49 protein-coding genes and 1 tRNA gene (1 of these 50 running past the window's edge) are annotated in these 57,671 nt (G+C 69.3%); 23 read left to right on the top strand and 27 right to left on the bottom strand.

Annotation, left to right across the window (positions count from 1 at the left end):
• The first annotated feature begins 721 nt into the window (after positions 1-721).
• The 3 genes from ABH920_RS06905 to ABH920_RS06915 are packed head-to-tail and all read left to right on the top strand — an operon-like array spanning position 722 to position 1,926.
• Entirely contained in the window at positions 722-1,018 is a 297-nt protein-coding gene (locus ABH920_RS06905; RefSeq protein ID WP_370348016.1) for a putative quinol monooxygenase, read from the top strand.
• Between the two features lie 42 nt (positions 1,019-1,060).
• Complete coding sequence (locus ABH920_RS06910; protein ID WP_370348017.1) at positions 1,061-1,711, top strand: sigma-70 family RNA polymerase sigma factor; 651 nt, start codon at positions 1,061-1,063, stop codon at positions 1,709-1,711.
• Entirely contained in the window at positions 1,708-1,926 is a 219-nt protein-coding gene (locus ABH920_RS06915; RefSeq protein ID WP_370348018.1) for a hypothetical protein, read from the top strand. The genes ABH920_RS06910 and ABH920_RS06915 overlap by 4 nt, the downstream gene beginning before the upstream one ends.
• Positions 1,927-2,055: 129 nt before the next feature.
• Here the strand turns inward: ABH920_RS06915 and ABH920_RS06920 are convergent, their stop codons facing one another.
• Entirely contained in the window at positions 2,056-2,853 is a 798-nt protein-coding gene (locus tag ABH920_RS06920; protein WP_370348019.1) for an SDR family NAD(P)-dependent oxidoreductase, read from the bottom strand.
• Positions 2,854-3,413: 560 nt separating this feature from the next.
• On the opposite strand from ABH920_RS06920, the gene ABH920_RS06925 reads away from it, so the two are divergent.
• The 6 genes from ABH920_RS06925 to ABH920_RS06950 all read left to right on the top strand — a co-directional run bounded on the left by ABH920_RS06925 (position 3,414) and on the right by ABH920_RS06950 (position 15,941).
• Complete coding sequence (locus tag ABH920_RS06925) at positions 3,414-7,268, top strand: DUF6603 domain-containing protein (RefSeq protein WP_370348020.1); 3,855 nt, start codon at positions 3,414-3,416, stop codon at positions 7,266-7,268.
• A 4-nt stretch (positions 7,269-7,272) separates the two neighbouring features.
• Positions 7,273-9,543, top strand: coding sequence for a hypothetical protein (locus tag ABH920_RS06930; protein WP_370348021.1), 2,271 nt, complete (start codon positions 7,273-7,275; stop codon positions 9,541-9,543).
• Entirely contained in the window at positions 9,540-13,223 is a 3,684-nt protein-coding gene (locus tag ABH920_RS06935; RefSeq protein ID WP_370348022.1) for a hypothetical protein, read from the top strand. The genes ABH920_RS06930 and ABH920_RS06935 overlap by 4 nt, the downstream gene beginning before the upstream one ends.
• Positions 13,220-13,690, top strand: a complete 471-nt coding sequence (locus ABH920_RS06940) for a hypothetical protein (RefSeq protein WP_370348023.1) — start codon at positions 13,220-13,222, stop codon at positions 13,688-13,690. Before ABH920_RS06935 ends, ABH920_RS06940 begins: the two co-directional genes overlap by 4 nt.
• 43 nt (positions 13,691-13,733) lie before the next feature.
• A complete protein-coding gene (locus ABH920_RS06945) occupies positions 13,734-15,311 on the top strand; it encodes a hypothetical protein (protein WP_370348024.1) in 1,578 nt (525 codons plus the stop codon).
• A gap of 573 nt (positions 15,312-15,884) precedes the next feature.
• Positions 15,885-15,941: transfer RNA gene (locus tag ABH920_RS06950), tRNA-Ser, on the top strand.
• Positions 15,942-16,113: 172 nt separating this feature from the next.
• On the opposite strand, the gene ABH920_RS06955 is transcribed toward ABH920_RS06950, so the two are convergent.
• The 7 genes from ABH920_RS06955 to ABH920_RS06985 form a co-directional block, all read right to left on the bottom strand.
• Complete coding sequence (locus ABH920_RS06955; protein WP_370348025.1) at positions 16,114-16,611, bottom strand: STAS domain-containing protein; 498 nt, start codon at positions 16,609-16,611, stop codon at positions 16,114-16,116.
• Positions 16,612-16,679: 68 nt separating this feature from the next.
• A complete protein-coding gene (locus tag ABH920_RS06960) occupies positions 16,680-17,891 on the bottom strand; it encodes an HTTM domain-containing protein (RefSeq protein WP_370348026.1) in 1,212 nt (403 codons plus the stop codon).
• Positions 17,881-18,576, bottom strand: a complete 696-nt coding sequence (locus ABH920_RS06965; RefSeq protein ID WP_370348027.1) for a DUF5819 family protein — start codon at positions 18,574-18,576, stop codon at positions 17,881-17,883. The genes ABH920_RS06960 and ABH920_RS06965 overlap by 11 nt, the downstream gene beginning before the upstream one ends.
• An 89-nt stretch (positions 18,577-18,665) precedes the next feature.
• Positions 18,666-20,177: an ice-binding family protein gene (locus tag ABH920_RS06970; RefSeq protein ID WP_370348028.1), complete on the bottom strand. Its 1,512-nt coding sequence runs from the start codon at positions 20,175-20,177 to the stop codon at positions 18,666-18,668.
• Between the two features lie 1,280 nt (positions 20,178-21,457).
• Entirely contained in the window at positions 21,458-22,084 is a 627-nt protein-coding gene (locus tag ABH920_RS06975; protein ID WP_370348029.1) for a hypothetical protein, read from the bottom strand.
• 123 nt (positions 22,085-22,207) lie between these two features.
• The gene (locus ABH920_RS06980) at positions 22,208-23,803 is read right to left on the bottom strand and encodes a DEAD/DEAH box helicase (RefSeq protein WP_370348030.1); all 1,596 of its coding nucleotides are present in this window, start codon (positions 23,801-23,803) and stop codon (positions 22,208-22,210) included.
• 387 nt (positions 23,804-24,190) lie between these two features.
• Positions 24,191-24,394 carry a cold-shock protein gene (locus ABH920_RS06985; protein ID WP_370348031.1) on the bottom strand — a complete coding sequence of 68 codons (204 nt, stop codon included), beginning with the start codon at positions 24,392-24,394 and terminating at the stop codon, positions 24,191-24,193.
• Between the two features lie 1,162 nt (positions 24,395-25,556).
• Between ABH920_RS06985 and ABH920_RS06990 the strand changes: the two genes are divergently transcribed.
• Positions 25,557-25,904, top strand: a complete 348-nt coding sequence (locus ABH920_RS06990) for a MerR family transcriptional regulator (protein ID WP_370348032.1) — start codon at positions 25,557-25,559, stop codon at positions 25,902-25,904.
• Positions 25,905-25,947: 43 nt separating this feature from the next.
• Here the strand turns inward: ABH920_RS06990 and ABH920_RS06995 are convergent, their stop codons facing one another.
• Positions 25,948-26,637, bottom strand: a complete 690-nt coding sequence (locus ABH920_RS06995; protein ID WP_370348033.1) for a VIT1/CCC1 transporter family protein — start codon at positions 26,635-26,637, stop codon at positions 25,948-25,950.
• Between the two features lie 582 nt (positions 26,638-27,219).
• Here ABH920_RS06995 and ABH920_RS07000 point away from each other — a divergent pair.
• A complete protein-coding gene (locus tag ABH920_RS07000) occupies positions 27,220-27,453 on the top strand; it encodes a three-helix bundle dimerization domain-containing protein (RefSeq protein WP_370348034.1) in 234 nt (77 codons plus the stop codon).
• Positions 27,454-27,488: 35 nt separating this feature from the next.
• Here ABH920_RS07000 and ABH920_RS07005 read toward each other — a convergent pair whose 3' ends face one another.
• From ABH920_RS07005 to ABH920_RS07025, 5 genes are all read right to left on the bottom strand, one after another.
• The gene (locus tag ABH920_RS07005; RefSeq protein ID WP_370348035.1) at positions 27,489-27,821 is read right to left on the bottom strand and encodes a hypothetical protein; all 333 of its coding nucleotides are present in this window, start codon (positions 27,819-27,821) and stop codon (positions 27,489-27,491) included.
• 70 nt (positions 27,822-27,891) lie between these two features.
• Complete coding sequence (locus ABH920_RS07010) at positions 27,892-28,758, bottom strand: universal stress protein (protein WP_370348036.1); 867 nt, start codon at positions 28,756-28,758, stop codon at positions 27,892-27,894.
• 43 nt (positions 28,759-28,801) lie between these two features.
• The gene (locus ABH920_RS07015; protein WP_370348037.1) at positions 28,802-29,746 is read right to left on the bottom strand and encodes a M48 family metallopeptidase; all 945 of its coding nucleotides are present in this window, start codon (positions 29,744-29,746) and stop codon (positions 28,802-28,804) included.
• Positions 29,747-29,757: 11 nt separating this feature from the next.
• Positions 29,758-30,357, bottom strand: a complete 600-nt coding sequence (locus tag ABH920_RS07020) for a LemA family protein (RefSeq protein ID WP_370348038.1) — start codon at positions 30,355-30,357, stop codon at positions 29,758-29,760.
• 70 nt (positions 30,358-30,427) lie between these two features.
• A complete protein-coding gene (locus tag ABH920_RS07025) occupies positions 30,428-30,688 on the bottom strand; it encodes a WhiB family transcriptional regulator (protein ID WP_370348546.1) in 261 nt (86 codons plus the stop codon).
• A gap of 406 nt (positions 30,689-31,094) precedes the next feature.
• Here ABH920_RS07025 and ABH920_RS07030 point away from each other — a divergent pair, with 406 nt between their 5' ends.
• From ABH920_RS07030 to mgtA, 7 genes are all read left to right on the top strand, one after another.
• Entirely contained in the window at positions 31,095-31,760 is a 666-nt protein-coding gene (locus ABH920_RS07030) for a BON domain-containing protein (protein ID WP_370348039.1), read from the top strand.
• A 365-nt stretch (positions 31,761-32,125) separates the two neighbouring features.
• Complete coding sequence (locus tag ABH920_RS07035) at positions 32,126-32,644, top strand: universal stress protein (protein ID WP_370348041.1); 519 nt, start codon at positions 32,126-32,128, stop codon at positions 32,642-32,644.
• A complete protein-coding gene (locus tag ABH920_RS07040; RefSeq protein ID WP_370348042.1) occupies positions 32,641-33,132 on the top strand; it encodes a general stress protein in 492 nt (163 codons plus the stop codon). Before ABH920_RS07035 ends, ABH920_RS07040 begins: the two co-directional genes overlap by 4 nt.
• Before the next feature lie 51 nt (positions 33,133-33,183).
• Positions 33,184-35,979: a cation-translocating P-type ATPase gene (locus ABH920_RS07045; RefSeq protein WP_370348043.1), complete on the top strand. Its 2,796-nt coding sequence runs from the start codon at positions 33,184-33,186 to the stop codon at positions 35,977-35,979.
• 11 nt (positions 35,980-35,990) lie between these two features.
• Positions 35,991-36,809, top strand: coding sequence for a slipin family protein (locus ABH920_RS07050; RefSeq protein WP_370348044.1), 819 nt, complete (start codon positions 35,991-35,993; stop codon positions 36,807-36,809).
• Positions 36,810-37,129: 320 nt separating this feature from the next.
• Positions 37,130-37,720 (top strand): hypothetical protein, encoded by a 591-nt coding sequence (locus ABH920_RS07055; RefSeq protein WP_370348045.1) that lies wholly within the window; start codon positions 37,130-37,132, stop codon positions 37,718-37,720.
• Between the two features lie 301 nt (positions 37,721-38,021).
• Entirely contained in the window at positions 38,022-40,676 is a 2,655-nt protein-coding gene (gene mgtA / locus ABH920_RS07060; protein ID WP_370348046.1) for a magnesium-translocating P-type ATPase, read from the top strand.
• 141 nt (positions 40,677-40,817) lie between these two features.
• Here the strand turns inward: mgtA and ABH920_RS07065 are convergent, their stop codons facing one another.
• The gene (locus tag ABH920_RS07065) at positions 40,818-41,246 is read right to left on the bottom strand and encodes an Hsp20/alpha crystallin family protein (protein ID WP_370348047.1); all 429 of its coding nucleotides are present in this window, start codon (positions 41,244-41,246) and stop codon (positions 40,818-40,820) included.
• Between the two features lie 304 nt (positions 41,247-41,550).
• On the opposite strand from ABH920_RS07065, the gene ABH920_RS07070 reads away from it, so the two are divergent.
• Positions 41,551-41,880 (top strand): histidine kinase, encoded by a 330-nt coding sequence (locus tag ABH920_RS07070; protein WP_370348048.1) that lies wholly within the window; start codon positions 41,551-41,553, stop codon positions 41,878-41,880.
• A gap of 60 nt (positions 41,881-41,940) precedes the next feature.
• Here the strand turns inward: ABH920_RS07070 and ABH920_RS07075 are convergent, their stop codons facing one another.
• From ABH920_RS07075 to ABH920_RS07125, 11 genes are all read right to left on the bottom strand, one after another.
• A complete protein-coding gene (locus ABH920_RS07075; RefSeq protein ID WP_370348049.1) occupies positions 41,941-42,780 on the bottom strand; it encodes an ABC transporter permease in 840 nt (279 codons plus the stop codon).
• The gene (locus ABH920_RS07080; protein ID WP_370348050.1) at positions 42,777-43,706 is read right to left on the bottom strand and encodes an ABC transporter ATP-binding protein; all 930 of its coding nucleotides are present in this window, start codon (positions 43,704-43,706) and stop codon (positions 42,777-42,779) included. Before ABH920_RS07080 ends, ABH920_RS07075 begins: the two co-directional genes overlap by 4 nt.
• 47 nt (positions 43,707-43,753) lie before the next feature.
• Positions 43,754-44,668 (bottom strand): carbamate kinase, encoded by a 915-nt coding sequence (locus ABH920_RS07085; RefSeq protein ID WP_370348051.1) that lies wholly within the window; start codon positions 44,666-44,668, stop codon positions 43,754-43,756.
• Between the two features lies 1 nt (position 44,669).
• Complete coding sequence (gene argF, locus ABH920_RS07090; protein ID WP_370348547.1) at positions 44,670-45,671, bottom strand: ornithine carbamoyltransferase; 1,002 nt, start codon at positions 45,669-45,671, stop codon at positions 44,670-44,672.
• 62 nt (positions 45,672-45,733) lie between these two features.
• A complete protein-coding gene (locus ABH920_RS07095; protein ID WP_370348052.1) occupies positions 45,734-46,984 on the bottom strand; it encodes an arginine deiminase in 1,251 nt (416 codons plus the stop codon).
• Between the two features lie 27 nt (positions 46,985-47,011).
• Positions 47,012-48,457: an APC family permease gene (locus ABH920_RS07100; RefSeq protein WP_370348053.1), complete on the bottom strand. Its 1,446-nt coding sequence runs from the start codon at positions 48,455-48,457 to the stop codon at positions 47,012-47,014.
• An 826-nt stretch (positions 48,458-49,283) separates the two neighbouring features.
• Entirely contained in the window at positions 49,284-49,784 is a 501-nt protein-coding gene (locus ABH920_RS07105) for a cupin domain-containing protein (protein WP_370348054.1), read from the bottom strand.
• A gap of 48 nt (positions 49,785-49,832) precedes the next feature.
• Complete coding sequence (locus tag ABH920_RS07110; RefSeq protein WP_370348055.1) at positions 49,833-50,777, bottom strand: NADP-dependent oxidoreductase; 945 nt, start codon at positions 50,775-50,777, stop codon at positions 49,833-49,835.
• A 291-nt stretch (positions 50,778-51,068) separates the two neighbouring features.
• Positions 51,069-51,914: a helix-turn-helix transcriptional regulator gene (locus ABH920_RS07115; RefSeq protein ID WP_370348548.1), complete on the bottom strand. Its 846-nt coding sequence runs from the start codon at positions 51,912-51,914 to the stop codon at positions 51,069-51,071.
• Between the two features lie 240 nt (positions 51,915-52,154).
• Positions 52,155-52,424, bottom strand: a complete 270-nt coding sequence (locus ABH920_RS07120) for a MerR family transcriptional regulator (protein WP_370348549.1) — start codon at positions 52,422-52,424, stop codon at positions 52,155-52,157.
• A 683-nt stretch (positions 52,425-53,107) separates the two neighbouring features.
• Entirely contained in the window at positions 53,108-53,545 is a 438-nt protein-coding gene (locus tag ABH920_RS07125; RefSeq protein ID WP_370348056.1) for an Hsp20/alpha crystallin family protein, read from the bottom strand.
• Positions 53,546-53,658: 113 nt separating this feature from the next.
• On the opposite strand from ABH920_RS07125, the gene ABH920_RS07130 reads away from it, so the two are divergent.
• From ABH920_RS07130 to ABH920_RS07145, 4 genes are all read left to right on the top strand, one after another.
• Positions 53,659-54,336 (top strand): HSP18 transcriptional regulator, encoded by a 678-nt coding sequence (locus ABH920_RS07130; protein WP_370348057.1) that lies wholly within the window; start codon positions 53,659-53,661, stop codon positions 54,334-54,336.
• Positions 54,337-54,374: 38 nt separating this feature from the next.
• The gene (locus tag ABH920_RS07135) at positions 54,375-54,779 is read left to right on the top strand and encodes a DUF2267 domain-containing protein (protein ID WP_370348550.1); all 405 of its coding nucleotides are present in this window, start codon (positions 54,375-54,377) and stop codon (positions 54,777-54,779) included.
• Between the two features lie 282 nt (positions 54,780-55,061).
• The gene (locus tag ABH920_RS07140; RefSeq protein ID WP_370348058.1) at positions 55,062-55,490 is read left to right on the top strand and encodes a hypothetical protein; all 429 of its coding nucleotides are present in this window, start codon (positions 55,062-55,064) and stop codon (positions 55,488-55,490) included.
• Positions 55,487-55,798: a hypothetical protein gene (locus tag ABH920_RS07145; protein ID WP_370348059.1), complete on the top strand. Its 312-nt coding sequence runs from the start codon at positions 55,487-55,489 to the stop codon at positions 55,796-55,798. Before ABH920_RS07140 ends, ABH920_RS07145 begins: the two co-directional genes overlap by 4 nt.
• 40 nt (positions 55,799-55,838) lie before the next feature.
• Here the strand turns inward: ABH920_RS07145 and otsB are convergent, their stop codons facing one another.
• Positions 55,839-57,671: the 3' portion of a trehalose-phosphatase gene (gene otsB, locus ABH920_RS07150; RefSeq protein WP_370348060.1), read on the bottom strand. Its footprint extends 699 nt past the window's final position; the window shows 1,833 of its 2,532 coding nt (coding positions 700-2,532); the start codon falls outside the window, past its right edge — the gene reads right to left on this strand; the stop codon is at positions 55,839-55,841.

Here is a 57,671-nt window from a genome sequence, read left to right on the forward strand (position 1 = left end):
AAACCGGCAGCCTCTACAACGAGGCCACAGCCTGGGCAAAACATGGCGAACCTCTCACTACTTGACAGGGCTAGCTACAGGGATGTCTTTCGATGGTTCGATGCAGGCCCGTGAGGCCTCCGTCTTCACGGACCGATGGCGACCGGTGGCCGGGGAGCGGCCGGGCCGGATAAATCACCCTGCGCGGGGACTCTGAAGGGCGGGCGGCGTCCCGAGGCGTGGAAGACACGGCACGCTGGACTGCGACAGGCTTCGCAACATACGTACTCATTTCGTTGGGAACACCGCGCCAGCTCCCGGCGAAGTAGGGGACTGCGACCGGTGAAACGCAGTCCGACATCGATTGGTTCACCGGATGCATGGTGGACCTCAGCAACTAGTCCGCGGCCCGGAAGCACGTGCCAGGGCCGGGACCGGCGCGGAGACTGCGACGGCCGCACCGGTGGCGACGGCCAGCTTCCAGGTGACGCCCCCGTTCGGGCGGTGGGGCACCCCTTCTGCGGCCGTCCGCCGCCCGGTCTTACCCCCGACCCCCCGCCCCCGGCAACACGTCACAACTTCGTAATACCTGAGCCGCCATCAGGACCGCGCGCCTCCCGCGCAACGACGAGGCCGAGGCCGGATCCTAGGTAAGACCAGCGGGACGACGTGCCGCTCATACGACGTGAGGCGGCGCGCACCGACGAGCGACGCCCTCGGACACGAACAAGGGAGAACGGTCATGACCGTGAAGCTCGGATTCCTCGCTACGCTCGAGGCCAAGGCGGACAAGGGCGACGAACTGGGCGCGTTTCTGCGCGCGGGACGCGAACTCGCGCTCGCCGAGCAGGGGACTGTGACGTGGTACGCGTTCCGGATCGACCAGACCCACTACGGCGTCTTCGACACCTTCCAGACCGAAGACGCACGCGACGCGCATCTGGCCGGCGAGATCCCCGCGGCGCTTGCCGCGGTCGCGCCGGACCTGCTGGCCGCCGAACCGTCCATCCGGCCGGTCGAGGTGATCGCGGTCAAATAGGCGCCGCGTCCCGGCGCGCACCGGGGCGGATAATGTGACTGCGTGACCCTGCACGAAGGCGATGCACCGATACTCGACCCGGCGTCCGCCGAGTGGATCAGCGTGTTGACCGCGGCCGGACCGGATCGCGAGGCGGGCCTGGTCCGGTTGCATGGGCTTCTGATCCGTGTCGCGGTCCACGAGTTGCACCGCCGGGCGGCCTCATCCGCGGTGGTCGGCGTGGAGCTTGACGACGTGGCGCATCAGTGTGCTGCGGATGCGATGCTGGCGATCCTGGACAAGCTGGACACCTTCCGTGGCGAAAGCCGTTTCACGACCTGGGCGTACAAGTTCGTGGTGCTGGAGGTGTCCAGCAAGTTGGGGCGGCACTACTGGCACCGGCATCCCACCACGGTGCTCGAGACTGAGGACTGGGAACGGCTGCCGGACGCGTTCGGCGTCGATCCCGGCGAACACGCCGAGCGGGCCGACTTGGTGAAGGCCGTGCAGCGGGCCGTCGAGGAGACGCTGACCGACCACCAGCGGCGCCTGTTCACCGCGATCGTGGTCAACGGGGTGCCGCTGGACGCGGTGGTGAGCCAGCTGGGTCTGAACCGGAACGCGGTCTACAAGGCCGTTTTCGACGCTCGCCGTAAGATCCGGGTGTTCCTGGTCGCGAACGGATATCTGGACGAGAGGAGGCCAGGGCAGTGAATCACCGTGAACAGCTCGAGCGTGTGCTCGCCACGGATCCGGCGGACGTCGGGTGCGAACAGGCCATGGCGTTGCTGCACGTGTACGTCGAACTCATCGAGACGGACCCGGACGCCGTCCGGAAGTACCCTGGCATCGCCGCGCACCTGGCCGCGTGCGGCCCGTGCGGCGAAGATTTCCAGGGCTTGCTGGAAGCGGTCACGGCCGGGGTCTGAGGCTGGCGGCGTCTGCTTCCCGACGCCGCCCAGTACCGGCACGCCCCCTGCCGACGAGTGTCCAGGTCCGGCCGCGCACGCGGTGGCGTGGCCTGTATGCAGACGACTTCGACGGCCTGCTCGCGACCGTCACCCGTCCATAGCGCCGCCGGTGTCGTCGACATCCCAGACCGCGCCGTTCTGCACCCCGCCGAGCCGGGCGAGCAGTGAGGCCGCCGTACGCTCAGGCGTGATCAGCTCGTCTGACGTGGCGAAGCAGGTGAACCGCTCGTGCAGGTCCGCACCGATCCGCTCCGGATCCTGCCCGCGGATCCACTCCTGCATCGCCGTATCCACCCGGCCCGGCCGGTACACGTTCGCCGTCACCCCTGTCCCGTGCAGCTCGGCGGCGAGATTCAGGGTGTGCGCCTCCAGCGCCGCCTTCGTCGCGGCATACGCGTTGCCCCGCACCATCGCCTCCGGGTGGGCGACAATCCCGCTCGAGACGTTCACGATCCGACCCCAGCCCGCATCGATCATCCCCGGCAGCACCGCGGTGGCCAGAGCGACCGGCGCGATGACGTTGACCTCGAACGCCCACCGCAGATCGGATGCCGGAACCTCGGCCGTCGCTCCCAGCGGCTCCACCGTCGCGGCGTTGTTGACCAGGATCTGCACCTGGCCACGGGCAAGAGCCACGGCGACCGCCTGTGCGCGCTGCTCCTGGTCTCCCAGATCCGCCACAATCACCGTGACCCGGCCGCGCCCGGCACCGCGCTCGGCCAGCGCCGTGCGCGTGGCCTGGAGCTGCTGTGCGGACCGGGCAAGCAGAATCAGATCGGCGCCGGTATCCGCAAGGCCGAGCGCCACCGCACGGCCGATTCCTCGTCCGGCACCCGTCACCAGAGCTGTCCTGCCCGTGAACGCGCCCGCCACCTCAACCGTCATCGCTGCCTCCGCCGATCTCCAGGGCGCTTCGCCCACACTGCCCGGCCAGCGCGGCCGACAGCACATCTGCGTCATCGGGCCCGCCACGCCTTACCGCGCCAGGTGCCGGAAATTCGCGGGCTTCGGTAAGAACCATGGCGCACACGACGCCAAGAAGGGGACAGCGAGGCGACGGAAACTGCGCCAACTCGGGCACCGCGCCGGCGCCTCAACCATCCGTCGGATTCGCGCGCACACCGTATCCCGCCGTCGTCCCGACCCGACGACACCTGACGGACGTTCCAACGCTCCAGGGCCGCGACGATCTTGGCCATCGATTTCCTGCACGTCGACAAGAGTGCGGTGCAGTCAGCAGTGCAGGGGTACTGATTCGCCGCGCGGTACGGCCGTGGCGAGTTGGCGAGGCGCCGTCTTGGAGCTCCAGTCAAGGTTCTTTCGGAAATGTCACCCGAACGCGGGAATCATGATTTGTCCCTCGTGACGGGATCGCCCGAGATTGAGAGTATGGATAGTAAGTTCGTACTCTGATTCACTCCTGCTTGCCACCTGGGGGATCGCTCATGTCGGTGACTGTGTCAGAGCTGCTCGCTGGATTCCCCGTCCCAGGGGCCGACTACGTTCTGTCCTCGGACCGGTGGGATCTTGCCGAGCTCTACGACCTGCTGGGATCCGGCAAGGAGCTCGCCCTGCGCGTCACCGATGTCGTCCGTGAACGCCTCACCGTGATCGGCGAGAGGGTACTCGGCGCGCACAACCTGGAAGTGGTCCTGGAGTTCCTGGCGGACTCAACGGACGCGAACGCGATCGTGACCGGGGTGACGGCGCGGATCGAGGGTGTCATCGAGCTCGTGGCGGCTGCGGCGGCCTGGGCGCTGGATCTGGCCGAGGCGCCGCTGGCCTTCATCGCCGATCTCGCGGAGCTCACGGCACACTACGATCTGACCGTCGGCAGCGTGGCGATCACCGCGCAGACCGATCACCTCCGGCTCGCGTTCGCCAGGCCGACGGCGGCCGTGCCGCTGGCTGCCCTCATCGGTATCAAGGACACCGCCGCATACCTGCCCGAGCTCCCGTACATCGGCGACAAGCTCCTAGGTGGCGAGGCGATCGGTGTTCGTGGCGCGCAGCTCGCGGTGATCGGCCGCGGTGTCCTCACTGCAGAGCAGAGTGCCGCGCTCAATGCCGCCGTGGCTGCTGCGGTGGCCGGCCGCGAGGACGCGGGCGACTGGCCGCTGATGCCGGATCACGATCTGGAGGCCGGGCTGTGGGCCGGTGCCGCGTTCGTGCTCCCGTCCGCGGGCCCGCGAGTCTGGATGGTTCGCCTGCAAGCTCCGGGGATGCCGTCGGACACATCATGGCTCCCGAACTTCCCAGGGATCCCGCTGGGTCCCCTGAACCTGGCGGGCTTCGGGGTGTCCTGGTCGCGAGGCTCCGGGGGAGGAGGCGGCCCGGGTGACAAGGCGGGCTTCACCTTCGCCGGCGAGTTCGACCTCGGAGGGTTCAAGGTCAAGCTACCCGGCCTGGGCTTCGACTTCACGCTGCCGAGCACCGGCGGCGGCAGCAGCCGCGTCGTGCCGAAGTTCCCGGCCATGGCGTTCGACCTCCCCGGTGGCGCGTCGATGCTGTTCGCCGTCCCCGAGGTTCCGGGACCGCCGTGGCCGGTGGCCGTGACCGCCGTGTGGGAGGACGAGGACGGCGTCTCGGCGAAGGATCTCGCACAGTGCGTGGGCCTTGACCTGTCGGCGTTGCCCGAGACGCTGACGCCGCAGCTGTTCCAGGCGGCGCTGCACTACGACTTCGGCAATGCCCTGATGGTCGTCACCGCGACGACCGAGCACCTGGGCTGGGTACTGGCCACCGAACCGGTCGACGCCACTGCGAACGCGCCCCGCCGCTACGCGGTGGCCGCCCGCGGCCGGGTCCAAGCCCGGGCTTCGGATCTCCCGCTGGTCGGGGAATCCATCACCATCGACCATGACGTCGTGTTGACCGGCGTTCACTTCGCCTACGCCTCGGCTGTTTGGAATGTGTCCCGAGTCGAAGCGGTCAACGCAGTGCTCGAGGACGTCGACGCCGCCGACCCCCGGCAGCTGCCGCGCTTCCTGAACGAAGAGCTCATCCGCGGAGCCCTGGCTTGGGCGATCATCACGGCCGACGGGGAGGAGCTGCCGCCGCTGGTTCTCCGCTTGGGCAACCCGGGTCAGGCTCCGGCCTCCGGACAGTCCGTCATCCTCGCTCGCGAGCGCCGGGCCGGGGAGTCCCCGTCCGGGGAGATCGACAAGGTCTTCGGGCCGGTGCGTTTCCGCAGCGCAGGCTTGAGCTACAAGAACGGCAGCCTGTTCGTGTCCTTCGACGCGATCCTCACCGTCGGCCCGGTGCAGTTGGCTCTGTTCGGGCTTGGGATCGGCCTCAGTACCGACTTCACGGTCTCCTACGCCCTGCGCGGTGCGGGGGTGGTGCTGGACAAGCCACCGCTGAAGATCTCCGGCATGCTGGAGCGCCGCACGGGATCGGAGGTCACGCCCGGCTTCAAAGAGCAGATCACCGGGCTCATCGCCGCGGAGACCGGCTTCTTCGCCCTGCAGGCCATGGGCTCCTACGCGAAGTCCCTGGACGGCTGGTCGTCGATGTTCCTGTTCGGCGAGATCGCCGCGACCGGGGAGGGCGGCCTGTTCGGGCCGCCGCCGTTCACGGTCGTCGCGATCTCCCTGGGCTTCGGCGTCAACAGCACCGTCCGGATGCCGACCATCGACGACGTCGGCACCTTCCCCCTCGTCCAGCGGCTGGCCGGCGGGCCGGAGACGTCCCCGGAGCGAGTCCTGGAGGACCTCGCGGGCGAGGGCGGCTGGATCACCCCGAAGGCCGGCCAGTACTGGGGCGCGGGCGGGCTGGAGTTCACCTCGTTCCGGTTCCTGCAAGCCAGGGTCCTGCTGTTGGTTGAGGGCGGCCAGACCTGGAGCGTCATGCTGCTGGGCCGGGCCACGATAGACCTGCCGCGCAGCAAGGCCGTCAAAGCCCCGCTGGCCCGGATCGTCGCGGACCTGGCCATCGGCTACCAGGGCGCGCAGGAGCTGTTCTCCATGGACGTCGTCCTCGCCCCCGGCTCCTACGTCCTGGACCCGGCGGCCGAGCTGTCCGGCGGCCTGTCCCTGTACATCTGGGGCGAGAACCGGGTGGCCGAAGGCGGCGGCAAGGGGTTCGTCTTCACGCTCGGCGGCTACCACAAGAACTTCCCGGTGCCCAAGTACTACCCGACGCCGCCGCGCGTCGCATGGCAGTGGGCGCGCGGCCCCGTGATGATCCGGGGCCAGGTGTACGCGGCCCTGACCGACGGGGCGTTCATGGCCGGCGGCGAGGTGTCGGCCACTTACGACCAAGGTCACGGCATTCAGCTCCAGGCCTGGTTCACCGCCTGGCTGGACGTGCTGGTGCAGTGGAAGCCCTTCTACTTCGAGCTGTCGATGGGCATGAGCATCGGGGTCGCCGCCACCGTCAAGGTGTGGTTCATCAGAGTCCGGGTATCGCTGTCCGTCGGGGTCGAACTGGAGCTGTGGGGACCGCCGATCGGCGGCTGGGTCAAGGTGAAGGTCTGGTTCATCTCATTCACCATCAGCTTCGGCTCCGGCCGCGACGCCGCGCCGGAGATCGGCTGGGACGAGTTCCGCGTGCAGCTCCCGGCCCCACTGGCGATCGTGCCGCAGCGCGGCCTGCTCGTCGACGTCGACCCCGAGGAGACCGCGGCACGCGCCACCGCCGAGGAGCCTCTACTGGTCTCCATGGTCGGCTTCACGTTCAGCACCGAGGCCGCACTGCCCGCCTCCCGCATCACCGTCGACGGCAAAGTCGTCGAAGGGGGTACCGCGGACCCGGTTGACATCAGGCCCATGCGACGTACCGGGCTGGTCGCCGAGCACAAGGTCGTCATCTCGCGCTTCGACGACCCTGACTTCGATGCCAAGGACGCGGGCTGGAAGATCGAGCCGGTTGTCCGCGATCTGCCGCGGGCCCTGTGGGGCAAGCCCCTGGCCCGGCCCGGAGCCGCCCTGACCGAGGACGGCGTCGTCTCCGCCCTGGTCGGCGTCCGCTTCGAGATCCCGGCGCCGACCAGGTACGGGCGGCTCGGCCCGGTGACCTCCGAGGCCCTCAAGGCCACCCGCCTCGCCCCGTCCGGGATACCGCTGCGCGACGACGCCGTGGCGGGGCCGGCCCCGAGGGAGAACGACAGGAGCATCGCCGCGATCACCGACACCTCGACGGGCATCGGCGCCCGCGGAACGGCCGATCTGCGCACCGATGTCCACGCCGCGCTGGCCGCCTTCGGCCTGGCCCCGGACAGCGACGGCCGGCTGACCGGCTACGCGCGGGTCGCCGACTCGACGTTCACCCATCCGCCCATGACCACCGCAGCGAGGTGACCCGATGCCGACGACCGAGCCCGACCTGAACATCACGTTCCTGGACAGCATCCAGCCGAAGGCGACGGCCGCCGTCTACACCGTCCGGGCCGAACACACCCTGACCGACGACGGCGTGCCGGTCGACGGCACTGGGAATGACAAGCTGCCGATCGCCGAACAGAGGTTCGAGATCCGGGCCGCGCGCTTCGTCCTGGACGAGTCCTCGGTCCACGCGTTCTACCCGGCCGAGGGCGCGAGCGGTGCCTACGGTAGCGTCCTGCCGCACATCACGCTGAACCGTCCGCACCTGCCCTGGGAGCGGGAGCTGCTGGCGACGCGCGCTGATCTGGGCAGGCCGCCATGGCTGGCGCTTCTGGTGTTCGGCGAGGGCGAGATCCCCGACGACCCCGAGGCGACCGGGCAGAGCACCACCCGGACGGTCGCCGAACTTCGCCGGCCAGGCACCGGTATCCTCGGCCCCGCTCTGTCCGACCAGGGCATCGACCCGACTGTCGAGGCCAGCCGGTGTCAGACGATCGACGTCCCGGCGGACCTGTTCACCGCCGTGGTGCCGCGCGAGAACGAGCTGCACTACCTCGCGCACGTCCGCGATGTCGTCACCGCTCAGCAGCTCCGCGACGACGGCGAGATCCTGACCGAGGGCGAATACGCGGTGCTGGCCGCGAACAGATTCCCCCGCGACGAAGGCGCCCACGCCGCGCACCTGGTGTCCCTTGAAGGCTTTATCGGCCGACTGGGCCCGGGGCAACTGGACGGGTACAACGCGGTGCGTCTGTGCGTCCTGCGATCCTGGGGCTTCACCAACAACCCCGCGGGCCACCTCGACGCGGCGAGCCTGCTCACCGAACTGGTCAGACCAGGCCGCGCCGATCCGGAGAACCTGGCGCTACGCCTGTATCCGCCCTCTGCGAGGGCGGCAGCCGACCCCGGCGTCGCGGACGCCGCCGCCGTGCAATACACCAGGGATCGCCTCGGTCGCGGGTACGCGGCCGTGCCCTACCGCGTCCTGTCGGGCGAATCCACCTACGGCTGGTATCGCGGACCGTTCACGCCGGTCACCGCACCGGACGTCCCCGCGATCGTCGAACTCGAACCCGAATCCGGCCAGGCCGCCAAGGCGTACACGACAGCTGACCACGCCCTCATCTACGAACCCGAACACGGCCTGTTCGACGTCTCCTACGCGGCCGCGTGGACGCTGGGCCGCACCCTCGCCCTGAGCGACCCGGACTACTCCGCCGAAGTGACGCGGGCCCGTCGGGAACTGGCGAACAAGGCGGTCCGGATGATGGCGATGGGCAGCGACGCGGGGCTCTCATCGGCCGATCCCGAGGCTGTGGACGGGCAGACCCTCCGCGAGCTCGCCGCGCCGGGCTTCGGCCGCTCCCTGTGCGAGGCCCTGGCCGCTCCACTCGTTCCCGAGGCCGAGGCCGCGCCCGCCTCACGACGCTCCCGCCTCAGCCGAGCCACGGCACGCGGACTGCTGGCCGATTCCCGGCGCCAATCCGTTCTGCGAAGCACCGCGGATCTGCGCACCCAGGACGTGCCGCACTGGATCGACGAACTCGCCCTGCTGAACAACGTCCCCTTCTGCTATCTGGTGCCGCACCCGGGGATGCTGCCCGCCGAGTCGCTGCGGATGTTCCGCATCGACCAGGGCTGGATCCGGGCACTGATCAACGGAGCCCTCGACGTCGGTGTCCACACCTCGCTGGACGCGGATGTGGACAGCGTCCTGACCGCCAGCGTGGCCGGCGCCCGCACAACGGTGGACCCGGTCGCCGGTCTGCTGATCCGCTCCGATCTGGTGCCGGCCTGGCCGGTGTTCGATCTCGTCGCCACCAAGGACGACGAACCCGTCAACGAGTTGCGACGTGACCACCCGGCCCCGGACACGGTGCTCATCCTGTTCGACGACGTCCCCGACGAGATCGTGATCCGCGAGCCCGGCCAGGGCATCCACTTCGGCCTCTCCCGCACCGCGAAGCTCAACCCCCGTGATCTGACCCCCGGCAAGAACCTGGGCTTCTCACTCGGATACGACTTCCCGGCGACCGGCGACATCTTCACCAGATTTCTGCGCGGTGCCCGTCCAGGAGCGACCGCCGACGTCCTGAACCTGCGCGACGGGGGCGGGCTGGTCGGTGCGCTGGCCACGGACCTCGGCCAAACCGACCTCTCGCCGGGCGCGTTCGCCCTGCAGCTCATCCAGGCGCCGATCGAGCAACGCATCACCACCCCCGACCGTATGGACGCCGAGGAGTCAGCATGAGCGACACCGATGTGATCGTGCCGATCGAGATCCACTCGCTCCTGGTCACCAGGGCCGTGAACACGGCCGACGAGTTCAAGCGCTGGACGCCCCAGTACAGCATGATGCTCAAGCCCGACTACAAGACGAGCGCCGAGCCGACCGTGCAGCACTCCGAGGGCAGCCCGGCGGAAGGCGTCCACGTCCAATGGCAGCTCCCTGAGGCGCTGACCGCCGGACGTATCGATCCGGAGACCGGCATCAGCGAGTTCCCGCTGGTTCCCAATCGCTGGCTGGTCGTCCGGTACGCCGACATCGAGAGCACCAAGGAACGGAAGGTGGCCGGATTCCTGGTCCACAGCGACTATCTCCAGTACGCCGACGGGCCCGGCGGGCCGAAGGCGAACACACCGTTCCTGGACCCGACCGCACCGCGAGAAGCCCCGAAACTGGACTACATCGGCCGCGTCCATCCGCTCACCGCCGGGCCGTGGACTGAGCCGAAACGCCGCGAACCGTTCCTCACCGCGATCGGCAACGGTCTACCGGCCTTCGCCGCGTTCGCCACGTACCACATGAACGTATTCTGCTTCCACGACACGCTCGAAGACCTCAAGGGGAACGACAACTATCCCCCGCCGGCCACCGTCAGCTACTGCGTGATCGGCTGGTACAGCGAAGACGGCGCCGACATCCTCAACCGGGCCCGTCAGATCCCTGACCTGCTCCCGCCCGGCGTCGACCCGACCCCGGCGAACATCGCCTCGGCGCTGGGCTGGCTGCTCCCCGACGACACCTCGACAGACGGCCTGGTGCGCACCCGGTACGCGGGCACGTCCCTGGGCATCCCCTGGAACCGCGGGGGCGGACACCCGGAGTCGGACCGCGATGGCCTGGACCCCAAAGTCGCCATCGGCCACAGCACCGCCGACGCCGCCTCTGCCCTGGTCAGCCGCCAGGCATCGCGCCGGGACGGCGATCTCGTCAGGGCCCTGTTCAACGGCAGTCCCGAAGTCCTGGACGACCCGGACGGCCGGGTCTCCTCCGACGAGATCACCCGCCGCTCCTGGTTCAGCGGCCACGACGGCGGCTACACCTGGCACGTCGTCAACCGGCCGCACGACGGCGCCGATCCGCAGGCGCCCCCTCCGGAACAGCCGGCCTGGCTGGACGATCTCAACGCCGATCAGGCCGAGTACGACGCGGAACTGCCACGCGTGACCAGCGACCAGTGGCGACTGTGGAGCCTGTGGTGGATGAGCAACCTGCCCGAGATCCGACGTCCGCACGAATTCCCCTTCGTCAAAGCCGAATGGGACGCCCAGATCCGCGAAGTCACCGCCACGGTGGCCGCCGGGCAGGCCAAGCTCACAACGCTGCGCGGCCGCATCCCCCAGGGCAGCAACCCCGAGGCGTTCCAGCGAGCCGTCGAGCAACACGCCGTGCGTGAAGGCCTGCCGGCCGAGTTGGAGCTCAAACGCTCGGTTCGGCAGACGTTCTACCGGCCCGCCGACCCCGTCATCGCTTTGTCAGGCCTCGGCAACGGCCGACCGCTGACCCGCGACGACGACGATCCGCTGCCGTGCCGGGTCGCGTCGCAGCTGCTGACCGAAGTCCGCATCAACGGCACGCCCGTCAGGCCGTCGGCCACGCCGCTGCTCCCGCCGAACATGACCGCCTCCATACCGGAGGTTTGCAAAGCCCTGATAGCCGAGTTCGCTCTCTTCCATCAGGCGTTCTGTACTCCCGCGAGCGGATCGGATCCCGAAAAGAGGGCGCTGCACGTGATCGTCGCCGAGCCGGGCGCGAACAGCACCGGCCCTTGGCCGGAGTACACCCGGGTGTGGCGGCAGCCGTGGCTCCCGCTCTACATCCAGTGGGAGGCCAAGTACTGCGCGACGCCCTATGCGGACGACAGCGGCGCCCCGTACTGGGGTTTCGACGGTGACGAGCGCCGCTACCGGTGGAGCGGCGACGGCGCCGCGCAGGGTGACGGCGAGGGCGAGAGGCGCTGGACCGCGTTCGGCAACAGGGCGTTCATCACTCCCACCACACAGTACGTACTGCGCGAGCAAGCCAGACGCCAAGCCCAGTACGCGCCGGCGGAAGTCGCCAGCCGGCTCGACATTCTGCGCAGCGAGCTGGGCGACCTCGACATCCTGTCGCAGACCCTGGACGGCTTCAACGACTGGCTCATCCAGTTCGACGGCATGGCCCAGGTCGCGACCGATCCCGGCATCCTCGCCGCGGCCGGGGAGACCAACCACGTCCCCGACGGCGCCGAAGACCGGCGCCAACAGCGCTTCCAGCCGGTGCGTGCCGGACAGTTCTACTTCCTCGAGCTGACGGTCATCGACCGGTTCGGCCGGGAGCTGCGCCTGGTGCACCCGGAGCAGACCCAGCCGATCCAGTTCCCCCTCATCCGCGCCGACAGCGTCACCCCGGACGCCGATCTGTTCCCGGACGCTCCCGGACGGCAGCGCTTCGTCCAGGTGCCGCCGCGGCTGTTGTCCCCGGCCCGGGTGCGCCTGGACGCGGTCCGCCAAAGCGGCGACGGGGTGTTGTCCACGACGGCGTTGTTGGCAGACACCCCGGTCGCGGGCTGGCTGCTGGTCAACGACCTCGACCAGACCCTGCTCGTCTACGCCCCCGACGGCAGCCCGCTCGGTGAGCTGCGGGTGGTCCGGAACTCCTCGAACACTGAGATCATCGCCTGGAACCCGCTGCCGCACGCGCCGTTCCGGCATCCCGGCGACACCGCGTTCCGCAACGCCTACCCCGACATCGCCGGCTTCGCCCTCGGGCTTGTCGGCGACGGCCCCGCAGCTCCCGGCCCGGGTCCGGCAGCTCTCAGTGCCCTGATGGAGAGCATCGACGAGGCCTTCGACCACATCGACGAGCCCGCGCCCGCCGAGGACCGCTCGATCGCCCGCCTCATCGGCCGCCCCGTCGCCCTGGTCCGCGCCGACCTGGGCATCGACCTCCAAGGCCGGCCGCTCACCGACCCCGGCTGGGACACCATCCTGGAAGCGACCGAGGACGACGCCGTCTACCCCGACTACGGATGGACCGTCAAACTCGGCGACCCCGACCGGATCTCCGACGGCCTGGTCGGCTACTTCGCCGGGCCCGCGCCGGGGGAATCAATACGCTACGACACACTGCGCGCGGTGTGGCCGTCCAGCCGCAGCCCCTACACGGCGCCGATCGGCGGCGAACTCGTCCTGCCGGCCCGCCCCGACGACCGCCCCGTCACGCACCGTCTGACGCTGCTGGTCTGCCCGCACACGGCGGTGCACGCGACCACGGACATCCTGCCGGTGACGGAGCTGCGCCTGGACGCCGACACCACGCACCAGGCAATGGCCCGGATCCGCGCCTCATTCCGACTCAACCCCCTGCTGGCCCCGGGCTACGTCGACACCGGGGAAGAAGACGAAGCCCGCGACGGCGCCCCGCTGCCGGAACCGGGGCTGGTCATGCCCCGTCCCGCGGCCTGGCACGGCCAATGGACCTGGGCCGAGCCGGTCGCCGTCGACGGCAGCGACCTTCCCGACTGGGACGAACTGGTCATCCAGCTCGCCGACGACCTGTCCCACCCGGACGCCCCCGTTCCGGCGGCCCGCGCCGGCTACCTGCAGCTCCTCCCGCGCGGCCGGTCGCAGCCTGCTGACCCCTCCGGCAAAGGAGCCACGCGGTGAACAACCCCGAGCCCGCGCTGCTGCTGCCCTACCAGGTGACGGTCACTCCGGCGTCGACGTCAGGAGCCACACCCCTGACCACGGTGCACTTCGCCGTGGGCGCGGATCCTGAGGGCCGCACCGCCTGGCCCGTGCGCTGCGCGCAGATCAGCCTCGCCCTCCCCGTCCGGGCCGGCGCCGCGATACCCCGCGACGAACCGGTCTTCCTGCGGACCAAGCTGGCGAATCCGCCGGACGGCGAGCACGGCAGGAACTGGCACATCCACGCCGACACCACCGATCCCGCCGTCACCGTCCTGGACCTCGTCCCCGAGGAGCCCGCGGTCTTCGACGGCAGCTGGGAGGTCGCCGTCACGGTCGAGATCAGCACCCCGCTGGACCAGACCGTCCGACTGTCCGAACAGACGGCCGCCGGAACCGACCAGCTCGCCGCCCGCGCCGGAACCAGCCGGATGACCATCCGGTGATCCAGCGCCGGCACCCCGCCTTGACGACGAGAAGGAGGCACCGATGACGACCGAGCCGACCGCGACCCCGGCCGCGGCCATGCTGATCCCGCCCAGGATGACGCCCGACCCCAGCCCGTTCCGGGCGTCGACGTTCATCCAGCCCGAGTACGCCAAGCTCACCTTCCTCTACGGCAAGAGCGAGGACGGGAGCGTGAGCCCGACCAACCCGGTGCACTGCCGCAAGTTCATCGTCAAGATCCCTACCGGCGCCCAAGCCGGAGCCCTGACCGCCGAACCCGGCCTGATCCGCTACGACCTCACCGTCACCGGCGGCGACGGACACGACTGGGACATCTTCAAGAACACCACCAACCCGAACGAGGTGGTCTTCACCTGCGAACCACCCATCGGAGAGGTGGCGGTCTTCGACGGAACCTGGCAGATCAAACTGGAACTGTGGGCCATCGAGGTCAACAGAGGGCTCGGACCGGTCACCATCTCGTTCCAGGAAGACACGTCGCGCACCGGCAACGACTGGACCGTCCGGACCGGCACCGCCGAGGTGTCCAAACGCGACGACGCCTTCGTCTTCCACAGCCTCCGAGCCACGACCACGGTGATCGGCCACAACACCACCGCGCAGCTCAATTGGGAAGGCGCCGACAGCGAAGACAATCCCAACAGGTACACCATGTACTACCGCAACGCCGCAGGCGTCAACACGTCGGTGAGCGTCCGCGGCGGCAGCTGGACGACGCCCGCGAACGAACCCCTGAAGCAGCACACCGACTTCATCCTCAAAGCCACGTTCGGCGGCCAGGACTACTACCTCACCACCTCCGTAGAGGTGAAGGACCCCGACATCGTCGCGACCAGCATCACCGCCTCCGGCAAGATCACGGCCAACGGCAGCATCGAGGTCAACGGCGAACCTGCAGGAGGAGCGAAGAACAGCTACCTCTGGATCAGGAAGGGGGCACGCCTCGACCTCGAGGAAAGCACGACTGCGGGCGTTGACAGCGCCAAGATCAACGCCTACGGCCCCGTCACCGTAAAGGGCTTGCTCACCGCGAATGGCGGCGTGACCGCCGTCGGCAGCATCAGCACCGACGGCACCGTGTCTGGCGCCAATGTGTCCGCGACCAGCGGCACCGTCACCGCCAGCGGCAATATCAGCACCACCAACGGCACCGTGTCCGGGAAGAACGTTTCCGCGACCAACGGCACCGTCACCGCCAGCGGCAACATCAGCACCACCAACGGCACCGTGTCCGGCGCCACCGTCTCCGCCACCAACGTCAACGCCACCAACGTCACGATCCCCGCAGGCGACGGAAAGCTCGAGGTGAGTGGGGCACTCGTCGCGCAAGCCGGCAGGACCAACTACCACTGGCCGAAAGTGAAGATCGGCAACAACGCCCTCACCCTCGGCGACAACAACAGCCTTGACGTCATCAGCAGTATCACTTCAGGCAGCAAGCAGGTTCTCAAGGATGACGATAAAATCGTCCTCGTTAACGACGACAATTCCAAGTATCTCGGAGCAAAACTAGGAACTGGCGAGAAACCGGTTTACGCAAATCCAGGCTGGTACGGCGATGCGCAGATGGGCTGGCGCATCCAGCGACGGAACTACTGACGATCGATCCTCCGGCGGGCGCCGATCAGAGGCAGACGGGCCGTCCGGGTCGCCGCGCATCGCGGCGACCCGGACGGCAAAGGGGTTCCGGCCGTGGCGGACGGCGGCCTCGGTTTAGGTGTGGAGCGCGGCGAAGAGCCTCATGCTTCGGGACGCCCGATCCGTCGCTGCGCTCGCGACCACAGGCCGGAGACACCGACGGCGCCGATGCGGTCGCGTTGATCCCCCGGCCCGCCACCGAGAACCCGCGAAGGGGCACCGTCCGGATCCAAGACGAGCTGCGCCAACTCGGGCACCGCGCCGGCGCCTCAACCATCCGTCCGCCGCGCCCACACCGTATCCCGCCGTCGTCCCGACCCGACGACACCTAGCAGACGTTCCTGCCCGCCACGCAGCAGATCACCCACGGTCGTCCCCGAGCCCCGCGGCACGGCGGTCACCGGAGAACACCAGGTTGCGGGGCAACAGACGCACTCCCCCGCCGACTCACGGGACCTCGGCAAATACGCGGCAAAACTTGCCCCAAGCCAGGGCTGGTGACGCCTCCGTTGCAGGTCAGGACGCTGTGGTGGCGCGAGGGTATGGGGACTCATAATCCCTTGGTCGTGGGTTCGAGTCCCTCACGCCCCACTTCATAACAGAATGACCTGGCCCTCGGCAGCTGGTGAAGCGCTTAAGGGCCAGGTCGTTTCTGGTTTTGGCGCGCTTGCTCAGTGCCGCAGGTGTCTCGTGGTGTCGCACTGTCGACCACCTTCCCGCACCGGCACCGCCAAGGTTCTTCGCCGTTCAGGCTCGTGGCTGCTCAGGCAGCTGGCTGCCAGGGCGTGAGGTGAGCCGGTGTGAGGCCGCAGATCGTGGCCGAGCTGCACAAGGCGCACGCGGATCGGCTGCCGTTCGTCCTCGCCGCCAGCCGCCGCCCCGCGTAGCAAGGCGGCAGCCGGCCCGGCACCTCGCACGCCCGACCGATGGTCAGGGCGGCGCCCGCGGGCTTGGCGAGGTAACCGGAGCCAGGGGGTAATCGGAGCAGGTCCAGCAGCCTGGCCACGGCGGGCGACTCCGCGGCCAGGCACATCGCGAGGCCCAGGTCCGCCGCGCGCCGCCCGATCGAGAGCAGGGCTCGTAGCCCCGAGCAGTCCAGGAATGTCACCTCGGACAGGTCGAGGCCGATTCCGACAGCGTGGCAGTCGACCAGGTACGGCTGAAGGGCCTCCACGAGTCGTCCCGCGGTGGAGAGGTCGAGTTCGCCGTGTACGACGATGACGGTGTGGACCGGGCACCGATCAGCCTGATGGACGTCCATGGACTCCGCGCCTTCGAGTCGTGCGCGGCGACGCGTCCAGCGACGCCAGGCCAGGTGCGGCCCACCCGTCAGACGCGATGCGGCGCCGTTAGCGGCGCCGAGGTCCGGGGCGTCGGGGACTCCTCCGAGCGTACACCGGCAGGGACCTGCTGTAAGGCCCTTGCCGACTCTGAGGTGCTGTCCAGCCGGGCACGGCGACGCCCTGACACGAAACGCGTGAGAAGCCGGTCTGGCAGGAACACGGCGTCTGCGACGATCATCGCGCCGGAGAACTCCGGCAGCCCCAGCAGGACGGCGATCGCGACGTGCATGCTGAGCAGAGCCCCGAGGAGGACGTATTTGAGCCTGCTGAACAGGGCGAACGGAAAGGCGACCTGAACCAGGACGGTCACGTATCCGGCGATCGCGGCGCACACCTGGTGGCTGTCGGCCAGGTGGGACAGTGCGGGCCAGGGTTGGAACAGGTCCAGGTTCAGGACGTAGTGCATCGCGGTCCCGTCACGCCACATGCTTCCCTGCACCTTGTACAGGCCGGCCGCCCCGTACAGAATGCAGACCTGGGCGGCGATGACGAACATGCCGCAGTTGTGCAGCAGCGTGGCGAGCAGCCTGCGCACCAGGACTGCCTGCTGTCCTACGGGCAGAGGACCTGTGCGAGCCGTGACCGGTGGTCGCCTTACGGGCGAGAACGTGTGGAGCCGCCGCCGACGGGCGTCCAGTGACCAGCGCCGCCCGCAGTCGGTGAGCGTGAGGTACATGACCATCAGGACGGTGAGGTTGTCGCCTCCGTCCGTCATGAAGAGGTAGCGGCTGTGGAAGGACGCGACCACGATGGCGAACAGGATCGAGATCGCCCGGGTGTGCCAGCCGAGCATGAACAGGGCGGCCGTGACCAGTGCCAGCGAATAGCAGGTCTGGAAGTAGGCGGTGCTGTCCGACAGGGTCAGGATGCTGTGCCAGCCGGTTTGCCTTTGGAGTTCGCGGGCGAGGGACGGAGTCCAGGGCGAACCGGGCCCCCACATCTCGTCCCGGTTCGGGAACTCGCGCAGCAGGAACACCAGGTACAGCAAGCCGTATCCGATGCGTAGCACGCTTGCTGCGTGAAGCGAGACGGGCCGTTCGGTCAGGAAGGTGAACGCCCTGGTGACCAGGTCCGGTGCCGGGGCTGCCGCGTCGGCTGCTGTGCTGGCTGCTGTGGCGGCTGCTGTGCCGGGCACCGTGTTCATGGGCGTTGCCGCCGTGGTGTCGCCGGTCGAAGGCCTCATCTGGTCAGTGCTCATGTGACGTCACCGACCACCACGGCAGGAGCCTGATGCTGGGGGCGGGCTCGGCCGCCTGGTCGGCGCCGCCCGGTGGCGGGATCGGCGTCGAGGTGACGCGTAGTTGAATGGCGCTGAATGTGCTGCGGCTGTGCGCGGTGATGCGCTGTACGGCGATGTTGCGGAGGTATTCCTGCAGCATGAGGGCCCTCGGGGACGAGACCTGGCCGTCGGCGCCTTGCGCGTCGGCGTAGGCGGCCCAAGCCCGGCGCAGCATGTTCTGCGCGGTGTGGCTTGGGAAGACGTCGTGCCGTACAGCCGCGTCGTCGACAGCTGTCAGGTCGACCCAACCGCCGGGACGGGAGGTTCCGTCGGAGGCGGCCATCGAGGTGCGCGCCGAGATCTGCTGCCGCGCGGATTGCGGATTCGGGGCGAACAGCTTCCAATCCTGCTCGAAGTAGGGGTAGACCCATGTGTTGATCTGCCTCTGGTACAGCCGGGAGACGGTGTTGGACGGCGCGACGTACAGGAACACCGAGGCCACGTGGATGATGGTGGCCGTGAGACACAGGGCGACCGCACCGGCCACGATGAGCTCTGCGGGTCGTGACAGCTGTCGGCCCTCGCCGGACGGCACGACGGGCTCGGGCGGGGGCGCGGTTCCTTCGCCGGCGGCGCGGTGAGCCGCAGCGCTGATGTTGTTCACTGGTTCTTTCCTTGTCCGTGCGGCGACTCCCCGGCCCGGCTCTGGGTGCCGGGCCGGGGAGTCGCGCGGGCCTTACATGCGATATCGCCTCAGGCGCGGTGTGACGGCCGACGGCGGACCAGCAGCGTGCCGCCGATCAGGGCGAGGGCGCTGAGTGGAATGAGGACGAGGACATCGGTGCCGGTGTGGGCCAGCGCCTTGCCGCCTGCTGCGGACTGGCCGGCTGTGGTGGCGGCGGTCGTGCCGCCGGTCGTGCCGGCCGTGGTACCGCCGGTGGTGCCTCCGGTCGACCCGGCCGTGGTCCCGCCGGTCGTCCCGCCGGTGGTGCCGCCCGTGGCGCCTCCGGTCGTCCCGGCCGTGGTGCCGCCGGTCGTTCCGCCGGTCGTCCCGGCCGTGGTAGCACCAGTCGTTCCGCCGGTCGTGCCACCGGTGGTCGGACCGCCAGTCGTGCCGCCGGTAGTGCCTGCGGTCGTGCCGCCAGTCGTGCCACCAGTCGTCGTTCCGCCGGTGACCCCACTGGTGGTGCCTCCGGTCGTCCCGCCGGTGGTGCCGCCGGTCGTGCCACCGGTGGTCGGACCGCCAGTCGTGCCGCCGGTAGTGCCTGCGGTCGTGCCGCCGGTGGTCCCGCCGGTCGTCGTTCCGCCGGTGACCCCACCAGTGGTGCCTCCGGTCGTCCCGGCCGTGGTACCGCCGGTCGTGCCACCGGTTGAGCCACCGGTTGTGCCCACAGTCGTTCCACCGGTGGTCGGGCCACCGGTCGTGCCGCCAGTCGTCGGGCCACCCGTCGTGCCACCGGTGGTCGGGCCGCCGGTCGTACCACCGGTCGTCGTGCCGCCAGTCGTGCCACCAGTCGTCGGGCCACCCGTGGTGCCGCCGGTGGTCGTCCCGCCAGTCGTGCCGCCTGTCGTGCCGCCGGTGGTCCCACCGGTCTGGCAGGTCGGACGGGTGATGGTGTTGGTGTCGAGGGTGACCGACCCGTTCCGGGCCAGGGCACGGCCGTCGATCGTCGCGCTGGTGGTGACCGAGATCGATGTCAGGGCCAAGATGGTGCCCACGAACGTGGTGCCCGTGCCCAACGTCGCCGAACTGCCCACCTGCCAGTAGACATTGCACGGCTGGGCACCGTTGATCAGCAGCACCCGGCTGGCCGAGGCCGTGGTCAGCGTCGACCCGATCTGGAAGATGAACACCGCGTTGGGATCACCGTGCGCATCAAGCGTGAGCGTCCCGGTGAGCCCGATCGACGACGAAGCCGTGTAGACGCCCGGCCCCTTCGTCAAACCACCGAGATTCCCCGCGACCGCAGCACTCGACGGCTGGCCCGCCGCATCGTTGTACGCGATGGTCAAATCCGACTGCGCCTGCAGCGCCGCGGCATCGGCCGCATGCACAGCTCCGGCGACCCTGCCCGGAGGAAAACCGGTCACCGAGGCCCGCCCCGCCGGGCTCACCCCCAAATCCCCGGTGATCGTGGTGGGTCCCGTATTGGTCACGCCCTGACCGGCCAGCACCGCATAAGACTCCGCAGTCCCCAGCCCCACAGCCGTGGCAGCGTTCACCCGGGCTGGAAGGAACACCGCCCCGGCGACCACCAGCGACACGAGCAGACCCCCACAGACCCGGGCGGCGAACCCGTGACGGTGAGATCTAGCAGACAAGCTAGCTTTCATGATGACTCCACAATCCTTCAGAGATGATCCGGCATGTTCCACACTGACGCCTTAAACCCGAGAATCCATTCATCGGCTTTTTAGGCCCTTCGGCCACCGAGGAAGACTCCGGACTTTTACGTATGAGCGGAACTAGGGAAAGTGGAACCATAGCCCTGAAAATGGGAATCAAAACGCACACGGAAGGCTTGACCGAAGAGTTATTAATCACGAATGAGTGAACGGCGTTACGCCATCTCAGGGACCCACCACGAGAACGGGACGGCCGCCGCTCGCACACCTACAGGTCACTGAGCAGGCCTGGATCGCGTGAGGCCGACCGCCACCTTGGCGGACTTCCCACCCGAACTCGAACGCGGCCAGCCTCTCGCCGAACGCGTAGAAGCATTATATGGAGAAGCACTTAATTCGGAAGTGCGGAACAACTGATGGCGGCGCAGCGGAAGCGCTGCGCGTCAAACCGGCCAGCGCGAAGGACCTCACGCCCAGAAAGAAGCGAGGGACGCCAGCTCCGGTGGCCAAGAAGGCGAACCGAAAGGCGGCCCCGCTGGTCGCCTACCTTGCGGAGCTCGACGGCGCAGGATCCCCGAGGCCGGACGCCGCCGAGCCGGCACCGCGGTACGGCGTGAGCGTGCGAACCATTCAGCGGTGGCTCGCGCGCGAGGAAGACTGAGGCGACCGCCCGACCGCCCGACCGCGCCACCCGGGCACTGAGTACGACCGGGAAACCCAGGCCATGAGGCCGTGGGAGAATGCGGCCTATGAACCGCGCCCGAAGGGCGCGTGCCGCATAAGACGCCGGCATCACTCCGACCGCGCGAGCGCTCCTGGCGCAGTCCATGGGTGCGCTACCGCGATGTCCCAACCCTGTCTGGATCGGCGAACGCGGCCATCCGCTCCGTGGAACGCGATCGACTGATACCCGGCATCATCGCCACGGCCCTGAGCGTGTGGTCCGCCCGAGTCCACGGGACTAGGCGACGCTGGAAGCCATGGGAGGCCGAGTTCACCTGCCCATGCTGCGGGCGGACCCATCATGAACCACAGACAGCCCCCGAGCTGTCCTGGTGGCACCGCAGATGCTGATCCCTGAAGTTCCCGAACGTCTCTTCAGCGACCGACTTCACCGGCGAATCCGACGGCACGCCTTTCTGGGGCTGCTGGTTTTGGTCATCCTTTTGACGCGCACCCCGGGTGTGTGCGGGTTCTGGTCAGCCCGGGAGGGGTTTGCCGTGCTTACCGGCGGCGTGTCGGTTGTCGACCGCGGCGGTGGCCCATTGCCCGGGGGTGAGCTGTGTGTCGTCGGCCGTGGTCCGGAGGTAGGCGGCAGCGGACTGGAGCGCCCAGGCGGCCTGGTCGCGCAGGACTGCCGCGAACTGTCCGGAGGCGAGCATGTTGGCGCGGGTGAGGAAATCGGGGGCGAGTTCGCGCGGGGCGGTGTCCTGGGCCAGGTGCAGGTCCTGGGCCAGGAGCCCGGTGCAGGTGTCGTCGACGGCGGAGGCGATCTCGGCGTGGTCGTCCTCGTTCAGGGGTGTGCCGACCTGCCAGCCGCGTGCCAGGATGGCGGCTGCTCCGACGCCTAGCAGCTCCCCGAGGTATTCCCCGGCGTTGAAGTGCTCGACCAGCGGTGGGTTCTGGTCGCGGCCGTAGGTCAGCTGGAGGCGCATAGTGGCCTGGGGCGGCAGCGTGGGGTGCAGCATCACGGTGGCGATCTCGCCGAGCATGGTGCGCTCTTCGGCCGTGAGCTCGGGACCGGACGACGCCGGGCGGGCGGCGGTGCTGGTTACGGGATCGGCCCTCGGCATTGTGGGCGCGGTGGTGTCGGTACTGGGGTCCATGGCTGTCAACCTACTGTCTTTCTCGGTAGACGCTTCGCTGACGTGGGAAAAGCCTTCTCAGCACAGTCGGGCCTGAGAGTGTGTCTGGCGCGTGGGTGGGCGGCGCTGGAAGGGAAACCGGCTTCAGGCGGCGGCTCGGGCGGGTCGTGGCGCCTGGGTGCGGGATGCGGCGTTTGCCTGCGTGCTGCGTCCCGCGTACGCGGGACGGCTACGCCGGTTGCGGCCTGCGCCGGTGGCACCGTTGTACCGGGGGCGTTCGATCACCGGGTCGGGGATCGTGACGGCGATCCCGGTGGGGACGCGGGCCCCGGTGATGTCGGCGAGTTCGGCATCGCCGGAATGGACGTGGGCGGTGTGCGGGGTGATGCCGGCGGTGGCCATCATGCGGGTCATTTCGCGGCGCTGAGTGGGCAGGACCAGGGTGACCACGGTGCCCGACTCGCCGGCGCGGGCGGTGCGGCCGCCGCGGTGCAGGTAGTCCTTGTGGTCGGCGGGCGGGTCGATGTTGACGACCAGGTCCAGGCCGTCGACGTGGATGCCGCGGGCCGCGACGTTGGTCGCGATCAGGGCGGTGACCTGGCCGTTGCGGAACTGCTTCAGGGTGCGGGTGCGCTGGGGCTGGGACTTGCCGCCGTGCAGCGCCGCCGCCTTCACGCCGCTGGCCAGCAGATCGCGCACGAGGCGGTCGGCGCCGTGCCGGGTGTCGGTGAACATGATCACCCCGCCGTCGCGGGAGGCGATGTGCGCGACCGTGACGTTCTTGTCCCCGGGCTGAACGTGCAGCAGGTGATGCTCCATCGTGCTGACCGTGGCGGCCGAGGGGTCCACGGAGTGGGTGACCGGGTCGGTGAGGAAACGGCGCACCAGGCGGTCGATGTTGCGGTCCAGGGTGGCCGAGAAGAGCATGGTCTGCCCGCCCGGTGCGACCTGGTCCAGGAGTTCGGTGACCTGGGGGAGGAAGCCCATGTCAGCCATCTGGTCCGCCTCGTCCAGGACGGTGACCGCGACCTGGTCCAGGCGGCAGTCGCCGCGCTCGATCAGGTCCTTGAGACGCCCGGGCGTGGCCACGACGATCTCCGTGCCGCGCCGCAGGTCCTGTGCCTGGCGGCTGATCGACATCCCTCCGACGACGGTCGCCATCCGGAGCCGGACCGCGTGGGCGTAGGGGGTGAGTGCCTCGGTGACCTGCTGGGCCAGTTCCCGGGTCGGGACGAGGATCAGCGCCAGCGGCTGGCGGGGTTCGGCGGTTTGCCCGGCGGTGCGGGCCAGCACTGCCAGGCCGAAGGCGATGGTCTTGCCCGAGCCGGTCCGGCCGCGGCCCAGCACGTCCCGCCCGGCCAGCGCGCTGGGCAGGGTCGAGGCCTGGATCGGGAACGGAGTCGTGACACCCTGACGGGTCAGCGCCTCCAGAAGCGTGCTCGGCATGTCGAGCTCGTCGAAAGCAGCGACGGCGGGCAGCGCGGGCGTGGTGCTGACGGGAAGAGCGAACTCGCCCTGCGCGGCAGAGCCCTGACGGCCTGACCGGCCGCCGCCGAAGCGGCGCCCGCCTTCCGGCGAGCGGTACCCGCCCCGGCCGGGGCCGCCATCGGACGAGCCGGAGCCGAAGCCCGAGCCGGAGCCGAAGCCCGAGCCGGAGCCGAAGCCCGAACCGGAGCGGTAGTTGGAGCCGGAACGCGGGTTGGAACTGCGCTCGGCAGAGGAGCGGCTGGAACGGATCATGGAGTGGACCTTCCTCGAAGGGCGCGTGTCGAGGAAGGTCCGTGCCGCGGCGCAGCCGCGGGGAGACCATCACGAACGAGCCGGAAACGACGTGGGGCGTGGGCGGTCGAACCGTTCGGCGCGTCACCTACGGTCGGCGCACACCCACAACGACAGGGCAGGGGAGAAACCTCGAACCGCACTCGGAATACGAGGAGAACGGTTCGGTGGGCGCGACCCAGACACGGCGCGGAGCGCGTGGTGCGGGCCGGTCGCCGGGGGCGGAGCCGGCGGCCCTGACGTGCCGGGCCGGATGTAGCTCAGATGGGGGTTCTTTGCCCGAGCAGGGCGCGAGTACGGCGCGAGTACGGCGCAGGCAAGATCTTCGCGGCAGTCGCCGCGGGAAAATCAGATCGGGCGGATGTTCTCGGCATGCGGGCCCTTGGGGCTCTGCGCGATGTCGAACTCGACCCTCTGGCCCTCGAGCAGCTCGCGGAAGCCGTCGGCGCTGATGTTCGAGAAGTGGGCGAACACGTCAGGTCCGCCACCGTCCTGCTCGATGAAGCCGAAGCCCTTTTCCGCTTTGAACCACTTTACGGTACCAGCAGCCATATACGTGTTCTCCTTGGTGGGGTTTTGTGCCGAAACCCGCGCTGCGCGCGTTTCGCGCCGCCGCGATGACGTCCAGCCCGGAAACAACACCCGGGAAAACAAAGATGCGCCTGTCGGCTACAACCGGCAGGCGCACATAAGTACATGGGAACCACAACTGCAACATCTATGGCTGTAGCATCCGCGGGCTTCGTCGGGGCTTGATTTCGCCGGTACGTCGACCACGTCTTGCCAACGCAGTGGTGCGGGGCTGTACGCCGGCGGTGGACCCCAGCATGGCGGGGCACGCCGCAACCGCCTTTGCCGAGCCGGGCTCCGCCGACCGCGCGTCACCTGATCGGCCTACACGATCCGGGCGCCTGGCGTGGCGGCCGCTGGAACGGCGGGACCGCACCCTCCTGTCCCCGGAGGCCGCCATCGCACCTGCTCAGGCCATATTCGGCAGGCCGCATCTCGGCAGCCGGCCGCGCGTGAAGACCACCTCACGACATCGCACCTACGACACCGGTGGCCGAAAATCTATTGCGGCGGGAGTAGACATGCGCTGCCTACGTGGGTAGTGTTCCTGTCGTAACCACAGCAAGGGAAGACGCGCGGCAGACACGAACTGGCGCGAAGCAGGAGCAGGGCGGCAATGGGGTTCCGGGGCCAGCAGTGTTGGTCGGCGCCGGAGCCGACGGCCGGGCAGATGACGCCCGGGGCTGCCGAGCAGTACAGCAAGTGAAGTAGGCAGTACCGCAGGTGAAGTACGCAATACCGCAGGTGAAGTACGCAATACCGCAGGTGAAGTACGCAGTACCGCAGGTGAAGTACGCAGTACCGCAGGTGAAGTACGCAGTACCGCAGGTGAAGTACGCAGTACCGCAGGTGAAGAAGCAGTACCCGATTGGTAGGACACGAAGAAAAGAGGAGCGAACACCATCAGGATCGCCCAGGCGCAGGTCAAGTCTGGGTGGGCAGATCAATCCCCGGATGGGAAGGTGATTTCCGGTCACTCGTCCGAGATCCCCGCAGTCGGCCGCACCACGCGGCCTCGCGGAAACAGTAAGCCGGTGTGTTCAGCCGGTAGGCAAATGGTGTTGAACCTCCCCCAGGGCCCGGTGCCGTACGGCACCGGGCCCCTCCTCGCGTTCTGCCGACAGAGCAGACAAAAGAGGTGCAAGTGACAGGCAGTACCCGCTCCACCCCGGCCGACCGGCTGGACGACGACGACTACCCCGCCTACACCATGGGCCGGGCCGCCGAGATGATCGGCGCCACCCCCGCGTTCCTCCGCGCGCTGGGCGAGGCGCAGCTGATCACCCCGTTGCGCTCCGACGGCGGCCACCGCCGCTACTCCCGCTACCAACTGCGGATCGCTTCCCGCGCCCGCGAACTCGTCGACGCGGGTACCCCCATCGACACCGCCTGCCGCATCATCATCCTGGAAGACCAACTCGAAGAAGCCCTCCGGCTCAACGAGGAACTACGCCAGAACGCCGGCACCCCGCAGACTCCGGGAAGCCCCTGACCCTGACCACGGGGCGATTCACCCCGGTGCAGTCGCGAGTCGGTCAGACGTGGGCGCCCAGCAGATGGCCGATGAGATAGGTCGCCCCCACTGCCAGGGCGCCCAGGAGCAGCTGGCGCAGGCCGCTTCGGACCGGCGAGCGGCCGGTCAGGACCGCGGCCAGAGCTCCAGCGGCCATGAGGGCGATCGCGCTGACGGCCAGAGCCACGGGCAGGGAGCTCAAGCCCAACAGATACGGCAGCAGGGGCAGGAGCGCCCCCAGGGAGAAGCTGAGGAAACTGCTGATCGCCGCGGTCCAGGCCCCGGGCAACTTCTGGGCGTCGACCCCGAGTTCCTCCTGGACGTGGACATGCAGGGCGTCCTTGGGGGACGCGGCCAGTTCGGTGGCGAAGGCTCTCGCGGTGGCCGGGCTGACACCTCGGGCGATGTAGGCGTCGGCGAGCTCGGCGATCTCGCCCACCGGATCCTGCGCCAGGGCGGTCTTCTCGTTGGCGACCTCGGCGTGGATCGCCTCATTCTGAGTGGTGACCGAGATGTACTCGCCGGTGGCCATCGAGAAGGCGCCTGCGACCAGCCCGGCCATGCCGGTCAAGACAATGGTGTGGTGGGCTCCGCCGCCACCGCCCACACCCGCGATGAGGCTGGAGTTGGTGACCAGCCCGTCGGTGGCGCCGAAAACCGCGGCCCGCAGCCAACCGCCGGACACGTCCCGGTGCTCGTGCTCCCCTGACACCCCCGGTGCGCCTGAATTCGGCGCGGCCGTGTCTGCGTCGGCACCCGGTTCCACTTCGGCCTCCTCAGAATCACGACACACCCCGTAACGGGACGCTAGTCGCTGTCTCCCAACCCGGCGAATCGACAACACAGCAGTTCCAACGCTCAGGAGCGAATGACCGAACGGCATCGGTGAACGGGGCCATCCGGCCGAGCCGCGCGCCGCCCCGCTCGCCGCCCGACTCGCAGCCGGATCGGCGGGATCGCTCCGGCACGCTCCGTCTCGCCGACGGCTGTCAGCCGATCCCAGAGTCCTGATGTGCAAGCAGATCTGCTGCCGCGGCCGCGAGCAGCGACTCGATACGGCTCTCCTCGGTGACCCGGCGCTTGTGGCCACGGTCGTTCGGCGGGGATGCGGCAGGCCCTTCGGCCCTGGTCACCATCGGCGACCAGTGGTCCGATGGTGAAAGGCGACCAGTTGCAGAACCAGTTGCAGAACCAGCTCCGGAGCCTGCCGCAGCACCGCCGACCCCGTCGGCGCACCAGGTGGACATCGAGGATGTAGCTACTCCGGCACCGCTTAGACGAGAGGGCTGACAAGATGACCATGCCGGTTCGGCAGAATCGCGAGGACCGGGCTATCGGGCAGGTGTGCGAAAAGCTCCGGACGGTGTTCGGCGATCGCAGCCGGTCCGAGGTCGACGGCGTCGTCAGCCGGGTGGCGGAGAGCTTCACGGCCGCGCGGATCCGTGACTTCGTCCCCTTGCTCGTCGAGCGGATCTCCCGGGACGAGCTCAGTCACCGTTTCGGCCCGGTCCGGGGTTTCCGCTGCTGAGACCCGTAAGCCCCGCCTCGGCCTTCCCGACCTGTTCACAGGTCGGCCAACTCCTGGTTCGCCACGGCTCTCAGGCCTTGCTCCCTGGCCGTGAACGCCGTTCGCTCAGCCCGCCAGGCAGCGCGGCGCCGCAGCTGCCACGGCCTGGGCCGCCGCGAGCGCCAGGCGTCCATCTCAAGGCGCCAGCACAGGTCCTCCACGGCGACGGCCAGCAGCGTCGGCGACTTGGCCGCCAAGCCCACCGGGACTTGGAGGCCGCACGATTCCAGGCCGAGATTTCCCGACTGGCGGAAGGTCCGCGCTGATGGCCGGCGTCGCCGGACAAGTCGCTTCCGGACGACGGCCGCGCCGCCGTTGAGGATGGTCATGATCCTGTCCCTCCCGCTGAAGGCACTCCCCATGATGTGACGACGCATGTCTCATCCGGCGCGGCGGACATCAGTCGAGCGGTACGACCGCGACGGGGCAGTCGGCGTGGTGCAGCGCGGTGTGCGCGACCGGTCCGATCCGCATGCCGTGCAGGTTGCCGCCGTGGCGCTGGGCTCCGACCACGAGCAGATCGAAGCCCTTGGAGGCCTCGACGAGTTCGGCGCCGGCCGGGCCGGCCCCGATGAGCTCGGTGACGGCCACGTCGGAGTACTTGGACCGCCACGGCTGGACCACGGCTTCCAGCCGGATGGCCCACTCGTCCTTGACCTTCGCGGTGTTCTCGAAGGCGCTGTCGCCTTCGTTGTAGGGCAGGAACCACGGCTCGTCCCAGACGTGCACCACGGTCAGCGCGGCCCCGCGCCGTGCGGCCAGGGTGAAGGCGAAGTCGAAGACCCGGTCGCAGGGCCCGGCGAGGTCGACGGCGGCCAGCACCGCGCTGCGGGCCGGGCGTTCGTCGCCGCGGACCACGATGACCGGACACACGACCCCGGCCAGCGCCCGCAGCGACACCGAGCCGACCATCAGCCCGTCGAACCCGCCGGTGCCACGGTTGCCGACGACCAGCAGTTCGGCGTCGCGGCAGGCCTCGACCAGCGCCGCGGCCGCGTATCCGGCGACGGCGCGGGTCTGGACGTCGATCTCCGGATGGCCGGCGCGGACGCCGTTCGCGGCCGCTTCCAGCAGTACCTCGGCCGCCTCGTGGCACGCCTCTTGCGGCATGTCGGGCTCCGCGGACAGCCGGCCTGCGACCGGCCACTGGTAGGCGTGGACGATGCGCAGCGCACTGCCCCGGGTGACGGCCTCGCGAGTGGCCTCAGCCAAGGCGCGCTCGCTGGGCGCGGTGTGGTCGTAGCCGACGACGATCGTGCGATTCATGATGATGCCTTCCAGGGGGAATCAAGTCGCGGGGTGCGCCGGCCTACACGGTCAGGCCTTGCTGCATGGCTTCCAGGACGGCGATGCGGTCGGCGATCGGCGGGTGGGTGTCGAACAGGCGGTGCATCCGGCCGGTGTGGTGTTGGAGCGGGTCGTCGATGCACATCGCGGCGGTGGCGTGGTTGGTGTGTGCCAGCGGGATGTCGTTGGCCTGGAGTTTGCGCAGGGCACTGAGCAGTCCGGCGGGGTTGCGGGACAGTTCCACGCCGCTGGCGTCGGCCAGGGACTCCCGGCGCCGGGACAGCGCGAGCCGGATCAGCGGGCCGAGCAGGAACCCGACGACGGACAGCAGCGCCCCGGCGGCGAAGACCAGCATCATCAGCTGGGCGCCGTCGCGGCCGCGGGAGCGCATGAAGAACGCGCTGCGCCAGAGAAGCCCGGCGAGCAGCGCCGCCAGGCCGATCAGGGTACTGACCACGAGCAGCAGCCGGGTGTCGTAGTTCTTGATGTGGCTCATCTCGTGGGCCAGGACGCCTTCGAGCTCCTCGCGGTCCATCATCGCCAGCAGCCCGGAGGTCACCGTCACCGCGGACCGTGCCGGGCCCATGCCGGTGGCGAAGGCGTTCGGCGAGGGATCGGCGACGATGTACACCGCCGGCATCGGGACCCCGTCGCCGAGGGCGAGTGCCGAGATCAGGTTGTACAGTTGCGCGTTCTGCCGCGGGTCCGCGGGTTTGGCTCCGGCCACCGACAGGACCAGGCGCGTCCCGGAGCGCAGGGTGAACGCGATCGCGGCGACGGCGACCAGCGCGGCGATAGCCAGTCCGACCACTATGTCGCCGGGCGTGGTGTCGGTGCCCCCCGCCGGGGGTGCTGAGGCCGCGGCGTACAGTGCCCCGATGATCGCGCCGATCCCCAGCCAGGCGAGGAAGAACAGGGCGATGTAGACGACCGTGCGTCGCTTGTTGCGGGCGATCTGCTCATACATGGCTGGTCTCCTCAGCCGTGGGTGGGCGGCGCGCCGGGTGTGGTCGCGGTGGTGAAGTCGACGACCGGGACGTCCTTGTCGGTCTCGCCGGCCTGGAGGAACACGACAGGGTGGAATCCGAACGGGGAGGCGATCAGCGTGCGCGGGAACGACTGCGTGGCGGTGTTATAGTCTCGGGCGCTGGTGTTGTAGTAGCGGCGGGCGTACTCCAGCTTGTCCTCGGTAGCGGTCAACTGCTCCTGAAGAGCCAGGAATCCCTCCTGTGCACGCAACAGCGGATAGTTCTCAGCGACCGCGAACAGTGAGCGCAGGGAACTGCTCAGCGTGTTCTCCGCAGCGGCGACGGCGTTCGGATCGGCCGTGGCCCCGGCGGTCACCGCCCGGGCGCGGGCGTCGGTCACCGCCTCGAACGTGCCGCTCTCGTGGGTGGCGTAGCCCCGCACGGTTTGCACCAGGTTCGGGACCAGGTCGTGGCGGCGCTTGAGTTCCACGTCGATCTGCGACCAGGCCTCGCCGGTCCGGTTGCGCTTGCGGACCAGGCTGTTGTAACCGAGCCCGGCGGCCAGCACCACGACCAGGACGATTGCTACGACGATGACGACTGCGGTCATGAGCATGCACTCCTTGAGTTCTCTGATCCGGCGGCGGCTGCCGGCCTGGTCGCGGTGGAGATCACGGAGTTCACCGGTGATCCCGCCGCCCGCGGATCGCGGTGCGGCTGATCGCCCGCCGCTCTCCTTCGGTCAGGCCGCCCCACACCCCGTACTCGGCCAACCGCGGGTGGTCCAAGGCCCACCCGCGGCAGGACTCGACGGCGGGGCATCTGCGGCAGAGGCTTTTCGCCAGGCCGATCTGACCCGCCGACTGCCTGGACGGGCCGATGGGGAAGAAGAGTTCGGGATCGGTTTCCTGGCAGGCGGTGGACTCGGGCCAGGACTTCATGTCGTCCCCCGCTGTCCTGATGCGCGGCCGCGCCGCGGACCCGGTGTCGGTCAAGCCGCACTCGACGGTGTCGCGCGTCAGGGTTCTGATGGCGCGGTCGTGCGCAAGCGCTCTGGTATGGATGGCCGTACCTGCTTCCTCGGGTGGTCGAGGCCGGTCGGGGCCGGTCGAGGCGAGGATCGGATGCCTCGTGGACGACACCGGGCAGCTGCCCGGGCCGATCTCCTCCGCCCATGAATGCCCAGTCCGCTCAGACCAAACGTACGAATCGGAGCCGGATACCCTCTGTCGCCGGGATCGGCGGACCGGTCAGGTCCGCCGCGGGCGAATCCCCTGCTGATCAGCCCAGTCGATCAGGGGCGTTCGGCCCTGCTGCCGGCGGCGGTCCGGCGGACACGATGGGTTCATGACCCAGACACGGCAGAAGACGGACAGCGCGCTCAAGGTCGCGATCATCAGTGAACTCGCATGGACGGCCGGAGTGGACAGCGCCCACGTCGGCGTCGCTGTCACCGACGGCGCGGTCACCCTGTCCGGGGAGGTCGAGAGCTATCCGGAGAAGCGCCGCGCGGAGAAGGCCGTGGCCAGAGTACGCGGCGTCACAGCGATCGCCGAGGAGATCACGGTCCACAGCCGGCACTCGGTCAACGACACCGACATCGCCCGGGAGGCCGGCGAAGCCCTGGACCGCGCCGTGGACGTCCCCGCCGGCGCGGTGACGGCGACGGTCCACGATCACGCCATCACGCTGTCGGGCCAGGTCCCGTGGAACTACCAGCGCGAGGCCGCCGGACGCGCGGTGCACTACCTGCGGGGCGTGACCAACCTGTACAACACCGTCGGCATCCGGCCCGAGGCCTCGGCCACGGACATCAAGACCTCGATCAACGCCGCACTGGTCCGCACCGCGCGCGCCGAGGCCCAGGACACCGTCGTGACCGCCGACACCGCCGGGACCGTCACCTTGGCCGGAACGGTCCACTCCATGACCGAGCGGCGCGCGGCCGAGTACGCCGCCTGGTCGGCGCCCGGCGTGGCGGACGTCGTCAACCACCTGCGTGTTCAGAACTGACCTTGAAGCGTGGCGGGCCGAGTCGCCTCGGGGATGGTGCGGCGCCCCGGCCCGCGCCACCCAAGACGCTTCGACGAGAACGTTCGCTCAAAACGAGCGTAGGCTCGACATGTCGCTCTGGTCCCCGGTGGCTGTCCACCCGCCGCCGATGACGCGCCCACGAGACTCGTGGGCTCCGACCGAGCAGATCACCACCGCCAGCTTTTCGCCGCCACCTGTCGCGGCTTCCTGTGGTCGGCGTCCCGACTCCGCTTGCCTTCGGCGTCCGACAACGCCCGGGCCGTCGACGAACGCTCGACCAAGCAACCCGGCCCATCAGCGCAACGGTCATTAGGCCACTGCGACACCCCATCACGGAGGTTGCCATGCCAGATCAGACCACAGACCGAGAACACCGCATCGTCGTCGGAGTCGACGGATCGCTGTGCTCGAAGACAGCCCTGCGCTGGGCCATGAACCAGGCGCGGCAGACCGGAGCCGACGTCGAAGCCGTCGCCGCCTGGCAGTTCCCGACCGTGTACGGAGCCGGTTTCGGCTACGCGTATCCGTCCGCGACGTTCGACGGCGACAGCGCCGCCGCCGACGCCCTGAAGGCTCTGGACGAAACCGTCTCCGAGGTCTCGGCGGAGTCGGACCAGCCGGTCAAGGTCCTCACCCGCGTGGCCGAGGGCCATCCCGCCGAGGTGCTGATCACGGCTGCGGCCGGCGCACGGATGCTGGTGGTCGGCACCCGCGGGCACGGCAGCTTCGCCGGGATCCTCCTGGGCTCCGTCAGCCAGCACTGCGTCCAGCACGCCCCGTGCCCCGTCGTGGTCGTCCCCCCGGCGGTCGAGACCGCCGCATCGCACATCCCGAACACCGATGACGCCTGGAGCCAGTCATGATGAACACCGCGACATCGGCAAGCATGCGGGTCACCATCGCAGCGGCATCGGGCAACCAGGTGTCGCTGGGTTCGTACCCGACCTACGCGCAGGCGCAGGGCGTGATCGAGCGTCTCGCCGACCAGCAGTTCGAGGTCGAGACGACCGAGATCATCGGCACCGAGCTGCGCATGGTGGAACAGGTCACCGGCCGGTTGACCTGGCCGCGCGCGCTGGTCGGCGGCATCGCCACCGGGGCCTGGTTCGGGCTGTTCGCCGGCCTGCTCATCGACATCCTGACCAGCGTGTCCCTCGGCCGTGCGCTGCTGCTCGGCCTCACGTGGGGGGTGGTCTTCGGCGGCGTCTACACGGCCGTCGGCTACGGCCTGATAGCCGGCCGCCGCGACTTCACCTCCCGCAGCGCCATCGTTCCGAACCGTTTCGAGGTCCTGGTGGCCGCGGCGCACAGCGACCGCGCCCACGCCCTGCTGGCCGCCTCCCCGCGATAAGCACCCCCGGCGATGGCTCCGCGAGGTCGGCAGGGCTGAGGAGAGACGACGATGACCGCCACTGACACAGCACCCGTCGAAAGTCCCGGGTCGCCGGACGACGCCGGCACCGCCGAAACCGTCGACGAACGTCAACCGCTGGCCGAGCTGTACCGTGATCTGCACACCTCGCCGAAGGGGCTGTCGGAACGGGAGACCGCCCGGCGGCGCCTGGTCTACGGCGCGAACGAACTGACCCGGCGCGGCGGCCGGCGGTGGCCTCGGGAGCTGCTCGATCAGTTCACCCAGCCGCTGGCGATCCTGTTGGCGGTCGCGGCGGTGCTGGCGTGGGCGGGTGGCACGCCGGCGCTGTCCATCGCCGTCGTGGCCGTGATCCTGCTCAACGCCGGATTCGCGTTCGTGCAGGAGATGCAGGCCGAGCGCGCGGTGGAGGCCCTGGCCGCGTTCCTGCCCGCGACGACGAAGGTGGTACGCGACGGGGTACGCGGCGAGATCCAGGCCCGGGACCTGGTCCCCGGCGACGTCCTGGTCGTCGCCGAAGGCGACCGGGTCAGCGCGGACGCCCGGATCATCGACGGGGACGTCCTGCTGGACCTGTCGTCGCTGACCGGCGAATCGGAGCCAGTGAGCCGTTCCAAGCAGCCGACGGCAGCGCCCGGTTCGCTGCTGGAGGCACACGACCTGGTCTTCAGCGGCTCCACCTGTACCGGCGGCGAGGCGACCGCCGTGGTGACCCGGACCGGCATGCACACCGAGCTCGGGCGGATCGCCGCCCTGTCCCAGCGCGGGACCACCGAGCGGAGCCCGCTGGAAACCCAGGTGCGACGCGCGACCTGGATCATCGCGCTCGTCGCGGTGGTGATGGGTGCGGCGTTCCTGCCCGCCGGGCTCGCCGCCGGCCTGGGCTGGAGCGCGGCGATCAGCTTCTCGATCGGGCTGATCGTCGCCAACGTGCCCGAAGGACTGCTCCCGACCATCACCCTGGCGCTGGCCGCCGGAGTACGCGAACTCGCACGAAAGGGTGCCGTCGTCAAGCGGCTGTCCGCGGTGGAGACGCTCGGATCGACCACCGTGATCTGCACCGACAAGACCGGGACCCTCACCGAGAACCGGATGCGCGTCACCAGACTCTGGCTGACCGGTGCCGAACTCGACGCCACGACTCCGGTCGACGATCCGCGGGCCCTGGCACTCATCCGGGCCGCAGCGGCCTGCACGACCGCCGAGGCTCCCAGCGACACCCAGCCGAACGGCACCGGCGACCCGACCGAACTCGCCCTCCTGAGGCTGGCCGACGAACTCGGCGCCGCCGTCGATCCCGCCGGACGAAAGGCCTCCCGGCGCGCGATATTCCACTTCGACGCACGCCTGAAGCGGATGTCGACCATCGATGTGGACGGTGCGACTGCCGCCGTCCACACGAAAGGTGCGCTGGAGACGGTCCTGCCGTGCTGCACGCGACTGCTCGACCAGCAGGGCACAGAGCGTCCGCTGGACGATCCAGCGCGCGCCAAATTGCAGCAGGCCATGGATCGCTACGCGGCCGGCGGCCTCAGAGTCCTGGCGGTCGCGAGTCGCACGGTGGACGCCGGCCGGACCGTCCCGGACAAGCGCGAGGACGCCGAGTCCGGGCTCACCCTGATCGGGCTGGTCGCGATGGCCGACCCGCCGCGCGCCGGGGTCGCCGAAGCGGTGGTCCAGGCCCATGGGGCCGGGATGCGGATCCATGTCATCACCGGCGACTACGGCCCGACGGCGGCTGCGATCGCCCGGCAGGTCGGTATCGGCGGCCGGGACGGCCGGATCGTGGCCGGGCCGGAGCTGGACCGGCTGACCGATGCCGAGCTGGACGCGGTGCTCGCCGAGGCCGGCGAGATCGTGTTCGCGCGCGCGTCCCCGGAGGCCAAGCTCCGGATCTGTGCGGCGCTGCGAGCCCGTGGCGAGGTCGTGGCGATGACCGGGGACGGCGTCAACGACGCCCCGGCGCTGCGGCACGCGGACATCGGCGTGGCGATGGGCAGGTCCGGGACCGACGTCGCCCGGGAGGCCGCGACGATGGTCCTGACCGACGACCACTTCGCGACCATCGTCGTCGCGGTCGACGCCGGGCGGCGGGTGTTCGACAACGTCCGCAAGTTCGTGCTCTACATCTTCGCCCACGCGGTCCCGGAAGTGGTGCCGTTCCTGGTGTTCGCTCTGTCCGGCGGCGCGATCCCGCTGCCGTTGAGCGTGCTGCAGATCCTCGCGGTCGACCTGGGCACCGAGACGCTCCCGGCTCTGGCCCTGGGCCGCGAGCCGGCCGAACCCGGGCTGATGAGCCGGCCGCCCAGGCCGCGCACCGCGGGCGTCATCGACCGCGTACTGCTCCTGCGCGCCTGGGCCCTGCTCGGATCGATCTCGGCGGCGCTGGTGATGGGGGCGTTCTTCTTCACCCTGTGGCGGGCCGGCTGGCACTCCGGCGACCCGACCGGCGGCGGCACCCCACTGCACCACGCCTACCTCCAGGCCACGACGATCACCTTCGCAGGCATCGTCTCCTGCCAGATAGGCACCGCCTTCGCCGCCCGGACAGACCGGGCCTCCCTGTTCACCATCGGTTTGTGGTCCAACCCGCTGCTGCTGTGGGGCATCGCCTTCGAGCTGGTCTTCACCGCAGCCGTCATCTACACGCCGCCGCTGCAGCACGTCTTCGGAACCGCGGCGCTGAGCCCGGCGCAGCTGGCCGTCATCGCCCCGTTCCCGGTCATCGTCTGGGGCGTGGACGAACTCGTCCGCTGGGCCCGTCGCAGCAGGCGCGAACCCGCCGCGGCCGCGACTCCCGGTCCGGCGTTCTCCCCCGCACAGTAAGGAATCCCATCATGGTGTTCGCGTGGATCGTCGTCGTCATCGTCGTCGTGGCAGTGCTCTACCTGTGCCTGGCCGTCAAAGTCGTCAAACAGTACGAGCAGGGAGTCATGTTCCGACTCGGCCGGGTCAAAGGCCTCAAGGAGGCCGGGCTGATCCTCATCGTCCCCTTCATCGACATCCTGCACCGGGTGTCGCTGCGGATCGTCACCATGCCGATCCAGTCCCAGGGCATCATCACCCGCGACAACGTCAGCGTCGACGTGTCCGCTGTGGCCTACTTCCGCGTCGTCGACGCGGTGAAATCGGTCGTGGCGATCGAGAACGTCCACGCCGCGATCAACCAGATCGCTCAGACCACCCTGCGCAAGGTCGTCGGCCAGCACACACTGGACGAGACCCTGTCCGAGACCGACCGGATCAACGTGAACATCCGGGAGATCCTGGACGTCGCCACCATCGAATGGGGCGTCGTGGTCACCCTCGTCGAGCTCAAGGACATCCAGCTCCCGGAGAGCATGAAGCGAGCCATGGCCAAGCAGGCCGAGGCCGAGCGGGAGAAGAGAGCGAAGATCATCAACGCCGAGGGCGAAGCACTGGCCGCCGACGCCCTGGGCACCGCGGCCGACATCATGATGGCCCACCCGCTGGCGCTCCAGCTGCGCAACCTGCAGAGCCTGGTGGAGATCGGCGTCGACAAGAACACCACCGTCGTCTTCCCCGCCCCGCTGATGAGCACCATCGGCGAACTCGGATCGTTCCTGGCCCACGAGACGGCGGCGGCCGGCGGCGCCCAGGCCCCGTCCGGCCCGACGGCGAAGCAAGATCAGTGAGCTGTCACGGCTTCGGTGATCGTTTCCGCGGGGGAACGCCGGCTTGGGAATCCCGGTGCGGACGGGGCCTTCGGCTCTGACATCGGAGCACCGTCGACGGCGCTGCATCCCCGCAGATCCGACGGATCGCAGGAGCCGGACACCGATCGGCGACCACCAGGTGCCCGTCACCAGCGACCGTGGTTCTCAGCGTGCGGAGGCGCGGAGGCGTCCGCCACCCGAGCAGGGCAGTTCGGCCCTCCAATAGGGGTCCTTCGCCTCGTCCGCGAAACGGTCTACCGCAGGATCCTGAGGCTATCGACCAATTGGAGGCAGTCCCCATGACCAGCCAGCAGCCCATCAGCGTGAACACCGTCCACCCCGAGATCGCCGAGATCCCCGGGGCGATGATCACCTCGTACGCGGCCAAGGCCCTGGCCGTGCTGCGGATCGCCGCCGGCTTCCTGTTCCTGTGGGCGTTCCTGGACAAGACGTTCGGCCTGCACTACTCCACGCCGTCGGCCAAGGCCTGGATCCACGGCGGATCGCCGACCAAGGGCTTCCTGAAGGGCGTCGCGGTCGGGCCGTTCCAGTCGGCGTTCCACTCCATCGCCGGCAACCCGGTCACCGACTGGCTGTTCATGCTCGGCCTGCTCGGCATCGGCACCGCGATGATCGCCGGCGTCGCCGTGCGCGTCGCCGCCGCCTCCGGCGTCCTCATGGTCGCCTTCATGTGGCTCGCCACCTACCCCCTCGCCCAGCACACCAGCGCCGGCGCCGCGACCTCGTCCACCAACCCGTTCGTCGACGAGCACGTCATGGACGCCCTCGTGCTGATCGTCCTCGCCCTGACCTACGCCGGCACCACTTGGGGCCTGGGCCGGATGTGGGCCAGGCTGCCGTTCGTGACCCGGCACCGCTGGGCACTCTGATCGACCCCGGCATCGCGCGGGACTTGCCTGGCCGTGAGCTCACGGCCAGGCAAGTCCCGCGCGGTGCCGGATGCGCCGGCGAGACGCCTGTGACCTGTACCTTTCGTCCTCGATTCGTGCGATGCTGGAAGTACGCAGCGCGCTTGGACCTGTCCAGACCACGTGCTCTCCCGCCGCGCGCGACCTTCCATGAGGCGGCGAGACACATGACAGGCCTTTTGATTGACGGGGACCGTAGGCCGAAGGCTTCCCCACCTGGCGATCGTCCTTCTTACGCCACCCAGACGGGCGGCGTGAGCCGATGACGGCCTCCGCCCTGTCGCAGCCGGCCGCTTCGGTCCACGAAGCGGCCTCAGCTGCCTTCCTGCCCACGGCGGACGTTCTGCGCGGGCTCGGCGTGACCGCCGAGCAAGGTCTGACGGGCGAAGAGGTCGACCGGCGGCAGGCCGAGTACGGACCGAACGCGGTCGCCTCGCACAAGGCCCGCATGCTGGCAGTGCTCTGGCACCAGCTGCGCTCACCGCTGCTCGGGCTGCTGATGGCCGCCGCCGCCGTGTCCTTCCTGGTCGGCGAGCGCAGCGACGCCGTCATCATCGGTGTGATCGTCGCGGTATCGGTCGGGCTGGGGTTCGTCAACGAGTACCGGGCCGAGAAGGCCGCCGAGGCGCTGCACTCCCAGATCCGCCACACCACCGTCGTCATCCGCGACGGCCGACCGGGCACGGTGGACGTCACGGCGCTCGTACCCGGTGATCTGGTCGAGCTGAAGCTCGGCGACATCGTCCCGGCCGATCTGCGGCTGCTGGCCGTCACCGGCCTGGAGTGCGACGAGTCGGTCCTGACCGGCGAGTCCCTGCCCACCGACAAGCACACCGACCCGGTTCCCGCAGGAACCCCGCTGGCCGAGCTGTCCGGGTGCGCACTGATGGGCACCGTGGTCCACGCCGGGAGCGCCACCGGGCTCGTGGTGGCCACCGGGCCGCGCACCGAGTTCGGCAAGATCGCCGCAGGCCTGGACACGCATCCCTTGGACACCGAGTTCCAGGTCGGGCTGCGCAAGTTCTCGATGCTGCTGGTGTACGTCGCCGGCACGCTGACCACGACGATCTTCGTGATGAACGTGGTGCTGCACAAACCGATCATCGACGCGCTGCTGTTCTCCCTGGCCATCGCGGTCGGCATCACCCCGCAACTGCTGCCCGCGGTCGTCTCCACCTCCCTGGCCGCCGGATCGCGCCGGATGAGCCGGCGCAAGGTCCTGGTCAAACGCCTCGTGTGCATCGAGGACCTCGGCGACGTCGACGTGCTGTTCACCGACAAGACCGGCACCCTCACCGCGGGGAAGATCGACTACGAGCGCGCCATCCCCGCAGACCCCGGCGGCGGCGGAGCAACAAACCCAGAGGCCGTGCTTCGCTGGGGGCTGTTGTGCACGGAGAACTCGGGGGCCGACGGACTCGCCGTGGGCGGGAATCCACTCGACCAGGCCCTTTGGCAGTCTCCCGCCTCGCAGGCTCTGCACCCCGCGCTGGCCGACTACGCGCGCCTGGCGACGCTGCCTTTCGACCACGAGCGCCGGATGGCCTCGACCCTGGTCCGGGACGGCGCGGGACAGACGACCATGGTGACCAAAGGTGCACCGGAGAGCGTCCTGGACCGATGCGTCAACGTCCCGGAGGCGGCGCGCGAGGCCCTGGGCGCGGAGTTCGCCGCGGGGAACCGGGTCGTCGCGGTGGCCACCCGGCCCGTCCGCGGAATGAGCCAGGTGACACCCGATGACGAACGGGGGCTGGCCCTCGTCGGGTTCCTCGTCTTCCTGGACCCGCCCAAGCAGGACGCGGCCCAGGCGCTGCGCCGTCTGGCCGACCTGGGCATCGCGGTGAAGGTCGTCACCGGCGACAACGCCGCCGTCGCCCTGAAGGTCTGCCACGACCTGGGACTGGGCCGCGGTGACGCGCTGACCGGTGCCGACCTGGACAAGCTCGACGACACCCAGCTCGCGGCGGCGATCGCCACCACCACCGTGTTCGCCCGCGTCAGCCCCGAGGACAAGGCCCGCATCGTGCACGTCCAACGGCTGACCGGCGGCGGCGTCGCGTTCCTCGGCGACGGCGTCAACGACGCGCTCGCGCTGCATGCCGCCGACGTCGGCATCTCCGTGGACTCGGCGACCGACGTCGCCAAGGACGCCGCCGACGTGATCCTGCTGGAGAAGGACCTCGACGTCCTCGCCGACGGCGTCGCCGAAGGCCGCCGGATCTTCGCCAACACCATCAAGTACGTCCTGATGGGCACCTCCAGCAACTTCGGCAACATGGCCTCGGCCGCGGGCGCGTCGCTGTTCCTGTCGTTCCTGCCGATGCTGCCCTCGCAGATCCTTCTCAACAACCTGCTTTACGACACCAGCCAGCTGGCGATCCCCACCGACAACGTCGACGAGGAACAGCTGCGACGCCCCTCGCACTGGGACATCGGCTTCATCCGCCGCTTCATGATCTACTTCGGGCCGCTCAGCTCCGTCTTCGACTTCATCACCTTCGGAGTCATGCTCTGGGTCTTCCACTCCGGACCAGCCCAGTTCCGCTCCGGCTGGTTCGTCGAATCCCTGGCCACCCAAACCCTGGTCATCTTCGCCATCCGCACCCGCCGCGTCCCCTTCTTCCGCAGCCACCCCAGCCTCCCGCTGACCCTCGCGGCGCTGACTGTGGTCGCCATCGGCGCGGTGCTCCCCGCCACCCCACTGGCCCACACGCTTGGTTTCCAGCCGCTGCCGGCCGCGTACTTCGCAGCTCTCGCCGGCATGGTCATCGGATACCTGGTCCTGATCGAGATCGGCAAGAAGATCTTCTACCGCACTGCGGCCACTCGCGCGCCCAGGGCTCAGGCCGACCTTTCGCACCGCGGCCTTCGCCATCTCCGGCGCCGCGCTGCCCAGTTCACAACCGCCGATCGCTGAGGCAGCGAGAGATCCTAAGCTCCTGCCGGACAGACCGAACCGCCTCGCGCATGAGCGCGGGGCGGTTCGGTCTTGGCTCACAGCCCAGAAGTCACGAGGACTCCGAGGCGGACGCCCGGTACTACCCGGTACGACCCGGTACTACTTGGCAGACGCGACCTTGATCTTGTGGCTGGCGGCCTTCACCGGCTTGTCCAGGGGAACCCGGACGGTCAGGATGCCGTCGTCGTAGGTCGCGGTGACCTTCTCGGCCTTCGCACTGTCCGGGAGGCGCACGGAGCGGTTGTACGCGCCGTAGCGGAACTCCGAGTGCTGGCGGTCCTGCTGCTGCTCGTTGCGCTCGGCGTGCAGGGTGAGCATGCCGTCGGTCACGGCGACTTCGAAGTCCTTCGCGGAGTCGAGTCCGGGCATCTCGCCCCGGACGACGTAGGCGTCGGTCTCGTAGTGCGTCTCGATACGGATGCCGTACGGCGACTGCGGGCGGATGCCGAACAGCTGCTGCAGCGGATCGGTCAGGTCGCTCAGTTCCGGCATGGCCGGGAACTGTGCACGGCGAGTGGACTCGCTCATGGGAACTCCTATCCAGAAGACGTATCCGCCTTCTGCTCACCTTCCACACAACACCCAGCGCAGGTATCAGAGCAGTGCCATAGGTCCTGGCATATCCGGGACCTCTGTCGCAGCGTCGCGGCCGGCCGATCCGGCACCTCAGCCGCCCTCCCTTGCCGTTGCGGCTTGTAGTGCGCATACAGTGCGCCTAGGATCAAATCAGATGCTCCACAGAAAGGCAGCCTCGCCGAGTCGCGGTCAGGCCAGGACCCCGTCGGTCCCGGTTCCGCTGTGCTGCCTGCCTCAATGGCAAGGTGGCTCAACCATGACATTCCGCATTCAGGCGGACGGGTCGTCGGTGCCCAGTGCGATGGAAGCCGATGGAGATCTGGACGCCGAGCGGGAACGTATCGCCGCCGGCCTGACCAACCAAGTGATCCACTCCATGTTCGCGGCCAGCCTGGACCTGCACGGCGCGCTGGCCCTGGAGGCCAGCGACCAGGTCCACGATCGGCTCCGAGCCGCGATCGACGCGCTGGACCAGGCCATCGCCCTGGTGCGAACCACGGTCTTCGACTTGGCGTTTCCAGCCGCCGCGGCCCAGGACACGCTCGCCGTGGCCGTGGCGCCTGCCCAGGACGGCCCTTCGATCTGATTCGGCGATCAGCCGGTCGCATGGGTCGGCCACGGCCTCGGAACGAGGCGCACTGCGCCGTCAGGCGTCACGGCGTACGAGGACGAAGGCTGCGATGCCGAGCGTCAAGGCGGTGTACCCGCAGATGACGGCCAGGCCCGCGCCGGGTCCCAGCAGCTGGGGGAAGTGGATCACGGCGGACATCGCCTGCGCCGCCGAGCTGGGCAGGAACTTGACGATGGTGTCGTTCCAGGGCGACGGCAGCAGACTGACCAGACCGGGCAGGATCAAGAGCACACCGAACAGCACCGCGATCGCTCCGGCGGTGCGCCGGAAGATGGCGCCGACGCCCACGGCGACGGCCCCGATCAAGACCAGGTGCAGGGCTCCGCCGGCCACGGCGCGCGCGACGCCGGGATCGGTGATCGACAGGCCGGCGTGCTTCGAGGCCAGCATCCCCTGGCAGATCAGGAACGTCAGCACGCAGGAGACGAGGGCGACCACGGCGACCACCGCGCTGAACGTCGTGACCTTGGCGGCGAGCACCAGGCGCCGCTGCGGCGTCGCGCCGAAGGTCAGTTTGACCGCGCCGGTGGCGTACTCGGACGTCATGACCAGCACGCCCAGGACTCCGACGGCCAGCTGGGCCAGGTTGACCCCGGCGAAGCTGTAGAGCAGCGGATCGAAACCCGCCGCCTCCAGGAACGGGCGATGGTCCCAGCGGCTCACCGTGAGCGCGATGAGGAGGGTCCCGACACCGACGACGCACACGACCACGAATATCAGGGCCCAGATGGTGGAGCGGACGGTACGCAGCTTGGTCCACTCCGATCGGCAGGCCGCGAAGAACACCCGGTGCAGCCCGGGGGTCGGCCGGGAGGGACCCGCGGCCGGTGTCGCGGGAACGAGGGTCTGGGTCATGACGCGCTCCGTTGCGGGTTGCCGGTGGTGGCACGGAAGTCGGCGTGCTCGCCGGTGAGTTCCATGAAGGCGTCCTCCAGCGAGGCCCGCCAGGTGGACAGCTCGTAGAGGGTCAGCCCGGCCCCGGCGGCGAGGATCCCGACGTCACGGCACTCCATGCCCTTGACCGCGAGCCCTTCGGGGCCGTCGGCGGTGACGCCCGCGCCCTTGGACCGCAACAGGTCGGCGAGCGCGGAGGCGTCGGGTGTCAGGACACGCACATGGTGTCCCTCGCTACGCTCGATGAAGTCCGCGACGCTGCCCGAGTCCAGCAGCTTGCCCCGGCCGATGACGATGAGGTGGTCGGCGGTCAGGGCCATCTCGGACATCAGGTGGCTGGAGACCAGGATCGTGCGCCCCTCATCGGCCAACGAGCGCAGCAGGTGGCGGACCCACAGGATCCCCTCGGGATCCAGTCCGTTGACCGGCTCGTCGAAGATCAGCACCCCGGGGTCGCCGAGCAGCGCCGCGGCGATGCCCAGGCGCTGTCCCATGCCGAGGGAGAACTCGCCGGCCCGGCGGTGTGCCACCTCGCTCAGGCCGACCGTTCCCAGGACCTCGTCGACCCGGCTTCGGGGGATCATGTTGGAGTCGGCGAGCCAGACCAAGTGGTTGCGGGCACTGCGGCCGGGATGGACGGCGTTCGCGTCCAGCAGGGCGCCGACCTCGTGCAGCGGGAATCGGAGCTTGCCGTAGCCACGCCCGCCGACGGTGACCTCGCCGGCCGACGGGGCGTCCAGCCCGACGATCATGCGCATCGTCGTGGACTTCCCGCTGCCGTTGGGGCCCAGGAACCCGGTGACCTGCCCGGCGGCGACCGTGAAGCTCAGGTCGTCCACGGCCCGTGTCGAGCCGTAGCTCTTGCTCAGGTGTCGTGCCTCGATCATGGTGCCTCCGTGGTGTGGCCGGGCGACCGGCCGGCCGGGTTGGCGGGTCAGGCTGCGTCGACGCTGATGGTGGTTCCGGCGGTACCGGCCAGGACCGCCGCCGCCTCCGTGAGCGATCCGATGGCCGCCGGCCGGCCGGTGGCTTCGGTGAAGCGGCGGCAGGCGGCGATCTTGGGGCCCATGGAACCAGCGGGGAACTCCAGCCGGTCCAGGTCCCGAGGACTCAAGTGCCTCATGGGAGCCGCCTGCGGTGTGCCGAAGTCCTTGATCACGGCGGCGACATCGGTGAGCACGAGCAGTTGGTCGGCTTCGACGGCGATCGCCAGCAGGGCCGAGGTGAGGTCCTTGTCGACGACCGCTTCGACGCCGTGGAGCTGTCCGGAGCCGTCGCCGGCCACCGGGGCTCCGCCTCCGCCGCCACAGATGACCACTGCTTGATCCCGGAGCAGCCCGGTAATCGAGTCCTGTTCGACGATCCGCTTCGGCGCCGGCGAGGGCACGACGCGCCGCCACTTGTCCCCGTCGGCGGCTATGGACCAGCCATGCCGATCAGCCAACTGTTTTGCCTGCTCAAGGGTGTAGACCGGTCCCACGAACTTGGCGGGGTCGGCGAAGGCCGGATCAGCCGGGTCGACGACCGTCTGGGTGACCAGGCTCAGGACGGGCTTGGTGACCCCGGCGTTGCGCAGGCACTGGGCCAGCCAGTACCCGATCATTCCCTGTGTCTGGGCGACCAGGACGTCCAGCGGATAGGGACGGGTCAGCGACGCGTCGTTCTCGCTCTCCATGGACAGCATCCCGACCTGCGGGCCGTTGCCATGGCAGATGAGCAACTCGTGCTCCATCGCCAACGGGGCCAGGGCCAGCGCGGCTGCCCGGATGTGGTCGATCTGGATCGCGGCGTCGAGCTTCTCACCACGGCGCAGCAGCGCGTTCCCACCGAGCGCGGCCACGATGCGCATGTCAGTCCCGCCCGAGAGCGGCGACCATGACCGCCTTGATGGTGTGCAGCCGGTTCTCCGCCTGGTCGAAGACCACCGAGCGGACGGACTCGAAGACCTCGTCGGTGACCTCGGCGCCGTCCAGGCCGAACTGGTCGAACAGACGCTGACCGAGCCTGGTGGTGGTGTCGTGGACGCAGGGCAGGCAGTGCAGGAACTTCGTGTCCTGCCTGCCCGACGCTTGCATGACCTTCTCGGTGACCCGGTAGGGCAGCAGCGTCGGGATCCGGGTGCTCCACTGCTCATAAGGCTCGCCCATGCTGACCCACACGTCGGTGTAGACGAAGTCGACACCGACCACACCCTGCTCGACGTCCTCGGTGACCAGGACGCGCGCGCCGCTGTCCGCGGCGAGACGGTGAGCGGTGGCGATGACCTCGTCGGGCGGCCAGAGCGAGCGCGGGGCGGCGATGCGTACGTCCATGCCGAGCAGCGCACCGGTGATCAGCAGGGAGCGGGCGACGTTGTTGTGGCCGTCGCCCAGGAAGCAGAAGGCGATCTCCTCGATCGGGCCGGGGTGCTGCTCGGTCATGGTGAGGATGTCGGCGAGCATCTGGGTGGGATGCCAGGCGTCGGTCAGGCCGTTCCACACCGGCACCCCGGCGTGGTCGGCCAGTTGCTCCACGGTGTCCTGGGCGTAGCCGCGGAACTCGATGCCGTCGAACATCCGGCCCAGCACCCGTGCGGTGTCGGGAATCGACTCGTCGCGGCCGATGTGGGAGCCGGTCGGGTCGAGGTAGGTGACGTGGGCGCCCTGCTCGTGGGCGGCGACCTCGAACGCGCAGCGGGTGCGGGTGGAGCTCTTCTCGAAGACCAGCGCGATGTTGCGGCCGGTCAGCCGGGGGTGTTCGGTGCCGGCGGCCCTGGCCTGCTTCAGCTGCGCGGCTTGGGCGATCAGCGCCAGGAACCGCGCTTTGCTCAGGTCGAGTTCCTTGAGCAGGCTGCCGGGGTGACGGGTCGTCATGGCGATGGTCACGGGAGGGGTCCTTTCGCTGCGAATCAGGGGCGTGCGGTACGAGCGGGGCTTCAGATGCCGTCGCGTTGGATGGGGCACGTCATGCAGCGCGCGCCGCCTCGGCCTCGTCCCAGTTCGCTGCCGGGGATGCTGAGGACCTCGATGCCGTTGTCGCGCAGCATGTCGTTGGTGACGGTGTTGCGCTCGTAGCCGACCACGACGCCGGGTGCGACGGTGAGGAAGTTGTTGGCGTCGTCCCACTGCTCGCGCTGGGCGGCGAGGGCGTCGTCGGCGGCGGACAGGACCCTGATCTTCTCGACGTCCAGGGCCCGGGCGATGGCCGCGAACAGGTCGTCGCGGTGTTCGACGTGCAGGCCGCCGGTGTCGTGCTCGAAGGTCTCCAGCGGGTCCGCGGGCTCGATGACCCAGGTCCTCATGGCCGCCGGGTCCAGGTACGGGTAGCGGACGAACGTGTCGGTGTCGAGCATCGTCAGCACGGTGTCCAGGTGCATGAACATGTGTGACTTCGGCAGCTCCACCACGATGACGGTGGTGGCCTGCCGGGTGCGGAACAGCTCCCGGGCCAGGATCTCCACGCCCATCGGGGTGGTGCGCTCCCCCATTCCGATCAGGACGACGCCCCGGCCCAGGACGTGGATGTCGCCGCCTTCCAGGGTCGCGGGCTGGTGGCTCACATCGTCGTCGCCGTAATAGGCCGGGAGCTCCGCGTCGGCGAACAGCGGGTGGTGCCGGTAGACGGCGCGGCTGTGCAGGGATTCGCGCTGCCGGGCGGCCTTGGCCATCGGGTTGATGGTGAGGCCGCCGTAGATCCAGGCCCAGTTGTCACGCTGAAACATGGTGTTGGGCAGCGGGGCCAGGACGAAGTCGTCCAGCCGGAGTGTCTGCCAACGCAGGCTGCGGACCTGCATCGGCGAGAGGTCGGACCGGATCACGCCCCCGACGAGGAGTTCGGCCAGCGTCGGAGCGTCGGCTTCTTCGGCGAGCCGGCGCAGCGGCTCGACCAGCGTCGGCCCGACCTGCTCCGGGGTACAGACCCGGTCCAGGACGAACGCCCGGGCCTCGGGGATCGCGAGGGTCTCAGCGAGCAGGGTGTGGAAGTGGTGGATTTCGACACCGCGGTCGCGCAACACCTGGACGAAGGTGTCGTGCTCCTGGCGCGCCTTAGCGACCCACAGCACGTCGTCGAACAGCAGCGCTTCGCGGTTGCCCGGGGTCAGGCGGCTCAACTCCAAACCGGGGCGGTGGACGATGGCCCGCTTCAGCTGGCCGACTTCGGAATGCACTCCGAGGGTGGTGGGCACGGCAGTCTCCTTATGACGGTGGGCAAGTCAGTGGCCGGATGCGGTGGCAGCGGGTTGGAGCGGGTCCTCGTCGGCAGACACGAGATGTGGTGACGCACCGCTGGAGGCGGGTAGCAGCTCGACGGTGCCGACGGGGATCACGGTGCTCTCGCCGTACTCGTCGCGCCCGACCTTGAGCCAGATGTAGACCGGCAGCCCCAGCAGCAGGCAGAACAGGCCGTAGTAGACGGCCTGGTATCCGCTGCCGGCCAGCGACCAGAACGTGAAGACCAAGGCGAGACCGGACACCCCGCAGTCGCGGATCAGGTGGGCCCAATGGGCGTCACGACCGCGGGTCAGCAGCCAGTACAACTGCGCCCCGGCACTGAACAGATACGGGATGACCGCGGTGAGGACCGACAGGAGCACCAGTGTGGTGAAGACCTTGTCGAACCTGGTGTAGCTGACCACCGTCAGTACTGTGGCCAGGACGGTCGAGCTGATGATGCCGAACGCGGGCACGCCTCGGCGGGTGCGGGCGAACGCGGCTGGGAACAGCCGGTCGCGCGCGGCGGCCATCGGCATCTCGGCCACGATCAGCGTCCAGCCGATCAGGGCGCCGAGACCGGAGATGATCGCGGCGATCGCGACGGCCTTGCCCGCCCACTGGCCGCCGAAGATCGCGTTCGCCGAGTCGGTGAAGGGAGCGCTGGTTTTCCTCAGCGCCGCGTTGGACACGGTCCCGAAGACGGTCACGGTGCCCAGGATGTAGACCACAGCGCAGGCGATCGTGCCGAGAACGGTGGCCCGGGCGACGTTGCGCCCCGGGCTGCGTACCCGGCCGGCCGCCACGGACGCGGTCTCGATGCCCAGGTAACTGAACAAGGCGATCGCGGCGGCCGCCGAGATCGCGCCGCCGGCCGAGGTGCCGCTGGCGTTGAACGGCCCGAAGTTGTGCGACTTGATGAACAGCAGCCCGATCGTGGCCATGAACAGCAGCGGGATGAACTTCAGGACCGTCGTGACGACCTGGAAGATGCCCGAGTTCCGCACGCCCGACAGGTTGACGACCGCCGGGATCCACAGGCCGAGCATCGCTATCGCGATCGACCATGCTTTGGCGTGGCCGCTGTTCCAGAACACCTCCACGTAGCCGACCCACGCCACGACGATCGCGGCGTTGCCGGCCCAGGCCGTGATCCAGTACGACCAGGCGTTGAGGAAGCCGGCGAAGTCGCCGAAAGCGTCACGGGCGTAGACGTACGGCCCACCCGAGCCCGGGACGCGCTTGGACAGGGCCCCGAAGGTCAACGCCAGCGCGAGCGCCCCGATGGTGATCAGCACGAACGCGACCAGGCTGATCGGGCCATAGGCAGCCAGCGCGCTCGGCAGCGCGAAAACGCCTGTGCCGATCACCGTTCCGACGACGAGCGCAGTGGCCGTCGGCAGACCGAACTCGCGCTTGTCAGGAATCTCACCTCCGGTATCGGGCACAGGTGGCGGTCCGGTTGCGGGAAGATCCGCTGAGCCCGGACTCGGGGAGGCGTTCTGGCGATCGTCAGCGATGTCGACCAACACACTCACGTTCCTCAAAGTGCGTAGGGTCCGAACCCTCGACGCGCGAGCGCCGACAGATCAGGTACAGATCAGGTTTCGGGCAACGAGCAAACCCGCAGCGCCCGCGTCGGAGAATCAGCTCATTGACCGAGTCGATGGCGCCGTGCATGCGCACGACACCAAGGCACTCGTCGAGGAGATGAACAGGTGAGGCATCATCACGATGCCTTCTGATCCGGGATACGGTCACGGCGGCGAGCAGACAGCCACCGGGGTCCCGAGCAACGGCTCCACCCTACGCCGTATCTGGCCGGCGAGCATCGTGCACGGTGTCGCACCAGCCGGAGACCCGGCTGCCAGGCCTCTGACACCGGCACAGGCCGGTGGACCCTGCCGCCGCCGGCGAACGCACGTACGCACGCACTGACGCCTCACGCCGTATCGCGGGCACGCTGTCCAGCCCGTTCCCGGCAGATACTGCTCTGCCGGACGTTGCCGGACGCTGCCGGGCTCGAGGGATACCGTGTGAAACGACGGCCGGCAGCGTGCGCCCGGTCACCGAGAATTCGGAAGGCCTGCTCGCTCATCGGGCGGGCCAGCTCGCGCACCAACGCCTCGAAGCGCTCACCGGACCCGAACGTGCTACCCCGGTGATGGCCGGGCTGCTGCGTAAAACACCAGGTGGCCAGCGCGTTCGCTCGAACACGGAAAACCGAAACCACTAGCAGACGTCGTCTGCTGACTTCCGTTACTACGAGGTGAGCTACAGGAATTCGCTTCGGTAGGTCTCGGCCAGCTCGGCCGCGAGGCGGCGGCGCTGTGCGAGCTCGTCCTGCGACAGCTGCGGCGGCGGCGTGTCCTTGCCGGCGACGACGTCACCGATGCGCATGAAGTACTCGTCCTGGCCGGCGGGGGTGCACATGCACAGCATGCGGGCCGGTGCGCCGGAGACGTTGCGGAAGTTGTGCGGCGCGTTGGCCGGGACGTTGATCGTCGACCCGGCGTGGACGGTGTGCTTCTCGCCGCGGAAGGTGAACTCGATCTCGCCTTCGAGGATGGTGAACATCTCCTCGAAGTCGTGGCGGTGTGGCGGCGGACCGCCTCCGTCGGGGACGCGCATGTCGATCAGGCAGTATCGGCCGTCGGTCTGCTCGCCGGTGATCAGCATGGCGTAGGTGTTGCCCACCAGCGAGATGTAGGTCGTGCTCGGGTCGTCGGGGTTCGCCACGGTCAACGAACGGGACGGGTCGTCAGCGGGGAGCATTGTGGTCCTCCTTCGAGCGTCGGTCAGGTTGGCATCAGGCATCAGGCATCAGGCATCAGGCGCGAGGACGACGACCTTGCCGCCGGGCAGGTTGCCGGCGGCGGCGTCGGCGTGCAGGGCCGGCAGTTCGGCCAGCGGGACCCGCCGGGCGACCTCGACACGCAGCTCGCCGCTATCGACCAGCTCCACGAGGTGCGCCAGCTGCTGCGCGTCGCTGCGGACGAACAGGTCGATGCCGCGGACGTCGCGCTGTTCGTCGCTGGGCGCGGGCATCCACACGGTGGTGTTCACCAGGACACCGCCCGGTCGGATCAGGTCGAGCAGCGCGGCCAGCTGCGCCGGTTCGATCGGCGCGAGGTTGAGCACCACGTCGACCGGGCTTGTCGCCGCGTCGACCGCGGTGGTGATGTGGTCGATGACCTCGTCCGCTCCGGCGGCCTTGACTCGGTCGCTGCTGCGCGGGCTCGCCGTGGCGATCACGTACGCGCCGGCGCTCTTGGCCAGCTGCACGGCGTAGCCGCCGACCGCCCCGCCCGCGCCGTTGATCAGCACGCGCTGGCCCGCCGTGAGCTTCGCGTGGTCGAACAGCGCCTGCCACGCGGTGAGGCCGACGGTCGGCAGCGCCGCGGCGTCGGCCAAGGCGACGCCGGTGGGCGCCGACGCGAGGATATCGGCGGGGGCCACGACGTATTCCGCGGACGCACCGGCCTCCGTCATCGGCAGGAACCCGACGACCTGGTCACCGACCTCGAAACCCGCGACGCCCGCGCCGAGCGCGGCGATCGTGCCGGACACGTCGATGCCCGGGGTGTGCGGGAGCGTCACCGGGATCGGCCCCTGCATGAACCCGGCGCGGATGTTGCCGTCGACCCCGTTGAAGGACGTCGCGGCGACCCTGATCAAAGCCTGGCCGGGTCCGGGGGTGGGCTGCTCGACGTCCTCGTAGCGCAGGACGGTCGGGTCGCCGTACTCGTGGAAACGCACTGCCTTCATCACGAACTCTCTTCTCTCCTCCGACATGTGCTTCGTTTTCGAAGCACTTGCCGACCATAGCATGCTTCGAATCTGAAGCAAGCCTGGCTTGTGAATGACCCGCAGGCGTGAAGACCAGGAGAATCTGGTGTTCTACCAGCGCTGCGGCGTCCGATGGGTCAAGCATGGCGCGAACCAGGAACCGGATGAAGGGCCACCTTGTCCACGGACAACTTGTCCCTGGACAACCGGTCCGGGAAGCGGGCTGCCGTGCCGACGCCGACGAGCACCGACGAGCGCCGAAACGGACGCTCAGATCACCGGCGCGACACTGCCGCCGTCCACGATGGTCAGGCGCTGAAGCTTCTCCTCGCTCGGGGAACCGGGCTCGGCCATGAAGACCAGCAAGTCCTGGCTCTCGTCGGGATCCATCAGCCGCCAGCTGTACATCTCCAGCTCGCCCAGCTCCGGGTGCAGGTAGCGCTTGAGCTCGTGATGGTGGGTCACGTCCACCTCGTGCCGGCGCCAGACCTCGGCGAACTCGGGGCTGACCGCCAGCAGCGCCTCGACGATCTCGCCGGCCGTGCCCGCGGGGTCGGCCGTGTACACCGCCCGCAGATCCACGGTGAAGACCCTGCCGCGAAGGTCGTGATCCTCAGGTGGATAGATGGCACGTTGCGCCGGATCGGCGAACCAGCGATAGACCAGGTAGCGGGACATGCCGCTGAAACGGGTGTAGTCACCGAACAGGGCAACCGCCCCGCTGGTCTGCAGCAACGCCTCGCCGAACTGGGAGAACACGATCGCGGGCGTGTCGGCCAGACGCTCGACGATGCGCTGCATGGCGGGACTGACTCGCTCGTCGCGCAGGACACGCCGGACAGCCGAGTGCCCGCCGAGAGCGAGCAAGTGCTCCCGCTCACTCGGGCTGAGTTTCAGCCCGCGCGCGAGGGCGTCAAGCATCTGCTCTGACGGCATCGGACCGCGCTGCTGCTCGATCCGGCTGTAGTAGTCGGCCGACATGCCGGCCAGCACCGCGACCTCCTCGCGGCGCAGCCCACCGGCACGACGCCGGGAGCCACGGGGAAGCCCGACGTCCTCCGGCTGCAGAGCCTCGCGGCGGGCCCGGAGAAAGTCCGCCAGCAGTACCCGGTCCATCGCCTCGTCCGCCTTTTCGGTGGGTGCGGCTGCGTCCGTCGCGAGGTTTGGCAGACCGTGGCGGCGCGGCGCGCATATGGGCCCGGGCAGTGAGGTCTTCACCGGACAGCGGATCGAACAACACCTCCCGGACGCGATCGACATGCCCGGGAAGACGATCCTACTGCTTTGAATTCGAAGTGCACCTACGGCTTCCGCGGCGTCGACCGCCAACCAAGACGAACGTCTTCTGCTGTGGAACTACGCGGGGCTTGCTTGGGCGCCTTGGCGGATTTGCTCGTTGAGCCGCTGGGCTTCTTGCAGCTGGTCTTCCAGGACGATGATGCGGCAGGCGGCGTCGATGGGGGTTCCGGTATCGACGAGTTCGCGGGCGCGGGCGGCCAGGCGCAGCTGGTAGCGGGAGTAGCGGCGGTGGCCGCCTTCGGAGCGCAGCGGGACGATCAGTTTGGCTTCGCCCAGGGCTCGCAGGAAGGCGGGGGTGGTGCCGATCATCTCGGCGGCTCGGCCCATGGTGTAGGCCGGGTAGTCGTCATCGTCCAGCCGGTCGGCCGGAGTGGGATCGATACTGCCTGTCACTTGCACCTCATCTGCGCCGGAACGCGGTAAGGGGCCCGGTGCCGTACGGCACCGGGCCCTGAGGAATTAACACCATCTACCTACCGACGTGACGTCGGCTTACTTTCCGCGCTGGTCTTGTGCCGTGGCGCGGGGATCTCGGACTGCTGACCGGGGACCACCTTCCAATCCGGGGCCTGAAGTGCCCACCCGGACACGAATGTGCCGTCCGGGCGATCCTGATGGCGTTGCCTCCTGTTCCTACGGGTTGTACTGACCGGGTACTACACATGCGGTACTGCTCGGCAGCTCCGGGCTCTTCCCGGCTGTCGGTTCCTGCACCTGTACTGCTGGTTTCGGAACCCTATTGCCGTCTTGCTTTGCCGTCTTGCTCGCGCCAGTTCGTGTCTGTCGCGCCTTGTCGACTGCTGTGCTTACGACAGAAACCATACCCACACAGATCGCGGATGTCTACATCGCTGGCTATAGATTTTCGCGAGCAGTCGGGCGAGGTGTGCTCCGTCCGGTGCATGGGCCGAAGACCGGCTGCGTCGGCCAGGCCGTTCTTCCGGTGACCGCCGGAGAGGGGGCGGCCACCGGAAGACGTGGGTGGCGTGTCTTTCGGCCCGCCGCTCGGGTCAGGCGTTGATCGCCTTCTTCTCCCCGGAGGTGGTGATCTCGACCTTGCGGGACTTGGCCTTCTCTGCGACCGGGATGCGCAGGGTGAGCACGCCGGCGTCGTAGTCGGCCTTGATGTTCTCGGTGTCGAGGGTGTCGCCGAGGAACAGCTGGCGGGAGAACGCGCCCAGGGGCCGTTCGGAGATCTCCACCTTCGCCTCGCCCAGGGCGGTGGGACGACGCTCGGCCTTGACGGTGAGTACGTTGCGTTCGACGTCGACGTCGATGGCGTCCAGGGACACGCCGGGCAGGTCGAAGCAGACCACGAACTCCTCGCCCTCGCGCCAGGCGTCCAGGGGCATCGGGTTCGGGCGGGACCAGGTGCCCGCGGCGGTGGTCCCGAGCAGCTGCTGGGCGATGCGGTCCAGGTCACGGAACGGGTCGGTGCGCATCAACATGGGGGTCACCTCCAGGTGAGTGGTCGACCATTGGGGTCGACTCGCTGACAGACACCGGTATAGCATGTCATCGGAACGACGACAAGTGATGGCGTCGCCTAGGAGATGACGCGATGAAAGAAGCACCGAACAGCCAGGCCGCGCCCGGGGACGCCGGGTTCGACACCGGCGCCGCCCTGGGACAGATCGCCGCAGCGATGCAGGCGATGCACGCCCCGGCCGGCCTTCTGGGAGCCCCGGCGCCGGCGGGGTTGAGCGCGAACCAGGTGCTGGGCGCCTTGACGCTGCTGCGCGAGCTGCGTACGGAGATAGCCGGCTGGGAGCCGCAGCTGATCGAAGCCGCCCGGGCGTTGAACACCAGCTGGGCCGATCTGGCCCCGGCCCTGGGCGTGGCCAGCCGGCAGGCCGCCGAACGACGCTACCTGCGGCTGCGCCCCGCCGCCGACGGAGCCGAAGGCACCGGAGACCAGCGGGTCGCCGCCGAGCGGGACCGGCGGGCCGGCGACAAGGCCGTCGCCGGGTGGGCCCGGGACAACGCCGCCGGGCTCCGCCAGCTGGCCGGGCAGATCGGCGCCCTGACGGACCTGGGCGAGCGCGCCGACGAAGACCTCGCCGCGCTGCACACCGCCCTGGGCCGCGACGACGCCGCGGACCTGTTGGGGCCGCTGGCCGACACCCGAGGCCACCTGGCCTCCGGCCATCCGGGCCTGGCCGAGCAGGTCGGGGCCCTGGACGCCAGCATCGCCGAGGTCCGCGCCGCCTCCGACCGCAGCCGCCGGCCCGGCACGTAAGCACCACCGGACACGTTCCATCCAGGACAGGAGGGTTGATCATGGTGCGTTTCGAGTCGTTCATGGAGCAGGTGATCGATCGCGGTGAATACCGCAGCCCTGATGAGGCGGACCGAGCCGCCCGGGTGGTGCTGGCACTTCTGGGCGCGCACCTGATCGGCCGTACCCGGGCTCAGCTGGCCGCGTCGCTGCCGGAGACGTTCGCGTTGATCCTGCTCAACCCGCTGCCGGCCGCCCAGCCGCTGAACGCCGAGCGTTTCGTACGCGCCACCGCCGCCTGGATCGAAGGCGCCACCGAGGCCACGGCGCTGTGGGACATCGGCGCGGTGCTGTCGGTGGTCGCCGACATCGCAGGTCCCGACCTGATGGCCCAGGTACTGCTGCAACTGCCCACGGACTGGCCGCCGCTGTTCGGTATGCCCGAACCCGCCGACACCGCCTGAACCCGACCCACCAACGGCCGGCGGGCACATCCCATCACGCGGCAGGCCCGGCTGTCGTCTCGCCTCACCACCTCACCGGCCTGCGCGACGCCCACACCACGAACCCCGACGACCCGGCCCTGCCCGACCCCGCCCGCTTCGCGAAACTGCTCACCGACCGCCTGGCCCACGCCGTGTAACAACAACTACGGCCACAGCACACACGCGGTGCGGCCCACCCGACCAACGGGCCGCACCAGCCGCTCAACCACCAGCCCCACGCCCGACCGCGACAACACTCCCGTGACCACCATGACCGTTTCGATGCTCGCCGTTCCCACCATGAGCAGCCGCCATCATCTGCTGCCCGCGCTGGAGGCCGCCGTCCACGCCTCCCGCGAGGCCCACGAAGCCACCCGCTCCCACACCGACACAGTTCTGGCCTGCCAGCACCTGCCCGCCGAGGTCTACCAGTACGCGCCCCACCTGTCGCACGCCACGAACACCCTCACCGCCGCCGGCCGCGCCGTGACCGTAGCCACCGGCGATGCCACCGCCAACCCCACGCCCGACAACCTCCACGCACTACGCCGCGCCACCGCCGAACTGACCGCCGCCACCGCCGCCCTGCGCTACCAGACCGCAGCCCTGGCGACCGCCGCCAGCTGGTTCAGCACGCCGACCGCGCTGCCACCAACCGACGCCGCCCCCGAAGGAGGGCAGCCGCTGTGACAGCCACACTCACGCTGGCCGAGACCACCGCACCATGCGCCCGACCGACTGTGCTCACGGTGTTCCTCAACGGCGCCCCGCAGATCACCACCGACGAACGCTTCACCCGCCACCAACACGCCGACGGGGCCATCAACTGGGACGGCATCCTGGCCGAACCGGGCTGGAGCACCGGACAACGCATACTGATCAAGCTCGCCGCCGCGTTGACCGGAAATCAGCACCTACCCCCCGACAACCTGAGCGCACACCTGACTCGCCAGCAAACAGACCTCGTACTCGCGATGTGCCGAACAGCGCGGCTATAGCCCGTGGACAGATGCGGGGCCGCATCATGGACGCTGCCGGCTATCCGGCCGCCAGAAGGTTCGCGCAGCGGATCAGCCCGATGTGGGAGTAGGCCTGGGGGTGGTTGCCCAGCGATCGTTCGGCGATCGGATCGTACTGTTCGGGCAGGAGACCGGTCGGTCCGGCGGCGCTGACGATCTCGGTGAACAGCTCCACGGCCTCGTCGCGGCGGCCGGCGAGGAGGTAGGCCTCGATCAGCCAGGCCGCGCAGATGTGGAATCCGCCCTCGCCGCCGGGCAGGCCGTCGTCGCGTCGGTAGCGATACACCGTCGACCCGCTGCGAAGTTCTGACTCAATGGCCGTCACCGTCTGCTGGAATCGTTCGTCAGCCGGGTCTATCAGCCCGCTGAGTCCGACGAACAGCGAGGCGGCGTCCAGGTCCGTGCCGTCGTAGGCGGTGGTGAACGCCTGGACCTCCTCGTTCCAGCCGTTCTCCAGGACGTCGGACCGGATCTCGTCGCGCAGCGCCTCCCAGCCCGCCGGGATCTCGCGGCCGTAGTCGCGGGCGAGGGTGACCCCGCGGTCCATGGTCACCCAGCACATCACCCGCGAGTAGACCCGGTGCCGCGGCGTGTGGCGCTCCTCCCAGATCCCGTGGTCGGCCTCGTTCCAGCGGCGCGAGACCGCCTCGGCCATCGCCTGCACCAGCCGCCAGTCCTCGTCCCGCAGTCCTCCGCGCGCCTCGGCCAGGGTCCGCACCAGCTCCACCACCGGACCGAACACGTCCAGCTGCACCTGGTGGTTGGCCAGGTTCCCCACCCGCACCGGACGCGACCCCGCGTAGCCCGGCAGCGACTCGATCACCGCCTCCGCGCCGATCACGGTGCCGGCCAGCGTGTACAGCGGGTGCAGCCACTCCGGGCCCGCGAGGGTGTCCAGCACCCCGTGCAGCCAGCGCAGGTAGCCTTCGGCCTCCTCGACCGATCCCAGGTGGACCAGTTCGCGCACGGTCATCGCGGCGTCGCGGATCCAGCAGTAGCGGTAGTCCCAGTTGCGGACGCCGCCGATGTCCTCCGGCAGCGACGTCGTCGCCGCGGCCAGCACGGCGCCGGTGTCGGCGTTCACCAGACCCCGCAGCGTCAGCGCCGAGCGCAGCACCAGATCGGTCTGGACTCCGGGAAGACTGAGCTTCGAGGCCCAGTCAGCCCAATACCTGCCCGCATGGTCCCGCCGTTGCAACTCGGGCAGTTCGTGATCGTCCAGCTCGGTCGAGCCGCACCGCAGCTCCAGCACGATCGGATTCCCGGGCGAGGGCTGGACCAGGGCGGAGGCCGTCTCATGCTGACCGTCCGAAGTGATCGTCCAGGCGACGCCGGGAGAGCGCAGCACGAACGGCTCCGACGTGCCGACCACGCGCAGGCCGCCGTCCTCCGCGACCAGCGTCACCGGCACCCCGCCGAACTCCGGACGCGGCGCGAACGTCACCTCCGCGGGCGCCTCCCCGGAGATCACCCGCACGAGGTTCGTCTGGTGCGGCGGGCTGTACGGTTCGAGGTAGTCGGTGACCAGCAGGCGTGACCAGCGGGTCTCGACGGTCATGGTGTTCGGAAGGTAGCGCTGGCCCAGCGGCAGGCCGTTGCGGTTCGGCTTGATCGAGAAGCACCCCGCACCCGGTCCGCCGAGCAGATCGGCGAACACCGCGGGCGCGTCGGGGCCCGGGTGGCACAGCCAGGTCAGTCTGGCGTCCGGGGTGAGCAGCGCCACCGACCGCTCGTTGGCGAGCATCGACAGCCGCTCGATCGGCATCGCGGACTCCCCGTAGAGCCAGTTCCGCCGCTCCTCCAGCAGGAACGCCAGCAGGAGCGCGACGTCCGCGGCCTCCGGGACACGGTA

The sequence above is a fragment of the Catenulispora sp. EB89 genome (assembly GCF_041261445.1).
Lineage (GTDB): Bacteria > Actinomycetota > Actinomycetes > Streptomycetales > Catenulisporaceae > Catenulispora.

What these genes read in the sequence shown, in the direction of transcription:
- ABH920_RS06905 (WP_370348016.1), top strand. Translation starts at nt 722, where the DNA reads ATGACCGTGAAGCTCGGATTCCTCGCTACGCTCGAGGCCAAGGCGGAC.
- ABH920_RS06920 (WP_370348019.1), bottom strand. Translation starts at nt 2,853, where the DNA reads ATGACGGTTGAGGTGGCGGGCGCGTTCACGGGCAGGACAGCTCTGGTG.
- ABH920_RS06925 (WP_370348020.1), top strand. Translation starts at nt 3,414, where the DNA reads ATGTCGGTGACTGTGTCAGAGCTGCTCGCTGGATTCCCCGTCCCAGGG.
- ABH920_RS06930 (WP_370348021.1), top strand. Translation starts at nt 7,273, where the DNA reads ATGCCGACGACCGAGCCCGACCTGAACATCACGTTCCTGGACAGCATC.
- ABH920_RS06935 (WP_370348022.1), top strand. Translation starts at nt 9,540, where the DNA reads ATGAGCGACACCGATGTGATCGTGCCGATCGAGATCCACTCGCTCCTG.
- ABH920_RS06945 (WP_370348024.1), top strand. Translation starts at nt 13,734, where the DNA reads ATGACGACCGAGCCGACCGCGACCCCGGCCGCGGCCATGCTGATCCCG.
- ABH920_RS06955 (WP_370348025.1), bottom strand. Translation starts at nt 16,611, where the DNA reads ATGGACGTCCATCAGGCTGATCGGTGCCCGGTCCACACCGTCATCGTC.
- ABH920_RS06960 (WP_370348026.1), bottom strand. Translation starts at nt 17,891, where the DNA reads ATGAGCACTGACCAGATGAGGCCTTCGACCGGCGACACCACGGCGGCA.
- ABH920_RS06975 (WP_370348029.1), bottom strand. Translation starts at nt 22,084, where the DNA reads ATGGACCCCAGTACCGACACCACCGCGCCCACAATGCCGAGGGCCGAT.
- ABH920_RS06980 (WP_370348030.1), bottom strand. Translation starts at nt 23,803, where the DNA reads ATGATCCGTTCCAGCCGCTCCTCTGCCGAGCGCAGTTCCAACCCGCGT.
- ABH920_RS06985 (WP_370348031.1), bottom strand. Translation starts at nt 24,394, where the DNA reads ATGGCTGCTGGTACCGTAAAGTGGTTCAAAGCGGAAAAGGGCTTCGGC.
- ABH920_RS07000 (WP_370348034.1), top strand. Translation starts at nt 27,220, where the DNA reads ATGACCATGCCGGTTCGGCAGAATCGCGAGGACCGGGCTATCGGGCAG.
- ABH920_RS07005 (WP_370348035.1), bottom strand. Translation starts at nt 27,821, where the DNA reads ATGACCATCCTCAACGGCGGCGCGGCCGTCGTCCGGAAGCGACTTGTC.
- ABH920_RS07010 (WP_370348036.1), bottom strand. Translation starts at nt 28,758, where the DNA reads ATGAATCGCACGATCGTCGTCGGCTACGACCACACCGCGCCCAGCGAG.
- ABH920_RS07015 (WP_370348037.1), bottom strand. Translation starts at nt 29,746, where the DNA reads ATGTATGAGCAGATCGCCCGCAACAAGCGACGCACGGTCGTCTACATC.
- ABH920_RS07020 (WP_370348038.1), bottom strand. Translation starts at nt 30,357, where the DNA reads ATGACCGCAGTCGTCATCGTCGTAGCAATCGTCCTGGTCGTGGTGCTG.
- ABH920_RS07025 (WP_370348546.1), bottom strand. Translation starts at nt 30,688, where the DNA reads ATGAAGTCCTGGCCCGAGTCCACCGCCTGCCAGGAAACCGATCCCGAA.
- ABH920_RS07030 (WP_370348039.1), top strand. Translation starts at nt 31,095, where the DNA reads ATGACCCAGACACGGCAGAAGACGGACAGCGCGCTCAAGGTCGCGATC.
- ABH920_RS07035 (WP_370348041.1), top strand. Translation starts at nt 32,126, where the DNA reads ATGCCAGATCAGACCACAGACCGAGAACACCGCATCGTCGTCGGAGTC.
- ABH920_RS07040 (WP_370348042.1), top strand. Translation starts at nt 32,641, where the DNA reads ATGATGAACACCGCGACATCGGCAAGCATGCGGGTCACCATCGCAGCG.
- ABH920_RS07045 (WP_370348043.1), top strand. Translation starts at nt 33,184, where the DNA reads ATGACCGCCACTGACACAGCACCCGTCGAAAGTCCCGGGTCGCCGGAC.
- ABH920_RS07050 (WP_370348044.1), top strand. Translation starts at nt 35,991, where the DNA reads ATGGTGTTCGCGTGGATCGTCGTCGTCATCGTCGTCGTGGCAGTGCTC.
- ABH920_RS07055 (WP_370348045.1), top strand. Translation starts at nt 37,130, where the DNA reads ATGACCAGCCAGCAGCCCATCAGCGTGAACACCGTCCACCCCGAGATC.
- mgtA (WP_370348046.1), top strand. Translation starts at nt 38,022, where the DNA reads ATGACGGCCTCCGCCCTGTCGCAGCCGGCCGCTTCGGTCCACGAAGCG.
- ABH920_RS07065 (WP_370348047.1), bottom strand. Translation starts at nt 41,246, where the DNA reads ATGAGCGAGTCCACTCGCCGTGCACAGTTCCCGGCCATGCCGGAACTG.
- ABH920_RS07070 (WP_370348048.1), top strand. Translation starts at nt 41,551, where the DNA reads ATGACATTCCGCATTCAGGCGGACGGGTCGTCGGTGCCCAGTGCGATG.
- ABH920_RS07075 (WP_370348049.1), bottom strand. Translation starts at nt 42,780, where the DNA reads ATGACCCAGACCCTCGTTCCCGCGACACCGGCCGCGGGTCCCTCCCGG.
- ABH920_RS07080 (WP_370348050.1), bottom strand. Translation starts at nt 43,706, where the DNA reads ATGATCGAGGCACGACACCTGAGCAAGAGCTACGGCTCGACACGGGCC.
- ABH920_RS07085 (WP_370348051.1), bottom strand. Translation starts at nt 44,668, where the DNA reads ATGCGCATCGTGGCCGCGCTCGGTGGGAACGCGCTGCTGCGCCGTGGT.
- argF (WP_370348547.1), bottom strand. Translation starts at nt 45,671, where the DNA reads ATGACGACCCGTCACCCCGGCAGCCTGCTCAAGGAACTCGACCTGAGC.
- ABH920_RS07105 (WP_370348054.1), bottom strand. Translation starts at nt 49,784, where the DNA reads ATGCTCCCCGCTGACGACCCGTCCCGTTCGTTGACCGTGGCGAACCCC.
- ABH920_RS07110 (WP_370348055.1), bottom strand. Translation starts at nt 50,777, where the DNA reads ATGAAGGCAGTGCGTTTCCACGAGTACGGCGACCCGACCGTCCTGCGC.
- ABH920_RS07115 (WP_370348548.1), bottom strand. Translation starts at nt 51,914, where the DNA reads ATGGACCGGGTACTGCTGGCGGACTTTCTCCGGGCCCGCCGCGAGGCT.
- ABH920_RS07120 (WP_370348549.1), bottom strand. Translation starts at nt 52,424, where the DNA reads ATGGGCCGAGCCGCCGAGATGATCGGCACCACCCCCGCCTTCCTGCGA.
- ABH920_RS07125 (WP_370348056.1), bottom strand. Translation starts at nt 53,545, where the DNA reads ATGTTGATGCGCACCGACCCGTTCCGTGACCTGGACCGCATCGCCCAG.
- ABH920_RS07130 (WP_370348057.1), top strand. Translation starts at nt 53,659, where the DNA reads ATGAAAGAAGCACCGAACAGCCAGGCCGCGCCCGGGGACGCCGGGTTC.